Origin of the sequence: Vibrio sp. 1159 (assembly GCF_033340395.1) — a bacterium.
GTDB classification, from domain to species: domain Bacteria; phylum Pseudomonadota; class Gammaproteobacteria; order Enterobacterales; family Vibrionaceae; genus Vibrio; species Vibrio alginolyticus.
On record NZ_JAWOWL010000016.1, the window covers coordinates 57,672 to 109,322 of the forward strand.

Annotated in this window: 39 protein-coding genes (1 of these 39 cut by a window edge); 18 read left to right on the forward strand and 21 right to left on the reverse strand. The window is 43.0% G+C overall.

Translation table 11 applies throughout. From position 1 onward, the window contains the following. Positions 1-365, reverse strand: partial view of a macrodomain Ter protein MatP gene (matP, locus tag R7127_RS14115; protein ID WP_005396497.1) — the 5' portion only. It extends 85 nt beyond the left edge of the window; the window shows 365 of its 450 coding nt (coding positions 1-365); it begins with the start codon at positions 363-365; the stop codon falls past the left edge of the window. Positions 366-575: 210 nt separating this feature from the next. Here matP and R7127_RS14120 point away from each other — a divergent pair, with 210 nt between their 5' ends. Beyond that, a complete protein-coding gene (locus R7127_RS14120; RefSeq protein ID WP_318142054.1) occupies positions 576-2,216 on the forward strand; it encodes a Lon protease family protein in 1,641 nt (546 codons plus the stop codon). A gap of 70 nt (positions 2,217-2,286) precedes the next feature. Continuing rightward, positions 2,287-2,805, forward strand: coding sequence for a bifunctional 3-hydroxydecanoyl-ACP dehydratase/trans-2-decenoyl-ACP isomerase (gene fabA / locus R7127_RS14125; protein WP_005390081.1), 519 nt, complete (start codon positions 2,287-2,289; stop codon positions 2,803-2,805). Positions 2,806-2,945: 140 nt separating this feature from the next. On the opposite strand, the gene rmf is transcribed toward fabA, so the two are convergent. The 14 genes from rmf to R7127_RS14195 form a co-directional block, all read right to left on the reverse strand. Continuing rightward, complete coding sequence (gene rmf, locus R7127_RS14130; RefSeq protein WP_005377453.1) at positions 2,946-3,119, reverse strand: ribosome modulation factor; 174 nt, start codon at positions 3,117-3,119, stop codon at positions 2,946-2,948. Positions 3,120-3,300: 181 nt separating this feature from the next. Beyond that, entirely contained in the window at positions 3,301-5,034 is a 1,734-nt protein-coding gene (locus tag R7127_RS14135) for a DUF3466 family protein (protein WP_318142053.1), read from the reverse strand. A 7-nt stretch (positions 5,035-5,041) separates the two neighbouring features. Next, a complete protein-coding gene (locus R7127_RS14140; RefSeq protein ID WP_005377449.1) occupies positions 5,042-6,961 on the reverse strand; it encodes an ABC transporter ATP-binding protein in 1,920 nt (639 codons plus the stop codon). Further along, positions 6,939-7,181, reverse strand: coding sequence for a glutaredoxin family protein (locus R7127_RS14145; RefSeq protein ID WP_017821808.1), 243 nt, complete (start codon positions 7,179-7,181; stop codon positions 6,939-6,941). Before R7127_RS14145 ends, R7127_RS14140 begins: the two co-directional genes overlap by 23 nt. A gap of 21 nt (positions 7,182-7,202) precedes the next feature. After that, positions 7,203-9,323 (reverse strand): bifunctional 23S rRNA (guanine(2069)-N(7))-methyltransferase RlmK/23S rRNA (guanine(2445)-N(2))-methyltransferase RlmL, encoded by a 2,121-nt coding sequence (rlmKL, locus tag R7127_RS14150; protein WP_025766615.1) that lies wholly within the window; start codon positions 9,321-9,323, stop codon positions 7,203-7,205. 486 nt (positions 9,324-9,809) lie between these two features. Then, on the reverse strand, positions 9,810-10,352 hold the full coding sequence (locus R7127_RS14155; protein ID WP_005377444.1) for a cell division protein ZapC: 543 nt from the start codon (positions 10,350-10,352) through the stop codon (positions 9,810-9,812). A gap of 168 nt (positions 10,353-10,520) precedes the next feature. Then, positions 10,521-11,531 (reverse strand): quinone-dependent dihydroorotate dehydrogenase, encoded by a 1,011-nt coding sequence (gene pyrD, locus R7127_RS14160; RefSeq protein ID WP_017634281.1) that lies wholly within the window; start codon positions 11,529-11,531, stop codon positions 10,521-10,523. 311 nt (positions 11,532-11,842) lie between these two features. Continuing rightward, positions 11,843-16,684, reverse strand: a complete 4,842-nt coding sequence (locus R7127_RS14165; RefSeq protein ID WP_025766614.1) for an NAD-glutamate dehydrogenase — start codon at positions 16,682-16,684, stop codon at positions 11,843-11,845. Between the two features lie 201 nt (positions 16,685-16,885). Then, positions 16,886-17,104, reverse strand: a complete 219-nt coding sequence (locus R7127_RS14170; protein ID WP_005377440.1) for a DUF2835 domain-containing protein — start codon at positions 17,102-17,104, stop codon at positions 16,886-16,888. A 65-nt stretch (positions 17,105-17,169) separates the two neighbouring features. Beyond that, positions 17,170-19,776, reverse strand: a complete 2,607-nt coding sequence (pepN, locus tag R7127_RS14175; protein WP_172563249.1) for an aminopeptidase N — start codon at positions 19,774-19,776, stop codon at positions 17,170-17,172. 226 nt (positions 19,777-20,002) lie between these two features. Continuing rightward, the gene (locus tag R7127_RS14180) at positions 20,003-20,668 is read right to left on the reverse strand and encodes a hypothetical protein (protein ID WP_005377438.1); all 666 of its coding nucleotides are present in this window, start codon (positions 20,666-20,668) and stop codon (positions 20,003-20,005) included. Positions 20,669-20,862: 194 nt separating this feature from the next. After that, positions 20,863-22,869 carry a carboxy terminal-processing peptidase gene (prc, locus tag R7127_RS14185; protein ID WP_042522998.1) on the reverse strand — a complete coding sequence of 669 codons (2,007 nt, stop codon included), beginning with the start codon at positions 22,867-22,869 and terminating at the stop codon, positions 20,863-20,865. Between the two features lie 17 nt (positions 22,870-22,886). Next, positions 22,887-23,513: an RNA chaperone ProQ gene (gene proQ, locus R7127_RS14190; RefSeq protein ID WP_005377435.1), complete on the reverse strand. Its 627-nt coding sequence runs from the start codon at positions 23,511-23,513 to the stop codon at positions 22,887-22,889. A 97-nt stretch (positions 23,514-23,610) separates the two neighbouring features. Further along, positions 23,611-24,084, reverse strand: coding sequence for a GAF domain-containing protein (locus tag R7127_RS14195; protein WP_005377433.1), 474 nt, complete (start codon positions 24,082-24,084; stop codon positions 23,611-23,613). 92 nt (positions 24,085-24,176) lie between these two features. Here R7127_RS14195 and R7127_RS14200 point away from each other — a divergent pair, with 92 nt between their 5' ends. From R7127_RS14200 to rsmF, 4 genes are all read left to right on the forward strand, one after another. After that, positions 24,177-25,973, forward strand: coding sequence for an ABC transporter ATP-binding protein (locus tag R7127_RS14200; RefSeq protein WP_021033889.1), 1,797 nt, complete (start codon positions 24,177-24,179; stop codon positions 25,971-25,973). Positions 25,974-25,997: 24 nt separating this feature from the next. Continuing rightward, the gene (locus R7127_RS14205) at positions 25,998-27,248 is read left to right on the forward strand and encodes a paraquat-inducible protein A (protein WP_017821871.1); all 1,251 of its coding nucleotides are present in this window, start codon (positions 25,998-26,000) and stop codon (positions 27,246-27,248) included. Beyond that, entirely contained in the window at positions 27,241-29,889 is a 2,649-nt protein-coding gene (locus R7127_RS14210) for an MlaD family protein (RefSeq protein WP_017821870.1), read from the forward strand. The genes R7127_RS14205 and R7127_RS14210 overlap by 8 nt, the downstream gene beginning before the upstream one ends. Before the next feature lie 150 nt (positions 29,890-30,039). Further along, entirely contained in the window at positions 30,040-31,476 is a 1,437-nt protein-coding gene (gene rsmF / locus R7127_RS14215; RefSeq protein WP_017821869.1) for a 16S rRNA (cytosine(1407)-C(5))-methyltransferase RsmF, read from the forward strand. A gap of 283 nt (positions 31,477-31,759) precedes the next feature. Here the strand turns inward: rsmF and R7127_RS14220 are convergent, their stop codons facing one another. Further along, positions 31,760-32,593, reverse strand: coding sequence for a S1 RNA-binding domain-containing protein (locus R7127_RS14220; RefSeq protein ID WP_017633794.1), 834 nt, complete (start codon positions 32,591-32,593; stop codon positions 31,760-31,762). Positions 32,594-32,785: 192 nt separating this feature from the next. Between R7127_RS14220 and R7127_RS14225 the strand changes: the two genes are divergently transcribed. Next, complete coding sequence (locus tag R7127_RS14225) at positions 32,786-34,138, forward strand: hypothetical protein (protein WP_005377421.1); 1,353 nt, start codon at positions 32,786-32,788, stop codon at positions 34,136-34,138. A 33-nt stretch (positions 34,139-34,171) separates the two neighbouring features. Here the strand turns inward: R7127_RS14225 and R7127_RS14230 are convergent, their stop codons facing one another. Next, positions 34,172-34,669: a DUF4442 domain-containing protein gene (locus R7127_RS14230; RefSeq protein WP_033905329.1), complete on the reverse strand. Its 498-nt coding sequence runs from the start codon at positions 34,667-34,669 to the stop codon at positions 34,172-34,174. 372 nt (positions 34,670-35,041) lie between these two features. Here R7127_RS14230 and R7127_RS14235 point away from each other — a divergent pair, with 372 nt between their 5' ends. Continuing rightward, positions 35,042-36,100 (forward strand): 3-deoxy-7-phosphoheptulonate synthase, encoded by a 1,059-nt coding sequence (locus tag R7127_RS14235; protein ID WP_005390197.1) that lies wholly within the window; start codon positions 35,042-35,044, stop codon positions 36,098-36,100. A gap of 21 nt (positions 36,101-36,121) precedes the next feature. Continuing rightward, the gene (locus R7127_RS14240; RefSeq protein ID WP_005377415.1) at positions 36,122-36,604 is read left to right on the forward strand and encodes a YajQ family cyclic di-GMP-binding protein; all 483 of its coding nucleotides are present in this window, start codon (positions 36,122-36,124) and stop codon (positions 36,602-36,604) included. Between the two features lie 102 nt (positions 36,605-36,706). Here R7127_RS14240 and R7127_RS14245 read toward each other — a convergent pair whose 3' ends face one another. Continuing rightward, the gene (locus R7127_RS14245; RefSeq protein WP_033905330.1) at positions 36,707-37,627 is read right to left on the reverse strand and encodes a bifunctional precorrin-2 dehydrogenase/sirohydrochlorin ferrochelatase; all 921 of its coding nucleotides are present in this window, start codon (positions 37,625-37,627) and stop codon (positions 36,707-36,709) included. A gap of 460 nt (positions 37,628-38,087) precedes the next feature. Here R7127_RS14245 and R7127_RS14250 point away from each other — a divergent pair, with 460 nt between their 5' ends. The 6 genes from R7127_RS14250 (at position 38,088) to R7127_RS14275 (ending at position 43,324) form a co-directional block, all read left to right on the forward strand. Then, positions 38,088-39,116 carry an amino acid ABC transporter substrate-binding protein gene (locus R7127_RS14250; RefSeq protein ID WP_033905331.1) on the forward strand — a complete coding sequence of 343 codons (1,029 nt, stop codon included), beginning with the start codon at positions 38,088-38,090 and terminating at the stop codon, positions 39,114-39,116. 73 nt (positions 39,117-39,189) lie between these two features. Continuing rightward, on the forward strand, positions 39,190-39,315 hold the full coding sequence (locus R7127_RS14255; RefSeq protein WP_258516054.1) for a hypothetical protein: 126 nt from the start codon (positions 39,190-39,192) through the stop codon (positions 39,313-39,315). 19 nt (positions 39,316-39,334) lie between these two features. Then, positions 39,335-40,540, forward strand: coding sequence for an amino acid ABC transporter permease (locus R7127_RS14260; RefSeq protein WP_033905332.1), 1,206 nt, complete (start codon positions 39,335-39,337; stop codon positions 40,538-40,540). A 1-nt stretch (position 40,541) separates the two neighbouring features. Beyond that, positions 40,542-41,639, forward strand: coding sequence for an amino acid ABC transporter permease (locus R7127_RS14265; protein WP_262585235.1), 1,098 nt, complete (start codon positions 40,542-40,544; stop codon positions 41,637-41,639). A 23-nt stretch (positions 41,640-41,662) separates the two neighbouring features. Continuing rightward, complete coding sequence (locus R7127_RS14270) at positions 41,663-42,412, forward strand: amino acid ABC transporter ATP-binding protein (RefSeq protein ID WP_017634609.1); 750 nt, start codon at positions 41,663-41,665, stop codon at positions 42,410-42,412. A gap of 249 nt (positions 42,413-42,661) precedes the next feature. Continuing rightward, positions 42,662-43,324: a Bax inhibitor-1/YccA family protein gene (locus R7127_RS14275; RefSeq protein WP_025766607.1), complete on the forward strand. Its 663-nt coding sequence runs from the start codon at positions 42,662-42,664 to the stop codon at positions 43,322-43,324. 76 nt (positions 43,325-43,400) lie between these two features. Here R7127_RS14275 and R7127_RS14280 read toward each other — a convergent pair whose 3' ends face one another. Continuing rightward, complete coding sequence (locus R7127_RS14280; protein WP_033905333.1) at positions 43,401-43,775, reverse strand: chromosome partitioning protein ParB; 375 nt, start codon at positions 43,773-43,775, stop codon at positions 43,401-43,403. A gap of 908 nt (positions 43,776-44,683) precedes the next feature. Between R7127_RS14280 and R7127_RS14285 the strand changes: the two genes are divergently transcribed. Next, entirely contained in the window at positions 44,684-45,013 is a 330-nt protein-coding gene (locus R7127_RS14285) for a TusE/DsrC/DsvC family sulfur relay protein (RefSeq protein WP_005377396.1), read from the forward strand. Between the two features lie 2 nt (positions 45,014-45,015). On the opposite strand, the gene yccX is transcribed toward R7127_RS14285, so the two are convergent. Continuing rightward, positions 45,016-45,288 (reverse strand): acylphosphatase, encoded by a 273-nt coding sequence (gene yccX, locus R7127_RS14290; protein WP_033905335.1) that lies wholly within the window; start codon positions 45,286-45,288, stop codon positions 45,016-45,018. 90 nt (positions 45,289-45,378) lie between these two features. On the opposite strand from yccX, the gene R7127_RS14295 reads away from it, so the two are divergent. Further along, positions 45,379-46,782, forward strand: a complete 1,404-nt coding sequence (locus tag R7127_RS14295) for a methyl-accepting chemotaxis protein (RefSeq protein WP_033905337.1) — start codon at positions 45,379-45,381, stop codon at positions 46,780-46,782. A gap of 160 nt (positions 46,783-46,942) precedes the next feature. Next, a complete protein-coding gene (locus tag R7127_RS14300) occupies positions 46,943-48,136 on the forward strand; it encodes a class I SAM-dependent methyltransferase (protein ID WP_025766603.1) in 1,194 nt (397 codons plus the stop codon). A 53-nt stretch (positions 48,137-48,189) separates the two neighbouring features. Here R7127_RS14300 and R7127_RS14305 read toward each other — a convergent pair. Continuing rightward, positions 48,190-51,651, reverse strand: a 3,462-nt coding sequence (locus R7127_RS14305) for a VWA domain-containing protein (RefSeq protein ID WP_318129100.1), incomplete at its 5' end; no start/stop codon positions are given.

A 51,651-nucleotide genomic window follows, 5' to 3' on the forward strand; every position in this document is an offset into this window, starting at 1 on the left:
AAATATTCAATTGCGTCAGATAACGTACAACCAAGTTCATTCGCTCTACTAGAAAGCTTTTCCCAAACTCGGTAATCTAAATCAATGGATTTCTTCTTTGTATGGACTTGCTCTGCATTGAAGTGACGTTTCCGTTTCGCTCGGATAGCCTGCTTGAGTTTATTATCTAACTCTTCTGACATGTGGTTTTCTATCCAAGCTAAGACAAGTGTAGGCTCGTGTTCAAGGCGTTTTAGTTCTGCGACCGCTGCATCTGCTTCGCTTGTATCAATATGTCGGGTAATCGCTTCACCATCTTTCCATTTTTTGATGAGATACTTCCATTTCCACCCACATTCTAGATTCTCAAGCTGCTGATATTTCATTTGTTCCGACCCATAAACATAACCTAGTGACAGCGTAACCCAGATGGTTTACTTGGGCAAATAAAACTCTTAGAAGTATCGATGTTGATCACTCATTTGTCTAAGTATTGTTCATTGAGAGATGAATGCCGAGAGCAAACCAAATTGGTGCTAGGGTGTTATAGTCCGTTTCGTTATAATGTCGGCAAGATTGAATTACGATGAATTTTAATGAACCAACTTAATTGGCAAGACGTAACACCTTCACTTGAGCAGTACGAAGCACTTTTAAAGTCTGCATCTTCGTTAACAAAGAAGTCTTTTACTGATCTCCAACCGAGAATGTCGGCAACGATATCTCGTTTTTCAAAAATTTCCGGATTGACGCGAGTACTACTCATTAACTGCGTAGATAATTCTGTATATAGAGAGTTCATCAGTAAAGCTCTTCAGAGCCAGTCTAACGCTGCGATAGTTTTGTCGGAATCACTTGATGCCAAACGTTTATTTGACCGTTACAGTGTTGATGTAAGTGGTGATATTGCCTTCCAACCTGGTTTAATTTCACAGGCAGATAACGGTTACTTAATAGTACCGGCTAATCTAATTTTGGCTAACCCAGGGCTTTGGCCAAATATAAAGTCTGCAATTCAACAAAACCTTATCGAGCCACTGAACCTAAGCCCTACTCGTTTACCTACTTCAGTACCGCAAGCTAAAGCTTATGATGTAAAACTGATTGTAACAGGAGAAAGAAGTCAGTTAGCAGAGCTAGAATACATCGATGAAGACTTCTGTTCTGGCTTTGCCATGTATACGGAAGTTGAAGAAGATATTCATCTGTCAGAGCAGAATTTGACAGATTACTTTGGTTTAGTGAACTGGATATGTTCTCAATATCAGCTGCCTCACTTAACTGAATGTGGTTTTAGAAGATTGTTGCTAGCCGGTATGAGATTTACTGAAGATCAACATTATCTGCCTTTAGGAGTAATGTGGCACTCTCAACTTCTAACGCTTGCTAGCCAGTTCAGTGATGGCCACGCATTAGATTACAAGTCGTTAGATAAAGCGATTGACGATAAGTATTACCGAGAATCTTACCTTCCTCAGCGTGCCGTGTACGATATTTTAGATGGCCAAGTCATCATTGAGACAACTGGGGAACAAGTTGGTCAAATCAATGGCCTAACCGTTATTGATATGGCTGGGCACCCTGTCAGCTATGGTGAGCCTGCACGAATATCTTGTGTAATTCATTTTGGTGATGGCGATGTTTCCGATGTTGAGCGCAAAGCTGAGCTTGGAGGCAATCTACATGCAAAAGGCATGATGATTATGCAAGCTTTCTTGAGCTCTGCTCTGAAACTGGATGAACCACTGCCTTACTCAGCCTCCATCGTATTTGAACAGTCTTATAGTGAAGTTGATGGTGACAGCGCATCTCTTGCAGAACTTTGTTGCTTGGTGAGTGCTTTATCTGAATCTCCAATTAATCAAAAAGTTGCGGTTACAGGAGCTGTTGATCAGTTTGGTCGAGTGCAAGCCGTCGGTGGCTTGAACGAAAAAATTGAAGGCTTTTATCAGGTTTGTAAACATCAAGGTTTTACAGGAAATCAAGGTGTTGTGATGCCAAAATCAAACCTTAAACACCTTGCATTACATAAAGATGTAATAGAAAGCATTAAAAATGGTGAGTTCCATATTTGGTCCGTTTCTACCGTAGATGAAGCTATTCCGATTGTAATGAATAAACCTTTTAGAGGTGAAGACGATAGCATTATTGGCAAAATAGCGGAACGTATTGAAAACTTTGAAAGACATGAGCATCCAGAAGGAATTGTGCAGCGCATCAAAAACTGGTTTGTCTAGTACTGATCGGAGTTGTTTAGCGTACGCGTGTTCACTAAGATGCAGCTATCAAAAATTGGAGTAATTGATAATGCAAAACAAACGTGATTCTTATAACCGTGACGATCTACTTGCTTCTAGCCAAGGCGAACTGTTTGGGCCTGGTTACCCTCAGCTTCCTGCGCCAAACATGCTAATGATGGATCGTGTTACTAAAATGTCTGAGACTGAAGGCGATTTTGGTAAAGGTTTGATCTTGGCGGAATTGGATATTACTCCAGATTTGTGGTTCTTTGACTGCCACTTCCCTGGCGACCCTGTAATGCCGGGTTGTCTTGGCCTTGATGCGATGTGGCAACTTGTTGGTTTCTTCCTTGGCTGGGTTGGTGGCAAAGGAAAAGGTCGTGCTCTGGGTGTTGGCGAAGTGAAGTTTACAGGTCAGATCCTGCCAACAGCGAAAAAAGTGACGTACGAAATCCACATGAAACGCGTTGTAAACCGTAAGCTTGTGATGGGTTTGGCTGACGGTCGTGTATGTGTGGACGGCAAAGAAATCTACGTAGCAAAAGATTTGAAAGTTGGCTTGTTCCAAGACACTTCAAGCTTCTAATCACGATTTTAATCGATTTATTAAGGCTCCTATTTAAGAGCCTTTTTGTTATCGAGTGTTAACCTACTTCCCTATGTCCCTATAATGTAGAAAAGGCTCCGTAGAGCCCTTTCGAATCCTTCTTTTTGTATGTGGAGAGTTTATTTGTAGAGACCAGATTGTCTTTCATCTCTGGCATCACGCCAACCACCTAACCAATACGACCGAGCATCAACTTGTTGATATGGGCAAGCCTCTTGAGACCTTCCATTCAATCCAGCTTTGTAGCCTTGAGATTGAGCTCGTTCTAGGCGATCACGCTTTTGTCTCTTCATAGTTAATTCCTCATACAGGTCCATTTACTAACGTACAGCTGTTATTGTGAAACTTTGATGGAGTTTTTATGACTCCACTTATAAGAATCGATCAAAGTAGGCAATTTCTCAAGGCATAAAAAAAGCAGAGACTCAAATGTGTGAGCCTCTGCTTGATTTAAAAATTACTGACGATTTTTAACTATTTTCTACGGAACCCAAACAATCCAAGCATGGTCAAAGCTAACCAACCAAGGCCTGCACCTTGACGCTCTGTCGTCGTTGAGTCAATGCTTCGAGATACGATGTCGTCCTTAGTTGCGTCAGCAATAGGTACTAGTTTGACTGCTACAATTTGCTCTTCAGAGCTACATGTCGCATTGTTTGCTGTTGTACTATAACCACCTGCACATTTCATAGCAGTACCAGAGATCACACCTGCATCATTGATATCAGTTGCGTCGATAATACGGAACTGATTGTTTTGTTCAGAGTAATCACCGCCGTTAGTCAAACTGTCTAGGAACCAAGCTTTTCCATTGAATAATGTTGCAGCACGTTCACTAGTCTCGCCACCTACGCTATATGGATAGATAAAACCGCGCTTACGACGTGGCTTGCCATCGTCTTCACGAGTCGTTTCTGCATCAAGTTGCCCGACGATTTCATTGTAAGAGTTGATACCGCCCATCTTACCGCCCGCACCGCTAAAGAAAATGCCAGTAGTTGGGTAAAAAGCGCTAATAGAATCCTTACGAACATCATCTACGATAAAGAGACGATTCGGAGCAGAGCCCGTTGGCATTAAGTATCCGCCCGAACGTTTTGCTTCACCAATAGCAACAAAATTAGAGTTAACGTCGGTTAATCGTGAGTTTGTATGAACCGTATCATCACCCTCACGCTGTCTAGCTCCTACAACAACTTTGTTTTTCCAAGTTGCGTTTTCAACGCTACCTTCGGCTTCTAAAGTTCCGACAAAAACAGTCGCATTCAGGTAGTTATCATCACTGTAAGTGTTGTAACCTACGCCATAGACCGTAGTTCCATCAGTGACAAAGTCACGCATGCTCCCTTGAGCTAACCTTTCTCCATCTTTAGATGTGCCACTTGGCCAAGCCAATTCACTGACGGTTCCGCTTTGATCCCAAATCGCTGCTTTTGATGTGTGGTGAGATCCATTGGTATTGCTTGCTGTTCGAGAAACACTGCCAACAGTAAAATTGCCGTCTGTGCTCCAAGCATGGCTTTGCACAACACTTGCGTCACCATCGCCAGTAAGAATATTTGGCTCTACTGGTGCAACTACGGTATTTCGTGTTTCTAATGTAGAAGTATTTTCTGTGCTAACTTTACTCTGATTACCGACAGCTGCACCATCCTCGGTAAGCTGGTTGATAACATTGTTATATTCATTTTTATAAGCAGCAGAATCTTCTTCTATGAACGCTAACGCATTAGAAGTAAAGTCTTTACTACGTTCTTTATTCCACGGCGTCCAGTTTACTGAAGCCCAAGAGTCACAGGTGGAATAGCGAAGCTGGTTGTAACAGTAACGCTCAAAGTCTTTGAGTTCTTGGATGTAATAAAAGCCAGCGTCTAATCCGAATGGGATTTCTTCACGATAGCTGTTCCCATCCACGGCTTGTGTCGCTGAAATCGGTGTAGTGCGAGTTTCCATTGCAAGTTTAAACTGCTCTGGCGTGCAGTTTGCTGCTGCATCAAAGCAGCCTAAAGCGAAAGGTGAACCTGTTGAAGGATCTGTACCTGCGTCGCCCTGTTGAATTGCAACCCCGTAAGCCGTTTGGTAGTCACCGTTTGAACCATGATCCTGAGGTGAAACCTCAACAACTTGATACAATGCCGCCTGTGCGTTCATTGTGGTACCAACCATCATTGCAATGGCGGTCAATTTGAATTTATTACTACAATTCATTGAATTCTTAACTATCCTGTTGCATTGCTTCGAGTTCTTCCCATCTCTCGAATGCGATTTCCAACTCCTGCTCTAGTGCAGCAAGCTGTTCCAATACCGGCTGAGTTTGCTCTACAGGTTTAGCAAAGAACTCTGGATCGTTCACTTGCTCCTGAAGGCTCTCGATATCCGACTCTAATTGTTCAAGTTTAGCTGGTAGAGCCTCTAATTCTCTTTGCAGCTTATACGATAACTTCTTCGAATTGTTCTTAGGTTGCGTAGTTTTGGGAGTTTCCTCAACCACTTTCTCTTTCTTCGTTGGTTTTTCAACCTGACTGCGCGAAGCAAGAACTTGGTCACGCTGCTGTTTAGCATCATGATAACCACCAACGAACTCTTCGATTATACCGTTACCCTCAAAAATCCAGCTGGTTGTTACTGTGTTGTCTACGAACTCACGGTCGTGACTCACTAACAATAATGTACCCTGATAATTGGCAAGCATTTCTTCTAAAAGTTCCAACGTTTCGATATCCAAATCGTTAGTTGGTTCATCAAGAATAAGTAAGTTGTTTGGTTTCAACAAGATACGGGCTAGCAATAATCGGTTTTTCTCACCACCAGAAAGTGCCTTAACCGGGGTTCTGGCGCGCTTAGGTGCAAATAAGAAGTCTTGAAGATAACTCAGCGCATGACGCTGACGTCCCCCAACCATTACTTCTTGTTTCCCATCCGCTAAGTTATCGATCACTGTCTTTTCTGGATCCAAAATCTCTCGGTACTGATCAAAGTACGCGACTTCTAATTTTGTTCCGCAGTGTAAACGACCAGACTGCGCTTCCAATTGCCCTAGTAGCAATTTAAGTACCGTACTCTTACCGCAGCCATTTGGTCCGATAAGTGCAATACGGTCACCACGCATGATGTTAAAGCTAAAGTCGTCGACAATTGTCTTGCCTTCGTAAGCAAAAGATACATTTTCTGCTTCAAATACAATCTTACCTGAACGAGAAGCATCATCGATGTTTAGGTTAACTTTACCTTGAACTTCACGACGGTCACGACGCTCTTCACGAAGTTTTTTAAGGGCTCGAACACGGCCTTCATTACGAGTACGACGTGCTTTAATGCCTTGACGAATCCACACTTCTTCCTGCGCTAGTTTCTTATCGAACTCAGCATTTTGCATTTCTTCGACGCGAAGCATTTCTTCTTTGTCATTCAAATACTGTTCGTAATTACCAGGGAAAGAAGCTAATTGACCGCGATCTAAGTCAACGATGCGTGTCGCCATCGACTTGATGAATGCACGGTCGTGAGAAATAAAGATGATCGAGCCTTTGAAGTCTTTTAAGAAGTTCTCTAACCATTCGATCGTTGTCACATCGAGATGGTTTGTTGGTTCATCAAGAAGCAATACATCAGGATCACAAACCAGCGCACGAGCTAAAGCAGCTTTACGTTGCCAGCCACCGGATAGATCGGTCAGTTTGGTTTCTGGGCTTAGTTTTAAAGCGCCAAGTACGTTCTTAACACGGTCATCAAAGCGCCAAGCGTTAGAATGATCAAGTTGCTCTTGAACTTTCGCCAAACGGTTAATGTTCTTCTCACTTGGGTCTTGAGCAACAAGATCGAGAAGATCATGATAGATCTTCAATTGTTCGCCGATTTCAGCCAAACCGCCAGATACGTATTCGTAAACCGTACCCTCTTGATTGCGCGGTGGATCTTGTTCAAGCCGAGAAACTACTACGTCTTGAGTTATTTGAATCTTGCCATCATCCAACAAAATGTCGCCGGCAAGCACTTTCATTAACGTGGACTTACCTGCTCCGTTACGACCAACTAAACAAACGCGTTCGTTTTCTTGAAGAGCGAACTCCGCTTTGTCTAGCAATGGGTGGTCACCAAATGCAAGTTGTGCGTTATGAATGGTAAGTAATGCCATTATTATCCAACCAATGTGTGAGTTGTTCTAAGTCAAACGGCCAGTTCAACTCAGAATCTTGATATTTTAATACGGGTATTGTGACGCCGTAACGAGAAAATAGTACATCATCGAACGCAATATCAATGATATCTGTTTGCTCGGCCAAACCGACTTGGTCTACTAGAGCAAATGCCATCTCACAAAGATGGCATCCCTCCGTGCTATACAATATCAGCACGTATTAATCCTTTTGTTTATACTACGCGTGCGTTACTAGCCAACAGTTATGAATCTGTTTATTACGCGAAAAATCTAATGGTAACGTTTGAGAAGAAATATTCTGAGCCTTCAAACCCAATTCAGCGAGTGATTCTTCATCCATCTTGAAGTGACGTTTGTTATTTGAAAATACGATTGTGCCTTCACTTCTCAGTAAACGTTTGAGGTTCTTCATTAGCTTAATGTGGTCACGTTGTACATCGAATGATGTTTCCATACGCTTAGAGTTAGAGAACGTAGGTGGGTCAATAAAGATCAAGTCGTACTCACCTTTTGCGTTTTCTAGCCATTGCAAACAGTCCGCTTGTTCATATTTATGTTGGCGCCCTACACAGCCATTAAGCTGCATATTGTCTTTCGCCCAGTTCAAGTAGGTGTTTGACATATCGACAGTTGTAGTGGAACGCGCACCACCAACTGCAGCGTGCACCGTTGCACTACCAGTGTAAGCAAACAAGTTAAGGAAATCTTTACCCTGTGCCATTTCGCCAAGACGACGACGAGTGATCTTATGATCCAAGAACAGGCCTGTGTCTAGGTAGTCATGAAGGTTCACGATCAGCTTCACACCGTACTCGTTTACTTCGAGCGTCTCTGATACCTGACCTAATTTTTGGTACTGGCTTCGACCTTTCTGCTTCTCACGAACTTTCAGTACAACTTTGTTCGCTTCAACACCGGTCACCTGAATCGTCGCACGGATAATGTCCGTTAGACGACGCTTGGCTTTTTCTTCAGGGATGTTCTTAGGTGCTGCGTACTCTTGAATCACAATTTGATCGCCGTACACGTCGATCGCTACGTTGTATTCTGGAAGGTCTGCATCGTAGATACGATAGCAGTCTAGTTTCTCTTTACGAGCCCACTTGCCAATCTTGCCAATGTTTTTCTTCAAACGGTTTGAGAAGTCTGGTGCGATTTGAACGTTAGTATCTGCACCTTTAACTTCATCAGCGCTGCGCTCGGCAATGCTGTAGTTCTTTTGGTGACACGGTAACGCACCGTTGTTCAATTTAAACTGTTTATCAGCGCGCATACGAAGGCAACTCAAGAGCTCGTCCGAGCTAGAGAAGATAGATGCTTTACATCCGCCAAACTCAGATTTTAGCTGTCCACCGAATGCGGTATAGAGCGCAATCAGCCCCGGCTCAGTTCCTAGACGCTCACCGTAAGGTGGGTTTGAAACGATAACACCGTGTTCAAATCCTGCGGGACGAGTAATAGTTGCAGCATCACCTTGCGCAAACTCAATCAACTCTTCAACACCTGCTCTGCGGGCGTTTTCTTGAGCGACTTTTAATACTTTGGGGTCGTTATCGAATCCAAAAAACTTAGCGTCAACTTTCTTGACACCCCGTCTAGCTTGAACATTAGCCTCTGATTTAATCTCAGCCCAGGTCTCCGGCTCAAAGTCTTCCAAAACTTCGAAGCCCCATTGTTTGCGCTTAACGCCAGGTGCCATGTTGGCTGCCATCATTGCCGCTTCAATAAGCAAAGTGCCAGAACCACACATTGGATCGAGTAATGGTTGATGCCCATCCCAGCCACAACGCATGATAATCGCAGAAGCAAGCGTTTCACGTAATGGCGCACGACCCGATTCTGGTCGATAACCACGCTGATGAAGACCACTACCTACCATGTCTATCCCAAGCAACGCTTTATCTTTATGCAAACGAACGTGAATACGAATATCTGGGCGTTCTTTGCTGATATTAGGACGTGGCAAGCCTTTATTCTCAAAGCAATCTACGATGCCATCTTTGACCTTCATAGCTCCGTATTGGCTATTTCTAATCTCACGGTTTGTGCCGTTAAAGTCCACAACAAAGCGTTTAGAGCTATGAAATTGGTTAACCCAGTTAATAGTGGAAGTGGATAGATACAAGTCCATGTCGTTGTTACACGTGAACTCAGATAAAACACGTACAAATCGAGACGCTAAACGGCTCCACAAACAACAGCGATAAACCTGTTCGTTTGTCGCTTTAAATTTTACGCCTGCCTGTACTGGTTTCGCATTTTCAATGCCTAGTTTAGTCAGTTCTTCAACAAGCAAATTTTCCATGCCATTTGAAGTTACCGCGAGATATTGATTCATAGTGTTCTTTCGCTGATAAAAAATGGCTTCAATTATACCTGACTTTACGATCAATGCCTCGTTTTTAAAGGTATTTTCCCACCCGTTAGTTCAAATCATCACCACTCAAATGATCTAAAACTTTCAACATCTTTAGTTTGAATGTTTTTCATTCATGAACGTATTTTGTTTCCTTTAGAAGAAGTGAATACTTATTTACATGCATTTTGGTATATACCAGTCGTGATTGGTTGATGTAAATTACTTACAAATGCCCTTTATAGGGGAATAAATAGGGTTGTTTTAGGCGCTAGGTTGCCTAATTAAAGGAGTAATCAAATTGAAATAAGTAAAATAAAAGTGACCAGCTTCATGTTTGCATGCATAGAAAACAAACAGTTTCATGGTCTTTCGGATTGGAGTGTCAGAGGAAAGGACAAAAAAAATCGACCCAATAAGGTCGATTAAGGCAAACAAAGGAACGAAATAAAGAAAAATTAAACAGCTTTAACCCACCATTGCCATAGGGGTCATTGCAAAGAGGTGATTTGCACAAGCCATGCGATCATGCATTACTTTAATCGGCTGCCCAAATTGAAGCGCCTTATTGCCATCAAGAACAAAGGCTTCTTGGTTAACATAAGCACATAAGCTCGATGTTTCGCCTGGTTCTAGAACGATGAACATACCATCAGAATATTGATTTGTGAGAAAGACCATGTCCCCTTCTTGAGGTTCATAATCAGAGGACTGTGCATCGAAGAACCAGCTCTTAGGCTGTACAGGTTTATGAAAACGCTTTGCAGCAACACAATACAGTGTTAATTCAGCTTGGCGATATTCACTGATATCGAGACAGCGAATGCGCTCATTAAACGTTTGAAATGCGCTGGCGTCATCAACGGTAAATTCACTGTTTGAGAAGGCACAGTTAACCAACAATTTTCGGGATAGATTGGTTTGGAAAATCATTTCCTCCCCCAGATCCAGCATTAAGCAAGCTTTTTGCTCGTCAAAATACCAATTCCATTTGTCGCTGGGTTTAAGCATTATTCCGTTCTCTCTTGACTAGTTAAATCAGTGGTAAAGAGGTAAGACGCTTAATTACCTACTCGTGATTTTTAAATTCTACAAACGAACGGATAAAAAAAAAGAGGAAACAAAGTCCTCTTTTTTATGTAACAGGTACTGATTTTTCAGTAGTTTTTGATGTATATGTTAAAGATTCTTAACAATATCACGTACGAGACCTGGGCCGTGGTAAATAAAGCCAGTGTAGACTTGAACAAGCTTAGCGCCTGCCATGATCTTTTCTTTGGCTGCAACATAGGAATCTACACCACCAACACCGATAATTGGAAGTTTGTCTCCAAGCTCTTCATGAAGCTTACGTACGACCTCCGTAGAGCGTGATTGCACAGGGCGACCACTCAAGCCACCTGCCTCATTGGCGTGTTTCATCCCTTCTACGATCGTGCGATCCAAAGTTGTGTTAGTCGCGATCACACCATCTATATTGTTTTTCAATAAAGAATCGCAAATTTGGCAGATTTCATCGTCACTTAAATCTGGCGCAATCTTTAATGCTAACGGGACGTACTTGTTGTACTTCTCTGATAACTCCGCTTGTTTCGCCTTTAATTCGGAAAGCAGTTCATCAAGGGCTTCACCATATTGAAGTGAACGAAGGCCTGGAGTGTTTGGCGATGAGATGTTTACTGCAATATAGCCAGCATACTCATACACTTTTTCCATACAAATCAGGTAGTCCTCTGCCCCTTTCTCAATTGGCGTATCTTTATTTTTACCGATATTAATTCCGAGAACACAATTGAATTTTGCTCGTTTAACATTCTCGATCAAATTATCAACGCCTAGGTTATTAAAGCCCATGCGGTTGATGATCCCTTCTGCTTCCACTAAACGGAATAGGCGTGGTTTATCATTACCTGGTTGTGGTCGTGGCGTTACAGTGCCGACTTCGACAAAGCCAAAGCCCATGGCATCAAATGCTTCAATACATTCGCCGTTTTTATCTAAACCAGCCGCAAGACCAACAGGGTTACGGAATGTTAGACCCATACACTCAACTGGACGAGTTGGTAACTGTTGGCGGTAAAAGAGATCAAGTGGTGTGCCGTTAAAGCGTTGGAAGTTTTTGATTGCAAGATCATGTGCCTTCTCGGCATCGAGTTGGAAAAAGCCAGTTCTGGCTAGACGGTAAAGCATTGTGCCTCCGAAAGAAAAAAGCCCCGTATAAACGGGACAATATTATTTACCGTTTTTCATCGTAATTCAATGAAAATGAACGTAATAAGTAAAAACCTATATCTTTATAAGATTTTCAAATATAAAACAAACAATTACAATCAAGTTTCTGCGATAAAAATCGTAACTAACCGCTTAAAAGCAATCGATTTCACTCTGTTTTAATTTCAACTCAATGTGACAATGTAACTATTTTCGTTCCAAATGTGAATAATAGATAATAAAAAGCCCCGTTAAATAACGAGGCTTTTACTTATGACTTGATTATTCCACTACTCTTTCGATGAGCAGTTGAGGTTTAAAAGTACTAGCTCTCGAAGTGCTACAGAGAACTTAGCAAATTCGTGTACTGAGCCAACTTTGAACTCGTTTAAGATACTCTCCCAGCGGTGCAACGATTGCTCGTTAGTTTCAATCCAATCTTCTAACGCAGCCATCACGTCAAGCTCTTCGGTTGAGCAGCCACAAGTCAGTACCTGAGCGGTAAGTTGACGTTGTTGCCAGTCCAGATCTTCACGGAATGCCGCTCTTGCAAGTGCTTGCCAGTTGTTATCAACGGCTTGGCTATTAATTTGCTTCAAGAACCAATGCAACGATAAACGGTCACCCAAGTTAAAGTAGAGTTTCGATGCTTGCTCAACCGTTTTACCTGTTTCACTTGCTACTGATGAAATATCCAGTGCAGATTGTAAGCTTGATAAGCGGGCAACTTGGTGAGCGAGTTTCTCTTCAACCCCTTTCTCTATCCAACCTTGAGCCAACTCATTGTGTTCTTCAACTTCAGACTCAACTAACATAGTGTCTAGGGTTTCAGTGATAACATTGACATCTTGCTTGTAGATAGCAATCAACTCACCGACCGTGCATTTGCCGCTACGGTTACGAAGCAACCAGCGTGCAATTCGACGCAGTGCTCGGCGCACGTAAAACATAATTTCGTATTGAGCTTGCGCTGTCGCAACGTTATCAAGTTTGCGAGTTTGCTTGAGGATTTCTTCTAAATCAAAGATTTCTCTAGCCGCACTGTAAGCGTTGGCAATATCGACAACACTTGCACCAGTTTCTTCTTGCAAACGAGTAACGAAGTTACAGCCCATTTCATTAACCATCTGGTTAGCCAATGCTGTAGCGATAATTTCAGCTCGCAGTGGGTGATTAACCATTTGATCTTTATAGTTACGTCGTAACGCACTTGGGAAATATTCAACAAGTTGTTTTGCATGGAATTCATCATTTGCGATTTCATCCGTAACAAGTTGCTGTTTAAGTACCATTTTACCGTAGGCAACTAACACTGATAGCTCAGGGCGAGTCAGACCTAGTCCCTGTTTTTCACGCTCGATTAGCGTTTCATCATCAGGAATGTATTCGAGAGCACGGTCCAAGTACCCTGCTTTCTCCATAGTGTGGATGAATCGAATTTGCTCCTTAACAATGCCAACACCTTGCTGTTCAGTAACAGAGATCGACTCCGACTGACGGTAAGCATCATCCAAGACAATTTCACCCACTTCGTCTTCCATAGACTCTAGAATTTGGTTACGTTGCTTAACCGTAAGATCGCCATTTGAAACCAGTCCATTGAGGAAGATCTTGATGTTGACTTCATTATCCGAACAGTCAACGCCACCTACGTTATCAACGAAGTCCGTGTTCACTCGACCGCCAGTTAGTGCGTATTCGATACGACCAAGCTGAGTCATACCCAAATTACCACCTTCGCCAACCACTTTGGCTCTTAAGTCACGGCCGTCAATGCGCAGCATGTCGTTAGCACGGTCACCAACATCTGTATGAGTTTCTGTCGATGATTTAACGTAAGTGCCGATACCACCGTTCCAAAGAAGATCGACTTTCATTTTCAAGATCATCTTTATCAGATCGTTAGGCGCTAAAGATGCTTTCTTCGTACCTAACATTTTCTGAATTTCTGGCGTCAACTGGATCGATTTTGATCGACGAGAGAAGATGCCACCACCTTGAGAGATCAAGTCTTTGTTGTAATCTTCCCAGCTTGATCTTGGCAAATTAAACAAGCGGTTACGCTCTTCCCAGCTGCTGGCTGAATCTGGATTTGGATCAATAAAGATGTGCATGTGGTTAAACGCAGCTTGCAATCGAATATGCTTCGATAACAGCATACCGTTACCGAACACGTCACCTGCCATATCACCTACACCGATTGCAGTAAAATCAGTGGTCTGACAGTTGATGCCCATTTCACGGAAGTGACGTTTAACAGATTCCCAACCACCTTTTGCGGTGATTCCCATTGCTTTGTGATCGTAACCGTTTGAACCACCTGAAGCGAATGCGTCACCTAGCCAGAAGTTGTATTCTGCAGAAACAGAGTTTGCCAAATCTGAGAAGGTTGCTGTGCCTTTATCGGCAGCCACTACTAGATATGGGTCATCTTCATCGTGACGAACAACGTTTTGTGGTGGTACCACCTCTCCTTCAATGATGTTATCTGACACATCAAGCAGTGCACGGATAAAGCGTTTGTAACAACGCTGACCTTCCGCAAAAATTTCATCACGACTGGTGAGAGATGGCTGGCGTTTACAAACGAAGCCGCCTTTTGCACCCACTGGTACAATTACAGTGTTCTTAACCTGTTGCGCTTTCACTAAGCCAAGAATCTCCGTACGGAAGTCTTCTTGACGATCTGACCAACGCAAACCACCACGAGCCACTTTTCCACCACGAAGGTGAACACCTTCAATATCTGGTGCGTAAACAAAGATCTCGAATGCAGGTACAGGCTGCGGAATCTCAGGAATATCGCTTGGCTTCATTTTCAAAGATAACCAAGGCTTAGGCTGCTTATTCTCGTCTACTTGGTAGTAGTTGGTACGAAGCGTCGCCATGATCATTTCGATATAACGACGAATAATACGATCATCATCCAAGCTCTCTACACGATCCAACTGCTCTGTTAGCTTTTTAATTAGATCGTTTTGGCCTTTGTCGCTGCCTTTGTGTTTCGGATCAAATCGCTTGGTGAACAGCTTGACTAGACCTGTCGCTAAGTCTGGGTAGTGGCTTAGCGTGTCTTCGATGTACTGCTGACTGAATGGGAAGCCGACTTGGCGCATGTATCGTGCGTAAGCGCGAAGAATGGAAATCTCACGGCCAGATAAAGACGCACCTAATAACAATCGGTTGAAACCATCACTTTCAAGATTACCCGCCCAAATGGCAGCAAATGCTTGTTGGAAACGATCACGAGCTTCACGAAGGTCAACGGTTTTCTCGCTCTTATGCAGCATAGAGAAGTCAAGGATCCAGAAGGTCTGACCGTTGTTTTTCTCGATCTCATATGGCGATTCGCCAATCACACGCAAACCAAGGTTTTCCAACATCGGCATTACGTCAGAAAGGTGAATTGGTTCATCGCGATGATATAACTTTAAGCGGACAGCTTTGGAATCTGCTCCCTCTTCTTGAGGTCGGTAGAACAACATACCAAGTTTATTATCATCACTTAACGCTTCTAAGCGCTCGATATCTGCAACCGCAGAACCTGGCATCATGTCCTCTTTGTATGAGCGAGGGAACGCACTCATATATTCTTTTGAAAGAGGAAGGCCTTTACTTTCACCAAAGTTAGCAATGATGGATTCTTTTAGTCTGTCATCCCAAGAGGTAGAAACTTCCATTAGATTTTGCTCGATCTTTTTCACGTCTACGTCAATGTTGTTATTGTCTACACGAACAATGTAATGTGTTCTCGCTAGTGGGCTTTCTGAGAAGTACGTTGTAAATTCAACCTCTTGCTCGCAACCAAAGTACTGCTTAAGAATGCGTTGAGTTTGACGACGCAATTCTGTGTTGTAACGATCTTTAGTGACATAAACCATGCAACTGAAGAAACGACCAAATGGGTCTTTACGAACAAACAAACGCAGCAAGTCACGATCTTGCATTTGTACAACACCCATTCCCACCTCAAGCAGCTCTTCTTCATTAGCTTGAAGCAACTCGTCGCGTGGGTAGTTTTCTAAGATATTGTGCAATGCTTTGTATGAGTATGATCCGTGGCGGTATCCACTTGCTTCAAGGATACGGTCAACTTTTTCACGGATCAGAGGAATACTTTGTACCGCTTGGTTGTAAACGGCGGAGGTATATAAACCAGTAAAGCGATGCTCACCTATTACTTTACCGTTTTCATCAAACTTTTTAATACCGATGTAATCAGTATAAGCCGGACGGTGGATACGAGATGCTTTGTTACCTTTGGTGATGATCAGAGCGTATGGTTTTTTCGCTTCTAATCGCGCTGAATCTGATAATTCAGAGAGCTTGACGCTACGCACGCGCTTGTCATCAGCAAACAGACCTAGTCCTTTTTCTTTAGCAGGAACAAGTTCGGTATCACCATTGACCTCTTTTAAGTCATAATCTTTATAACCCATAAAGGTAAAGTTATGATCTTCTAGCCAACGAAGAAATGCGATCGTTTCATCCATACGATCAGTTTGGATAGAAACACGATCTTTATTTTTCTCAAGTTCATCAGTAACAAACTTAAGCTTATCAACCATCTGCTTCCAGTCATCAACGACTAAGCGAGTATCAGATAGAATTCTTAACAGCTCTTCTTTAAGCGCTTGCATCTCGTCTTTACTAGTAAGGCGGTCTACCTCTATGTGGAAAAGTGATTGAAGAACACCACCCTCACCGTTTACGTCTGTAACTTGGCCTTTTTTATCACGCTGAATCTGTGTTGGGTTATTCAACATTAGGTGACAAACAAGATCCAAACGCGCTAAAGCCATTTTGACTGAGTCCACTAAGAATGGACTATCTGGAACAACAATTTCTACGATTGTGTGTGTGGATTGCCAGCCTTGACGACTTACGGTCGGGTTAAATACTCGAACCGAAATCTCTTCTGGTTTTTTTTCATTGATATGGTGCCAAAGGCTAACGACAGCACCATAAAGGTCGGATTCGTTTCGCTGAATTAGATCATCATCAGCAATGTTACTGAATAAGTGTTGAGCAAGTTTAGTTACAAGCGTTTGGTGAGAAAGCTCGAGTTTGTCTTGAATCAGTTGGTAAACCTTTTCAAGCAGAACCGGCACTACATTTTCACGCGCGGTCATATTCACACTCCACATTAGAATTGTTGTTTTGTAGGGGGACTTAGTAGCTAGGTTGTTACCTTAGAAACTAAGCATAGGTAATGCATGTGCCCATTGTAAAAGCATAATTACAAATGTTTAACAACTAATCGTAGTGGTAAGAGGTGAAATGTCCGATTCTGTGACTAAGATTCCTATTTAACTCTCTGCAAATACAATACATCACAGAGTTTCTAACTTAAGAAACTTATTATTTTGGTCAGTTGTTAGTCTAAACTGGCCTCTAACGCCCAATTGACTAAGAAATGGTCTAAATCTCGCAGCGGGTAACTGCAAACGCAAACCGTTGTGTGTGACAACTTGAACAACACTTGCCGCACCAGAATAATGAGATAAAAACGTTTGATATGAAATGTTGAGATTGAAGTAGTAATAGTTCATGAAGTGAAAACTAAGTGACATAAACAAATAAGGTGGTCTTAATGACCACCCTATTGTGTTGTTTACTATTCGTCCAGTGCTTTAGTCACTTTTTCGAATAGATCTTTAGCAAGATTATCCATTGCTTTGAGCTTTTCAAGTTCTGCACGAATCATTGCTTGGCGAGCTTCATCGTATTTACGGAACTTAAGCAAAGGATCAATCATTCGAGAAGCTACTTGTGGGTTCGAATCATTTAGTTGGCGAAGAATTTCACCGGCAAACTGGTAACCTACGCCGGATGTATCATGGAAACGTACAGGGTTCGCACTTAAGAACGAGCCAATTAAGCTGCGCGTACGGTTCGGATTTTTCAAACTAAATGCTTCGTGGTTCATGGTTGCTTTTACTTTTTCAAGAGCATCCTCTGCAGGATTGCTACCTTGAAGTGCAAACCACTTATCCATAACCAAACCATCGTGCTTCCATTTATCGCTATAATCAGCCATAAGTGCTTCACGACACTCGAGCTGAGCGTTATTTGCAGCACTCATCGCAGCAATCGTATCTGTCATGTTATTTGCAGATGCGTACTGCGCGTTGACTAAATCATTACCTTTTTCCGTATGTGCTAGGTACTGAAGGCAACGGTTACGTAAAGCACGCTTGCCAATAGCAGCATGGTCGATCGTATACTCTGCTTGCTTAAGCGTGTGATAAGTCGCACTTAGCTCATCTTCTAATTCCTTAGAAAGTGACACTGTAATGCTGTTTAGCACTTTATCTACGGCATCGATATCAATTTGCTGGTACCAACCAGTAATCTCATTGATTGAAGGCATAGAGAAAACTTGAGCAATGAAAGCTGGCTCAAGCGTTTCATCCAACAGCACACCGCGGAAAGCATCTATCACACCTTCAGAAAGCGATACTTCTTGTCCCGCTTGAACGTTTTTCACATTCTGACGAATGTATTTAGCCAATAGCATTTGGCTAGCGTCCCATCGAGCAAAATCGTTCGTTGCGTGCTTCATCAAGAAGACTAACTCGTCATCGCTGTAATCGTATTCTAATTTGACTGGTGCCGAGAATTCACGCAACAAAGATGGCACTGGCTGTTCTTCGACATTTTCAAATACGAACGTTTGCTTATCTTGTTTAATATCCAGCACGTTATGAACAAATTCACCGTTACTCATCAGTGGGATAACTTGACCTTTCGAATCATACAACTCGATATCGAACGGGATATGCAGCGCTTGTTTTTCTGCTTGGTCTTGCGTCGGCTCCGTAAATTGCTCTACCGTTAGTGCGTAAGTTTTTGCATCAGCGTTGTATTCGCTATTTACGCGTAGCGTTGGTGTACCCGATTGGCTGTACCACAAACGGAACTGTTTTAAATCAACACCGGTGGCATCTTCCATTGCAGAAACAAAGTCTTCACACGTCGCGGCGGTACCATCGTGACGTTCAAAATAAAGTTTCATTCCTTTTTGGAAGCCCTCTTCGCCAAGGAGTGTATGGTACATGCGAATAACTTCGCTGCCCTTTTCATACACCGTTAGCGTGTAGAAGTTATTCATCTCAATGACTTTGTCAGGACGAATCGGGTGAGACATTGGGCTTGCATCTTCCGCAAATTGAGGACCACGAATAATACGTACGTTATCAATACGGTTATCAGCACGAGAGCCTAAGTCAGAAGAGAATTCTTGGTCACGGAATACGGTTAAGCCCTCTTTTAGACTTAGTTGGAACCAATCACGACAAGTGACACGGTTGCCAGTCCAGTTGTGGAAGTACTCATGACCTATCACAGCTTCGATGCCTAAATAATCACGATCTGTCGCAGTTTGATCGTTCGCCAGAACATATTTTGAGTTAAAAATGTTCAAGCCTTTGTTTTCCATTGCACCCATGTTGAAGAAATCAACAGCAACGATCATGTAAATATCCAGATCGTATTCCAGGCCAAAGCGTTCCTCATCCCACTTCATCGAGTTGATCAGCGATGTCATCGCATGACCTGCACGATCTAAGTTACCTTTATCAACAAAGATTTCTAAATCAACACTGCGACCTGACATCGTTGTATATTTGTCACGCAATACATCAAAGTCGCCTGCAACAAGGGCGAACAAGTAAGCTGGTTTTGGATGCGGATCCTGCCATTGAACCCAGTGACGACCGTTCTCTGCATCGCCTTCTGCAATTCGGTTACCATTGCCCAGCAAATATGGGTAAGCAGCTTTATCTGCGATCACTTTTGTTGTGTATTTTGCTAGAACATCCGGACGGTCTAGATAGTACGTGATACGGCGAAAGCCCTCAGCCTCACACTGAGTACAAAATGCGCCGCCTGATTTGTACAAACCTTCGAGTGCTGTATTCGCTTCAGGATCAATTTTGGTGACGATTTCAAGTTCAAACTCGGATGGAAGATCGGTCAGTACCAGCGATGACTCCTTCACCTCGTGATGAGCCCAATCCTCACCATTTACTTTTACAGCGCGTAGCTCAAGCCCTTCGCCATCGAGTTCTAGCGTTGTTGTATCGCCTTTTTGAGCAACTTTTGATACCGCCGTAACGATTGTGTCATTGTCATATAGATCAAAAGTAAGATCGATATCAGTAATCGCATGAGATGGCTCTTTATAATCTTTACGATATTTGGCCTGGGGAGCTTGAGACATGAGCATAAATCCTTGTATGTCGAACAACAAAAATACCAGACTGCATGATCAAAAATGCAGTTCTGGTATCACTATATAAGCTATTTGTAGGGGTTGTGGTATCAGAATACAAGTCTTTCTATCAAAAAACGGAGCTTTTAGTGCTCTAGCTCCGTTTTTTGATTAACATTTAAACAACATTAATGACTTACCGTACGCACGCGTAATTTGGCGCATGTTAAAGGCATCATGGCGTAACTCTATTGAGTACGGCGTACATATCACCATTGGAATCTTCGATCGTTAGCTCATTCTTGTTGAGCTTATACGTGGTTCCATGCTCGCCATTTTCATACAGCAGAACCAAAAACTCATCTTCTGTGTAAAACACACCTTGTTTGATGGACTCATCCCCTTCTTCGTTCGAAACCCTAAACATGAACACGAAATCAGGTTGAAGTATCAAATCCATCTGATTAATGTTGTTGGCCACAAGACCGTCGCCAGATACGTGAGAGCTAGACCAAATACCTGCAAGTGAATTAGATAATCCTTTAGTGAACGTTACACCATTAAGATCAAGCGTATTATGGTTGTTGCGATAGGCATAAATTTGAGGCTCGTCGGTGTTTAAACCAAGAACGATGGTGTCTTCATTTGCGTTATACAGCCCTTCCCAATGGTCAACGGAATAGTCTTTCTTTTGAATATCAATAGAAAAGCTGTAGTCAGAACCTAATGAGAGTTTGATCGCACGAAAGTTTTCAGCCGACTCTTCGGGGTTTGGGTTCATCAAATACCAGTCTCCGATGAGAAACGGCGTGTCAAAGTGACTTAATTCATCTTCTCTGGTGTTTTCTCCACCAAACACACTAAAGCAGCAAAAGCTAAGTAAAATAAAGAACCACTTCATATCGGCATCCTTATCGTTTTCTTTTAGCTTAGCCAGTAGTCCTCACTTTCGCGAAATTTTAGATGTAGATCACGTAAATTATTGGGGGAAAATAAGCGAATATCTTGCTCGATATCGAGACAGCGGAAGACAAAAAGGCATAAAAAAAGAGTGAATCTGAAAGACTCACTCTTTTTATTCTAAATTGCCAGTTATTATGACTGATTTTCCTGCTTAAGTAGATCGACCATAATCGCGACAGACTCATCTAAATAAACATCAGGAGCCTCGTAGTCTTTTGGTATGTCATCCAATGTTTTGAATGCTTTTTTACCCAAAGCAACTTGACGTTCATTTATGCGTTGTAATCGAAGGGCTTCCGCTTTATCCGATTCAGCTTTACGAACTTTTTCGTTCAAAGACAAAGTATTATCGTCTTTTTCTTTACGATATTTCTCGATGTCTTCATTGATAAAGCGGAACTCCATTTCATCAGAAATACGCTTGTTATGAAGAGCAGTAAGTTTTTCAACTAAGGCGTCGTTACTTGGAAACGTTTGATATTGTGCTTTATCAATCTGATCCCAAGGTAAAGCATTGTCTTCAACACTTTCACCTGTTTCAGAAGCCTCTATTGGCGTTGGGTACGAAATATCTGGTGCAACACCACGATTTTGCGTACTTCCACCGTCAATACGATAAAACTTCTGAATCGTGTACTGAACATAACCTAGCTCTTTATCGAAAAGATCGTAAATATGATTCAGTGAACGATGTTGCTGAACTGTACCTTTACCGAAAGAGTTTTCACCTAAGATGATTGCACGATTATAATCTTGCATTGCCGCTGCAAAAATTTCAGATGCTGAAGCACTGTAGCGGTTAATCAACACCGTCAATGGGCCATCATAACTCACTTTTCCATCGGTATCGGCATTCACCTTGATGCGGCCATAGCTGTCACGGACTTGAACTACAGGGCCTTCTTTAATGAATAGACCTGTCAATGCCGTTGCTTCTGTTAGCGCACCACCGCCATTGTTGCGTAGATCAACGATTACGCCGTCAACGTTTTTGGTTTTCAACTCAGCTAGTAATTTATCGGTGTCTTTCGATAAGCCGACGTAGAAACTTGGTACTTCTAAAATACCAATCTTCTTACCGTCTTTTTCGATGATTTCTGACTTAACCGCACGATCTTCTAAGCGAACTTTGTCACGAACAATTGTGACAATGTAACTCTTCGCATCGTTACCTTCTGGCAAGATCTGTAGCTTAACCTTTGTGCCTTTAGGGCCTTTGATTAACTGAACAACATCATCCAGACGCCAACCGATCACGTCGACAATTTCTTCACCGTCTTGTCCAACACCAGTGATTCGGTCCCCTTCACCAAGTTGCTTACTCTTTGATGCCGGACCGCCAACAACAAGTGAACGAATTACTGTGTAATCGTCTGTCATTTGCAAAACGGCGCCGATGCCTTCTAGAGAAAGGTTCATTTCCGATTGGAATTGCTCGGCATTACGTGGAGAAAGGTAGCTTGTATGAGGGTCAACCTGTCGCGCGAAGGCATTCATATACAACTGAAATGCATCTTCATTGTTGGTCTGTGTGATGCGCTTCATCGCGTTGTTATAACGCTTCTCTAAAACTTCTTTAATCTCTGGCCACTCTTTGCCAGTCAGTTTCAGATTTAACGCGTCATATTTCACACGCTTGCGCCACAACTCGTTAAGCTCTGCTTCGTCTTTTGGCCATGCGGCCTCAGAGCGGTCTAACTCTATCTCGTCATCGGTATCAAACTTGATCTCTTCATCGAGTAAAGTTAACGCATAAGCAAAACGATCGAAACGCTTCTGCATTGAGAGGTTGTAAACATCAAAAGCAATTTGGTTGTTGCCCGATTTAAGCTGATCATCAAGCTCTACTGACCAATTTTTAAATGAATCGATGTCTGCTTGAGTGAAAATATTTCTATTGTAATCAAGCAACTCTACATAGCGTTCAAAGATCGCTTTAGAGAAATCATCATTGAGGCTGAAGTGCTTATAATGAGAGCGGGTAAATCGCGAGGTGACTCGTTTGCTAGCTGTTTCATGCTGAACTTCAGGAGAAAGAACCGGCAGGTCATCTTTATGTAGTTTGGCTTCAAGAGCCTGAGCTGATGCTGCTAGCCATAAGCTAGCAGCAATCAGGGTCACTTTTGAACGGCAATTCATGCGTAGGAGTATCTCCTTTATGCGCGCAAGTGCTCCGCTTTCACAACCATTTGTAGGCCGTTAGCAAGTTGAACACGTACATCATCCTTATTGATTTCAACAATGGTCGCTGCCATGTTTCCTTTGCCCATGTTCACGTTAACTGCGTTACCTACTGTGATTTCATCAGCATTTAGAGCGCGCGTTTCTACAGGCTTAGTTGGTTTTTGTACTTTTGGTTTATTAGTACGACGAGGCTGTTGAGGCTTTTTAGCCGCAGGTTTCGCTTTCGCCTTACCCTCTTCACGAGCTTTTTGTGCTTGTTCTTTACGACGAGCCTGAACTTTCGCCTTGCTTTCTGCAAGTGTCGCTTTCGCGTGTTCAACGTGCTCTTCTTCTAGCTCACCACAAGGGTTGCCATCTAGGTCTACACGTACTGCACCTGGTTTTACACCGTGTAGGTAACGCCATGATGAAGTGTACTGTCTTAACGCTGCACGAAGCTGTGTTTTGCTTACTTTTTCGTCTTCATTTAGACGTTCCGCAAGATCTTGAAAAATACCAATTTTCAGAGGTTTTGCTTCACCTTCTAAAGTAAAGCACTTAGGGAAACATTCAGCAATATATGCAATAACTTCTTTGCTGTTTTTTAACTTTTCAGTCATGAGGGGTCCTGATTTGAGCGGATTTCCGCGAGCATTAAGAAAAAATATTCTCGTATTATAGTGACATGCCAAGGAAAAACCACACTCGAAGGCTAATTTATGCGTCGTTCGCGTGTGAATTAAGCAGCTTTTCTACTTCAACCATGAAATGAGTGAGACCTTCTTCGTCTGTTTCATTAAATCGGCCAATACTTGGACTATCAATATCAAGTACACCAACCACCTTTCCATTAATAGAAAATGGAATCACAATTTCTGAATTGCTCGCTGCATCGCACGCAATATGCCCCTCAAATTCGTGAACGTCGTATACTCTTTGTATAGTATTAGTTTGTGCAGCAGTACCGCAGACGCCTCGACCCATTGGGATACGAACACAAGCTGGTTTTCCTTGGAACGGACCAAGAACAAGCTCTTCACCTTTTGTTAGGTAAAAGCCTGCCCAGTTAAGATCGTCAAGTTCCATGAAAAGCAATGAGCTCAAGTTTGCTAGGTTCGCAATAAAGTCTGGTTCAGACTCAATTAGAGCAACAGCTTGTTTGGTTAGTCTTTGGTATTGTTCTAAGTTCATATTAACTTCCTACTTACTATAAAAGCTTCCATTCTCAATGTATGGCGCTAAAATGCAGCCCTACTTTATAATAGGACTTATTCTCAATTACAATGCTTCTGAAAAATGACACTATTAGCCGTTCTTGGTTGATAACACAAGTAAAAAAGCACAAGTCCAAGCTGATCATAGCGAACTTGATAGCGGTGCTTGCAACCTTGATTAGTGTTCCAATTCCCCTCCTCATGCCTTTGATGGTTGATGAGGTCTTATTGGACCAACCTGCAAAAGGCTTAGATGCCATGAATGCCATTCTCCCTGAAGCGTGGCACACTCCGACAGGCTATATTTTCTTCACCCTGTTCTTGGTTGTTCTTATGCGAGCTGCGAGCCAAGGATTAAATATCCTTCAAAGCCGACAATTTACGCTTGTTTCAAAAACCATCACGTTTGAGATGCGCAGTAAAATGATCGACAAACTCGGCCGTATCAGCATCCGACAATACGAAACCAAAGGTAGCGGAGGAATCAACGCACACCTTATCACTGACATTGAGACCATTGATAAATTTATTGGTTCTACGTTAGCAAAATTCGTTATCAGTTTTCTGACTGTTATTGGTACTGCTATCGTTCTACTTTGGCTCGATTGGCGACTTGGTCTGTTTATCCTGTTAGTTAACCCTATTGTCATTTACTTCTCACGTAAACTAGGCAGTATGGTTAAACATCTGAAACGGAAGGAAAATCATTCTTTTGAAATTTTCCAAAACCGTTTGGTTGAAACATTAGATGGAATCTACCAACTACGCGCAGCCAATAAAGAGCGAGAATTCCTCCAACAACTCAAAGACAGTGCGAACCAAGTTCGCGTTGATGCAGACAAGTATGCTTGGCAATCTGAAGCGGCTGGTCGCGTTTCTTTTCTTCTCTTTTTGATCGGCTTTGAATTATTCAGAGCTGTCGCAATGTTAATGGTCATGTTCAGTGACCTTACTATTGGCCAAATATTTGCCGTTTTTGGTTACCTATGGTTCATGCTGTCTCCTGTTCAAGAGTTGCTTGGGATTCAGTTTTCTTGGTACAGCGCTAAAGCCGCATTAAAACGCATCAACGACTTATTAGAGTTAGAAGAAGAGCAGAGACCGGTTCCTAAGGTAAATCCTTTCAAAGAAGGTAGAGAAGTTGATGTTAAAGTAGAAAACATTAATTTCTCTTACAATAATGAAAACAAAGTCCTAGATAATCTTTCTTTACATATGCCGGCAGGAAAGAAAGTGGCGTTAGTTGGCGCAAGCGGCGGTGGTAAGTCAACCTTGATACAATTACTTATTGGGGTTTACCGTCAAAACTCCGGTAGCATTCGCTTTAATGATGAATTAACAGAAGATATTGGTTTTGAAGTAATTCGCGACAAAATTGCCGTGGTATTACAGCAACCTATACTATTTAACGACACCTTGAGGCATAATCTAACGCTTGGTGGGGATTTTGACGAAATGTCACTTTGGCGTGCGCTTGAAGTGGCTCAGCTGCAAGATGTTATTTCTCAACTGAACCACGGCTTGGATACTCAAGTTGGTCGTAATGGCATTCGTTTGTCAGGAGGTCAACGACAACGGCTTGCCATTGCTAGAATGGTGCTGAGTAATCCTCAATTTGTTATTTTAGACGAAGCCACGTCTGCGCTAGATACCGCTACTGAAGCGGCTTTACACAAAGCACTGACCGAGTTCTTACGTGGTAGAACAACATTAATCGTTGCGCACCGACTATCCGCTGTTAAACAAGCCGATTTGATCTACGTGCTTGAAGATGGGAAAGTGACGCAAACAGGTACTCATGGTGAGTTAGTTGAGCAAGAAGGCTTATATCAAACCTTATATGGGGGCATACAGTCCCACGCTTAAATCGTTCAAGCTAGAGAGGTCGTTATGACCTCTCTGTCTAAGCACGCCATGCAACCCAATAACGTACGTCTGTGCCAAGGTTGTGAATTGCCTGTCGACATCGTCGACTTACCCCATGGCAAAAATGCACACTGCCCTCGTTGTGGTACACAATTATATCGCGGAGGTAGCCCTAGCCTCTCTGGTAATCTAGCCGTCGCGATAACCTGTATCCTACTATTTATTCCATCGCACTTTTTTAACTTTATTAGCATCCGACTCTTTGGTGTGATGATTCCGGCAACCCTGCCTTCAGGGATGATCACATTGATGGAAGAAGGATTTGTTCTTCTTTCATTGCTCATTCTATTTTGTAGCTCTCTAGCGCCACTGACGGTTTGTGTTTCAGTGGTAACGGCGCATATTTCTTTACATCAACGATGGTTCCGTGGGCTTCGTATCTCACTGTGGCTAATTCAACATTTGAAGCATTGGGTTATGTTGGATGTGTTCTTAGTTAGCATCGCCATTTCCTGTTTTAAACTCCAAGATTATTCCGACATTTTCGTCGGCCCAGGGTTAATTGGTCTGGTTCTTTTGCAGATATTTACCGTTTTGTTAGTTTCAAGAATCAGCGTGCGTCGTTATTGGGAAGCTTGGAAACCAGAAAGTTTATATGCTTTTGAGCATAAAGATGTGCATTGCCATGAATGCCACTTGTCCCAGCCTGAAGGTGACCATTGCCAGCGTTGTCATCACGAGTTATATCATCGCAAGCCAAACTCCATTCAGAAAACATGGGCTTACCTCATCGCAGCAACGGTCGCCATCTTCCCTGCTAACCTGATCCCTATTTCCATCTTGCTTACCAATGGTAAGCGTTTGGAGGACACTATTTTTTCAGGCGTGGCTGGTTTGGTAAAAAGCGGCATGTATGGAATCGCTGCGATCATTTTTGTTGCGAGTATCGTTGTCCCGGTGATTAAAATACTTGGGCTCGCCTACATCATGCTTTGCATCCAATTCAAACGTTCGGTGTTTAAGAGACAACGAATGATGGTTTACTTTGTTGTTAAATGGATCGGTAAATGGTCTGTGATGGATTTGTTTGTTATTTCTATCATGATGACGTTAGTCGATCGTGGTCAGATACTGGATTTCACACCAGGATATGGCGCGGTAGCATTTGGTGTTGTCGTAGTGTTGACCATGCTTGCAGCAGAAAGTATTGATCCAAGGCTAATCTGGGACCAAACAAACCCAAAACAATCAGAAAAAGAGTCAATGAATGAGTGATCAGAACAGTTCTCAAACGTCATACGTACCAGATGTAAAGCGGAGTAAAGGCATATCTCCTCTTTGGCTGTTGCCAATTTTGACCATGGTCTTAGCTGGCTGGCTTGTTGTGAAGTCGATACACGATGCAGGACAACGAGTGCAAATCTATTTTTCTGATGCCGCTGGTCTTGTCGCCGGCCGAACCACTATCCGTTACCAAGGATTAGAAGTCGGCATGGTAAGAGACATTAACCTCACCGAAGATCTCGGCAGTATTTATGTCGATGCTGATATCTATCCTGAAGCTGCAAAGTTACTGAACGATAAAACACGCTTTTGGTTAGTAAAACCAACAGCTAGCCTAACGGGAGTTTCCGGACTGGATGCGCTCGTCTCAGGTAACTACATCTCGATTCAACCCGGAGATGGTCAAGAGTTTGAGACAACATTCCATGCGTTAGACTCTGCTCCAACAGATTTACGCGTTTCTCAAGGTTTGAATATTAAGCTCAAAAGCCGTGATTTAGGTGGTGTATCGGTTGGCTCTCAAATTGTTTATAAGAAAATCCCAATCGGTGAAGTGTACAGTTACCAGCTAGATGAAGATGCAAAATCTATCACTATTCAGGCCAACATTCAGGATCAATACCGACATATCATTAACAACCGCAGTCGATTCTGGAACGTCAGTGGAATTGGTGCCAGCATCGGTTTTGAAGGTGTCGATGTAAGACTAGAAAGCATGAGTGCCTTACTAGGTGGCGCCATCGCCGTCGACTCTCCGGATGATGGTGAGCCTGTAGAAGAGAACACCGAGTTCCGTTTGTATAAAGATTTGAAAACTGCTGGTCGAGGCATCGCGGTTAAAATCGTCCTACCTGATGACAGCAAGATCAGCGGAGAAGGCGCTCCAATTATGTATCGCGGAATCGAAATTGGCCAAGTTACGGACTTGAGCCTTTCCGAAGGCCGAGAAGTGATATTGGCGTCAGCGGCAATTCAACCCGCTTTTAGTGACATGCTGACGACAGGTACTCGATTTGTCTTAGAAGAAGCAAAAGTGTCCCTTTCTGGTGTTGAAAACATTGCTAATTTAGTACGAGGAAACTTCTTAACGATCGTGCCGGGCGCGGGTGAACGCTCTCGCCGCTTTACTGCCATTCGTAAAAACGTGTTTAACCAACAGCAAGAAAAGTCCATCGCGATTCGGTTGGTATCCGACAATTCGTTTGGCCTAGATAGCGGTGCCAATGTACTTTATAAAGGCATCGTTGTTGGTTCAATCATCAAAGTGGGCCTAGTCAAGGAAGATAAAAAATCACAACACGAAGTATTTATGGATGTATTGATTGACCATGAATACAAGCATCTGATCAAATCAAACAATCGTTTTTATGTAACCGGCAGTGCGTCAGCAGAGTTAACTGAATCGGGGCTCAGCGTTACCGTTCCTCCAGCAAAGCAGTTGTTAACCGGGTCAATTAGTTTTGTGAGCGAAGGCAAGCAGGATATTCAAAAAGAGTATCAACTGTTCCAAAATGAATCATTGGCTGAATTGGCGCAGTACAATCAAAGTGGCTCTAGGGCGCTAACACTATTTGCTTCTGAATTGCCGCCGATTTCCAAAGGCAGCCCTCTACTCTATCGTAATCTTCCAGTTGGTAACGTCTCCGATTTCCAACTAGTTGATGGCGGAGTACTAATTAAGGCTACTATCGAAAACCGCTTCGCTTATCTTGTAACGCCACAAACCGTTTTTTGGAATCGTTCAGGGATTGAGATAGATGCATCATTAGCTGGCGTCAGTGTGAAAGCACACCCTTTGAAATCGTTAATAGAAGGTGGCATCGCTTTTGACTCCGTGCCAGGCGTTGAAAACAAAATCGGAGAAAACTGGAAGCTGTATTCTGATCAAAAAACCGCTCGCAAGTTTGGGCGCGTCATTGCTTTAGAAACCGACGGTTCGCAAGAGATTGCTAAAGGAATGCCGATTGAATATCAAGGTGTTAAAGTTGGTGAAATCACTCTGGTTGTACCGAATTTTCGTCGTAACATGGTTGAAGTCACTGCAAGGATCCTACCTGAATACGTAGAAAACATTGCGGTTGAAGGCTCACATTTTTGGCTAACTGAACCAGAAATTGGTTTAGGTGGCGTTAAAAACCTCGGGGCGTTGGTGTCGAAATCCATCAGTGTTGAACCAGGTAAAGGTAAAGCTAAATTTGATTTTCAATTAGAAAATAGTTCAGAACGCGTGCATGGAATCATGTTTACGTTACAAAGTGAACAGAGAGGCTCAGTACAAGTCGGTACCCCTATTCTTTACCGCCAGATGGAAGTTGGCCAAGTGACCGACGTAAGCCTAGGAGAATTTGCTGATCGCATCCTCACGACTATCAAAATACAGCCTGAATATGCTTACCTCGTTCGTCAAAACAGTGTGTTCTGGAATGTTTCAGGAGTAGATGTTTCCATCGGGCTTACCGGCGCTAACATCAAAGCGGGAACCTTTGATAGTTTAGTTCGCGGAGGAATTGCGTTTTCAACGCCAGAGCAATCGACTATTCCACCAGCGGCAAAGAGTGGGCAATCTTTCTTTTTGTATCCACAAGCTGAAGAAGGTTGGACTCAATGGCGTACAGCAATTCCGAAGCCGTAGAATAAAGCTCAATTCACGTAAAATTGAAGTTTGATCACTTTAAAAGAGCAGCAATCGCTGCTCTTTTTTATCGCTCGGCCCTTGTCACTATTCGTTTCTGCTTCGCTTTCGTATATTATTTGCCACAAATTCTGCAAACGAGATCCCACATTGCATCCTAATGTTTACATCCCAGACGCGTTTCTGGAAAAAATCCAAACTATCCTTCCTGCTCACCTCAACATGGAAGACTTTATCGCGTCGTGCCAAAAGCCACTGCGCAAAAGTATTCGAGTTAATACGTTGAAGATCAGTGTTGAAGCGTTTCTAGAACGAGCAGAAGCAAAAGGCTGGAAGCTTTCTCCTGTGCCTTGGTGTGACACGGGGTTTTGGATTGAAGCGGATGAGTCAGTTGTACCATTAGGCAACACAGCAGAACACATGTCTGGCTTATTCTACATTCAAGAAGCCAGTTCGATGATGCCGGTATCTGCTCTGTTTATGAATGATGAATCTTACGATGCCGTGTTAGATACCGCAGCCGCTCCAGGCTCAAAAACCACTCAAATTGCAGCTTTAATGAACAACGAAGGTGTACTTGTGGCCAATGAATACGCCGCAAGTCGTGTAAAAGTACTGCACGCTAATGTGGAACGTTGTGGGGTACGTAACGCCGCACTAAGTAACTTCGATGGACGCGTTTTTGGCGGTTGGCTACCAGAACAATTTGATGCGGTTTTGCTCGACGCGCCTTGCTCTGGAGAAGGCACCGTTCGCAAAGACGAAGATGCGATGAAAAACTGGACGCAAGCTTCCGTACTCGACATCGCTGACACACAGAAAGATCTTATTGAAAGCGCCTTCCATGCATTAAAGCCCGGTGGTGTGATGGTTTACTCAACATGTACGCTCAGTACAGAAGAAAACCAACAAGTTTGTCAACACTTGAAAGAAACCTTTGGGGATGCTGTAGAGTTTGAAAGCCTTGAGAACTTGTTTGAAAACGCAGAGGCAGCTCTAACTGAAGAAGGCTTTTTGCATATTTTCCCACAGGTCTACGACTGTGAAGGGTTCTTTGTTGCAAGAATTCGCAAACTGGCTGCTGTTGAGGCGCCAGAAGTCAAAAAGCGCATGGGGAAATTCCCCTTTGCTAAAACTTCAAAAAAAGAATCGACAGAAATTGCTCAACAACTCCAAAGCGCGTTAGGTATTAAACTTCCAAATGACAGTTCTGTATGGCTTCGCGATAAAGATGTCTGGTTATTCCCTAATGCTTTAGAAGCGATGATCGGCGAATTACGCTTCTCCCGTATGGGTATAAAGATCGCGGAAGCCCATAAAAATGGCTACCGTTGGCAACACCAAGTCGCGACTGCCCTGGCGACAGGTTCTGAAAGCAACGCCATTGAACTCAGTATTGAAGAAGCGCGCGAATGGTACATGGGGCGTGATGTTCGCCCACAAACCATTCCTGAGGGAATGAAAACAGGTAAAGGCGAAGTGCTTGTCACCTATCAAGGCGCAGTTATTGGCCTTGGCAAGTGGGTAAGCAACCGAATAAAGAATGGTCTCCCTCGCGAATTAGTACGAGATAAGAACTTATTTTAAAAGACGTAACGAACCATAAATAAATGAAAAGCCATCGTATTTGCGATGGCTTTTTAATTCGTAAGTATGAAAGCAAGTGGGCTCGCTAGCGATCCGGACACGCTGTACTAAACTAGTTGTATCAAAGTAATGCTTTGATGTGGCATTTCTCTCTATGTTCACCAACAAAATTATTGTTGGACAAGTTTAGCGCAGGCTCTGCGGAGCCGTTTCCCCTAGGCCCAAAAAAAGGAAAAGTTTGGGCCGTTTTTTTGGCTGTAGTTCCACTATACGTGAGTTTGGACTACGCTAGACGAATACCGTCTTTCTCAATGACAATTTTACCCTGCTTGTATAAGCCACCGATGGTCTTTTTATAAGTCCCTTTACTTGTGCGGAAAGCATCAAAAATCGCTTCAGGAGAAGACTTGTCATTCAAAGGCAAAAATCCGCCTTTCTTCTCTAGCAAGTCAAGGATCTTACTAGAAAGATCGTCCATTTTCGCCACACCGACTTTTTGTAGAGCAAGGTCGATTTTGCCATCTTCACGAATGTGCTTAATAAAGCCTTTCAGCTTTTTACCGATGTAAAGCTTACCAAAAACATCCGATGGGAAAATCATGCCCCAATGCTTACCATTAACGATAGCTTTATAACCAAGTTGACTACGCTCTGCGATGATCAAATCAACTTGCTCGTTAACTTCATAATTCGCTGGAGTTTTATCTAACCATTTATTGAACTTAGTCGTACCAACAATGCGACCTGACGCTTTGTCGGTATAAACATACACTAAAATGGTTTGTCCGGCAGAGAAGCGAGTGCGTTGCTCACTAAAAGGAATCAGTAAGTCCTTTTCTTTGATGCCCCAATTTACAAAAGCACCTGTCGCATTCACACCCTCAATCTTCATTAAACCCCATTCACCCACTTGGGCAATTGGTCTTTCAATGGTCGCAGCAAGTTGGCTTTCTGAATCGAAGTACAGAAATACGTCTACATGCTCACCAATTTCAGTACCCTCTGGTACATACTTACTAGGTAGTAGAACAGAACCGTAATCATCGCCATCCAGAAATACGCCAAAATCAGCCTTTTTAATGACTTCTAAGCTGTTAATTTGACCAATTTTAATCATTGATTTTGTCTCTTTTTAAATTTACGTGGAATTATACCTAAACTAACAAGAAAATCAGAGAGAAAAGCATAGTGCTCTGTTATGCTGTTGTCGTTCAGCTATATGCCCCAGTCACTCTTTTAGCACTCTTATACTTACCTGCTCAACGGAACGCATAAGTTAAGAATGCTTTAGCAAAGTCAGGAGCTTTCTTTGGTCACCGTCGATAAACAAGACTCAATAACATTAAAAATCAGTCATGCACTCGCAAAGAGCAAAAGTGTCGACCTAGATATTTACTTTTTTATACCTGGTGAGCTTGGTTTAAACGCCGATATCATCAGTGAATCCGAATTTTATTACACCTCAATCACACAGCAACGATCTTATTACAGTACTGAAATCCTTCTTCCGCTAGTACACAGTCGACTTGCCAAACGTGGACGCCTGTCGAATCAGCAATACCGAGTAAGTTTGAGTTTGTTCGCTTACCAATACGTTATCGCGCTAGACAAAGCGGTAGCAAGTTTAAACAAGCATGAGAACAACTCCGTAACGGAAGATGAAGTGGACGAAGTTATCGAGCTCACGCTTGAGATCTTAAAGCGCTTGCGGCGTTCTATTCCTTATGAAGAGAACTTAAAACGCTACTACGTTAACATCGATAACTATCTGTCTTGGTATACCGAGCAAAAGTTCCTGTCACTGGTGGCTCATCTCCCACGTGAAGGCGACTATGGCACGATCAAGAAGCGCCTGATCACGCTATGTGAGAAAGAACAAGCCCATCGTAAACTCAACAAATACAACTCATCAAGAGTCGTTGAAGACGTTACTCGCCTATCTAACAAAATGCGCTTGCTAAGGCGATTGATTGAACACCCTATCGTGCTTCGTGAAGAAACCATATCGATGGGTAACAACATTAAGCGCGCTATCAAAGGTATTGCAACCGGTTTGGTGATGGTTGTCGTGACCTCGACCGTGATTCTCGCTCGCGATTATCTGGGGGAAATTTCTGCCTCATTCATTATCGCGATGTCTTTTATTTACGCTTTACGAGAAATCTTTAAAGATGATTTACGCGATGCCATGTGGCGATGGATCCGTAAAGGCAAGCCAAAATGGCGTAAGAAGTATGTTGATCCAACGACGAAAAAAGTGGTTGGCAAAAAATTGGAGTGGCTCGATTATCGCACCTTAAGTAGCTTGCCGGATAAGATTCAAAGAATACGGAAAAAGCGCGTCGTGCAACGTGAAGAGCAGATTCTTCATTATCACGAGAAAACCGAAATGGCGACCTCTCTTTTCTTGAGTGGTTACGAACAAACGAGAGAAACATTGAACATCAGTTTGCGCCCTATCATCCGCTTGATGGATAAAAGCTCAAACCGAGTTTACCGTTTAAATGAAGGTCAAGTAACCAAAGAGTCAGTAGAGAAACGTCATTTGCTCAATGTGATTGTCAAAGAGGACAACCACACCGATGAGCCTGTTTATTACCGCTGGAAAGTGGTCTTAAATCGCTCCAAAATCGTCTCTATCGAGAAGATTGAACTCAATTAAGCCACCACCTTTAAACAAACGAGCCACAAACCACTAGGCAGCCTCTTTTCTTTGTTTGGCTGCTTTTTTTATCGAAAGAGTAAGCGAGAATTCAGCCATTGGCTCGTCACCATGTAAGTTAGGACACAGCGCGACAATTTTTACGTCACGATTTACTCGTTCACCCGTTGCCAAGGTGTGCTCGAGCATCTCATCAATGACATGACCATCGTTACAAACAAAGTGCACATCGGCTTCCGGGCGCTTTAAAAACTCGGCTTTCACACCTTTAAATGCCAGCGAGATCGCTTCTCCCTTTTCTTGCGCTTTACTCATAGCAAGAAAACCACCAGCAACATCAGCGCCAACGGCTAAAGCACCGAAATACATGCTATTCAGGTGGTTCTTCGTCCTTCTGCGCAATGGGATACGAACCTCAACATGCTTGCTATCTATCGCAATGATTTTAGGGTGGCAAAGCCAAATCAGCGGCACTTTTGAAAAGCCAAACAGATTTAGATACAAATTCGCACGACGTAGAGCTGATAACATTTTGGTCTCCTTACCAATCTAGTCAGACCAGTTAATCAACGAAAGAAATAGATGTCAAAGAAATGTTAACAAAAGCTCGATCTCACGAGTTATTTAACCTTCAGGAAGTGACAGCGTCACCCGTGAGGTATGAAGTTTATCGCAGTTACTTAGATTACCTTACAGCGAGATAGATAAAATGGTTATAAATTCAAATGTATATATATTGATTTAATGATCAAGTTTTGTCATTTATACATAAGTCATTTAAATGAATACCTACACCTTTGTATACAATTCGGTATTTCCTGGCGAAGATTCCCGTGAAACGGTTTATTCCTGCCTGTAATTCCGTTATCTTTACCCCTTCGCAATAGAGAATAAAGCTATAACATGCCTATAAAAACAGATGAATTGAGAACCCAACCTTTGGGTCCAATGCCTACCCCAGCAGAGCTAGGTAGTGTACATCCTATTACGGATGACGTTGCAGACCGTATCGCTCAATCTCGTCGTCAGATTGAAAACATTTTATCGGGTGAAGACGATCGCCTTCTTGCGATTGTAGGTCCGTGTTCTGTTCACGACACTGAAGCTGCCATTGATTACGCCACTCGCCTGAGTGAAATCCAAGACAAGTACAAAGACGAACTGTTTATCGTGATGCGTACTTACTTTGAAAAGCCTCGTACAGTAGTTGGTTGGAAAGGTTTGATTACGGACCCTAACCTAGATGGTTCTTACGCACTTGAAGCTGGTCTTCATAAAGCTCGTAAACTACTACTGGATATCAACAAGCTTGGTCTTGCGACTGCTACTGAGTTTCTTGATATGATCACTGGCCAATACATCGCGGATTTGATCACTTGGGGCGCGATTGGTGCTCGCACAACGGAATCACAAATTCACCGTGAAATGGCGTCGGCACTATCTTGCCCAGTTGGTTTCAAAAATGGCACAAATGGCAACGTAAAAATTGCAATTGATGCAATTCGCGCATCGAAAGCATCGCATTACTTCTACTCGCCAGATAAGAACGGTCGAATGACGGTTTACCGCACAAGTGGCAACCCTTACGGTCATATTATTCTGCGCGGTGGAGAAAAAGGCCCTAACTTTGATGAAGCATCAGTCAAACAAGCATGTGATGCTTTAGCTGAGTTTGGATTGCCACAACGTTTGGTTGTGGATTTCAGCCATGCAAACTGTCAGAAGCAACACAGAAAACAAATCGACGTAGCTCAAGACATTTGTAACCAAATTAAGTCAGGCAGCACTCGTATTGCGGGTATCATGGCTGAAAGCTTTATTCTTGAAGGCAATCAGCCAATGACTGACATCAATAACCTAACGTATGGTCAGTCTATTACAGATCCATGCCTAGGTTGGGAAGACACTGCTACAATGCTAGATATGCTGGCAAGCGCTGTTAAGTCCCGAAAGTCCCTATAACAAAATAATCAAGGAATCTTCATGCCATCGTTTGATATTGTTTCTGAAATCGATACGGTTGAACTACGTAACGCCGTTGATAACGCTAACCGTGAATTGTCTACTCGTTTCGATTTCCGCAACGTAAATGCGAGCTTTGAGCTAGTAGAAGAAAACGTAAAAATGTCTGCGGAAGGTGACTTCCAACTTAAGCAAATGCGCGACATTTTACGCGGCCACTTAGCGAAGCGTAACATTGACGCGAACGCAATGGATGCACAAGACCCAGACGTTACTGGTAAAAACTGGCACCAAACTCTGCTTTTCCGTCAAGGTATTGATACTCCAACGGCGAAAAAAGTAGTGAAACTTATCAAAGACGCAAAGTTAAAAGTACAAGCTTCTATTCAAGGCGACAAAGTACGTGTTACTGGTAAGAAACGCGACGACCTGCAAGCGACAATGGCAGCGATTCGTGAAGCAGAGATGGGTATCCCATTCCAGTTTAACAACTTCCGTGATTAATCAATCTGAGAAGTAAGTAAAAACGCCAGCGCATAATCCGCTGGCGTTTTTTATTGGCTTTTGTGTAACGAACTACGTATCCACTTTTAGCATTTGGCATTGCTAGATAACCAAGTCCTGCCCTTGCAGCAATACGAATTCGCTCGTTCCTTGCGGTATGAACACGCAAATTCGAAGCTTTTCAGCTTTAGCCTTGGCCAGCATATCCGAAAGCTCAGCAGCGCTCGAGAAAGCTTCTCTTTCTGCATCTCTGCGTATTAGTTCTAACACATTCGCTTCACATCGAGTTGAGTACAGAGCCAGCTCCGCTTGTTGCATATAGCGTACGGCTTTTATTGGCAACATCTCAACATCTTTCCCAACATGTATCCAAGTACAACTTCCCTTTTCATCTAAAGGTGTTGCCATGGTCGCTTGGTAAATTGCTTCTAACTCACGATTATCTCGCGCGTTTTCCACCTCGGGATTCGAGAAAAATTGCTCCCAAAACTTGCGGCGTAAATCGACGCTAGGCAGTGCCTCTTTAATTGAGTTTCGCTTTGAGTTAGCAAAATCCGCCATCAACCCCATGTTTTGTGGCAGTATCGATTCAAGCTTTTCACGGATGTTTCGAATTAAAACTGGCGAAGCTCCACCACTAGAGATAGCGATTTGGATGCGGCCACGATTAATCATTGACGGCGTGATGAAATCACAATAAGGCTTATCATCCACAACGTTAACCAAGATGCCTAGCTCTTTGGCATCTTTGTACACTTGGTGATTTAGCTCAGGATTGTCTGTCGTCGCCCACACTTGAACAAAGTTTTTAGTGACAATGTCACTCGAATAGAAACGTTGTACCCAGCGCAGTTGATGCTCAGAAGCAAGCTTAGACAGAAAATCAACCAACGTCGGAGAAACGATAGTCACATCCGCCCCAGCCTTTAGCAACGCTTCCACCTTTCGGCTTGCCACCTCACCGCCACCCACGACGAGAACGGGTTTATTAATTAAATCTAAGAACAGAGGAAAATATCGCATTTCAATCCATGATTACTCTAATTAGCTGTTGTAGACCATGCTACCAAAAATGGGGCAAGCTCATCACCCTGTTTCGGTATCACAAATAATTTTTGTTTGAATTTTTACTGAACTTCACCTTGCTCAGCTAATGACAGTTTTAATAACAACTTTTTATTCTTTTGTATTGTTCACTCTTCTATTGATTGTTCTGATGCACCAAATTGTCCATGAATTGCACTATTTACAAACAATTAACATTTCGTCATTCTAAATCTCAAGGCACTTTGTAAGTTCTCTCAAAACTTCATTTAAATTATATATTTGAGAATTAACAGATCCTTTCCTACGCTTATAACTGGTTGATCTATCGAATGCCGTTTCTTCGAAAATCAATCACGTAGGACGATAACTCTAACGAATTGGACACGTTATTTCAGGTCACTCCTGATTAAACATGGATCATACAGGAAGGATACAAATGGCAAATAAACTCACAGTTCTTGCTTCCGTCGTAGCGGCTTCTACTGCGATGATGGCAACATCAGCTCAAGCAGCAGACACTACTCTGGACAAAGTCACAAAACAAGGTTTTCTTACTTGTGGCGTAAGTACCGGTCTACCTGGTTTCTCTAACCCTAACTCAAAAGGCGAATGGGAAGGTATCGACGTAGAATATTGCCAAGCACTGGCTGCAGCCGTTCTTGGGGATAAAACGAAAGTTAAATATGTACCCCTAACCGCAAAAGAACGTTTCACTGCGCTTCAATCTGGTGAGATTGATGTGCTTTCCCGTAACACGACCTGGACTCTCCACCGTGACACTGCACTGGGCCTAAACTTCGTAGGTGTGAACTACTACGACGGTCAAGGCTTTATGGTGAAGAAGGAACTTGGTATATCAAGTGCTAAAGAGCTTGATGGTGCGTCGGTATGTGTTCAATCAGGTACAACAACCGAGCTAAACCTTGCAGATTATTTCCGCAACCAAGGCATGGCGTACAAACCAGTGGTATTCGACACAGCGGCGCAAACTTCGAAAGGTTTTGATGCGGGACGCTGTGACGTATTAACAACTGACCAATCTGGCCTTTATGCACTACGTTTGAATTTGAAAGATCCGTCCTCTGCGGCCGTTCTTCCAGAAATCATCTCTAAAGAGCCACTAGGTCCAGTCGTTCGTCAAGGCGATGATCAATGGTTTAACATCGCTAAGTGGACATTGTCTGCGATGATTAACGCTGAAGAATACGGTATTAGTTCGAAGAATGCGGATGAAATGCTGAAGTCAACAGATCCAAACATCAAGCGTATCCTCGGTGTTGATGGCCCTAAAGGCAAAGGGTTGGGTATCCGCGACGATTGGGGCTACCAGGTTATCAAACAAGTTGGTAACTATGGTGAAAGCTTCGAACGTACAGTCGGTACTGGTTCGCCGTTAGAAATCTCTCGTGGCGTTAATGCGCTATGGAATTCAGGCGGCTTTATGTACGCGCCACCAATCCGATAGAAAGAGTTAATCAGGGCGGTTCATGCCGCCCTTTTTCTTGATTATATCTCACTGTATGAGTAAGGATCGCTCATTGGATGGCGAAAAGCGCTCGCTTGGTGGAACGGCTTTAAAGGTTCGTATGTCACCAGACATGAGAGCGTTATTCTTTAGCCAGCAAGGACGAAACTTCGTTATACAGGCCGATATCTATAACTAAGGTTTGAGGTTATCGCTGTATGAAACCGACACAAGATACATCGCCAAGTACGATGTCCAAACCAAGCGGAAGCAAGAGCCTGATTTATAATCCTGCCTTTCGTTCTGCTATTTTCCAGATCATTGCCATTGCTGCACTGGTATTTTTCTTTTACACGATTGTAAACAACGCTCTCAATAACTTAGATGCTCGTGGTATTGCAACGGGCTTCGGTTTTCTGAATCAAGAAGCCGGGTTTGGTATTGGGTTAACATTAATTGAATACGATGAAACGTACTCTTACGGTAGAACATTTATCATCGGCCTTCTTAATACGGCGTTAGTCTCCGTATTAGGTATTATTCTGGCTACTGTGATTGGCTTTACCATGGGGGTTGCCCGCCTTTCTTCTAACTGGTTAGTTAGTCGTTTAGCGGCAGTTTATATCGAAACTTTCCGAAATATCCCCCTTCTTCTGCAAATATTCTTCTGGTATTTCGCTGTTCTTCAAGCATTACCCTCACCACGCCAAAGCTTAAGTCTTGGTGAAGCTATTTTCCTGAACGTTCGTGGCTTATATTTCCCTGCACCGACTATGGAACCTGGCAGTAGCTACGTTATTGCCGCGTTAATCTTCGGGGTAATCGCAAGCTTATTAATTAATGTATGGGCGAATAATAAGCAACGTCTCACTGGGCAACAAACCCCAATGGGAAGAATAGTTTTGGGTTTAGTTGTTGGCCTTCCATTGGTTGTGTACTTCCTTGCTGGTATGCCAATTTCACTGAATTATCCTGAACTAAAAGGGTTTAACTTCCGAGGTGGTATTAGCATTATTCCTGAATTGGCTGCGCTACTTTTGGCATTGAGTGTTTATACAGCTTCTTTCATTGCTGAGATTGTGCGCTCTGGTATTAATGCGGTTAGCCATGGTCAAACCGAAGCAGCGATGTCGCTAGGCTTACCACGCTCGAAAACTTTAAAGCTTGTTGTCATTCCTCAAGCGTTACGAATTATTATTCCACCTTTAACCAGTCAATATCTCAACCTCACCAAAAACTCATCGTTAGCGATGGCGATTGGTTACCCAGATCTTGTCTCTGTGTTTGCTGGTACTACCCTGAACCAAACGGGACAAGCGATTGAGATCATTGCGATGACGATGGGCGTGTACTTGACATTAAGTCTGATTACGTCTGCATTAATGAACTTGTATAACCGTAAAGTCGCGCTGGTGGAGAGATAATATGAGTACTCATCAATTTCAACCGGATCTCCCGCCACCCGCCAATACTGTAGGCTTCTTTGGTTGGATGCGGAAAAATCTATTTAATGGCCCTATCAATTCCATTGTTACTGTCATTCTTGCGTATATTGTCGTAACTGCAATATGGTATATCGTGGATTGGGCGTTTATTAACGCAGACTGGATTGGCTCAACGCGTGACGACTGTAGCCGAGATGGTGCTTGCTGGGTATTTATCAGCGTGCGCTGGGAGCAGTTCATGTATGGTTTTTATCCAGAGTCCGAACTATGGCGCCCTCGCCTGTTCTATATCACATTAGCCATATTTACTGTTTTACTCGCGTATGAGAAGACACCGAAACGGATGTGGATTTGGCTTTTCTTCGTAAACATCTACCCATTCATCATCGCTGGACTTTTATACGGTGGTGTCTTTGGACTAGAAGTGGTAGATACACACAAGTGGGGTGGACTACTCGTTACGCTCATTATTGCGCTAGTTGGTATCGTAGTTTCATTGCCAATTGGTGTGGTGCTTGCGCTTGGTAGACGTTCAGAGATGCCGATCATTCGCAGCATTTGTACCGTCTACATTGAAGTTTGGCGTGGCGTTCCTCTGATTACGGTTTTGTTCATGGCTTCGGTTATGCTTCCATTGTTTATGTCTGAAGGCTCAGAGACAGATAAACTGATTCGCGCCCTTATAGGTGTGGTTATGTTTGCCTCCGCTTACATGGCAGAAGTGGTACGCGGTGGTCTACAAGCCATTCCGAAAGGTCAATATGAAGCCGCTGATGCGCTTGGGTTAAGTTACTGGAAAAAGACTGGGCTGATTATCTTGCCACAGGCGCTAAAGATTACTATTCCTTCTATCGTGAACACCTTCATCGGTTTGTTTAAAGACACCAGTTTGGTACTCATCATTGGCATGTTTGACGTACTCGGTATAGGACAAGCAGCAAATACCGACCCTGAATGGTTAGGTTTTGCTACAGAAAGTTATGTATTTGTCGCGTTAGTGTTTTGGGTGTTTTGTTTTGGCATGTCGCGCTATTCGATATGGCTTGAAAACAAACTTCATACCGGTCACAAACGATAACTCATCAAGATCAAGGACGTATTATGACGCAACAACAAGACTACATGATCCAATTGAAGGACATGAATAAATGGTATGGTGAGTTTCACGTACTAAAAAATATTAACCTCGACGTTAAGCGCGGCGAGAAAATCGTTATCTGTGGTCCATCAGGGTCGGGAAAATCAACGATGATTCGCTGTATTAACCGTCTTGAAGAGCACCAAACAGGCAGCATTTACGTCTCTGGTACGGAATTAACTGAAGACTTAAAGAACATTGAAGCAGTACGCCGAGAAGTGGGCATGTGCTTTCAACACTTTAATCTCTTCCCTCATTTAACCGTACTGGAAAACTGTACGCTCGCGCCTATCTGGGTGAAGAAGATGCCAAAAGATGAGGCAGAAGCAGTTGCGATGAAATATCTGGAACGTGTAAAAATTCCAGACCAAGCGGAGAAGTATCCCGGTCAGCTGTCTGGTGGCCAGCAACAACGTGTGGCGATTGCTCGCTCTTTGTGTATGAACCCTAAAGTCATGCTTTTTGATGAGCCAACATCTGCACTCGACCCGGAAATGGTTCGCGAAGTACTGGATGTAATGGTCGAACTCGCCGAGGAAGGCATGACTATGCTATGTGTGACACATGAAATGGGCTTTGCTAAAGAGGTTGCCGATCGCGTGATATTCATGGACGCAGGAGAGATCATCGAAGAAAACAACCCTGTTGATTTCTTCGAAAATCCTCAATCGGATAGGACCCAAAATTTCCTAGCGCAAATCTTACACCACTAAGATTTAGCCGAATCGACATAAAAAAGCACTGGTTTCTATGAAGCCAGTGCTTTTTGTTACTAAATTCAAAAATCTGTGTAAGAATCAACATAGCTATGCTAGGCAGTAATATTGTGTTACAAGTTGCCAAATACATAACATCTTATTTCTATTATTATTTTATCTAAGTTACGTATGGTTAGGGCTTGATTTTTTGAACTTTCAATCCCATAAATGTACTTAAAAGAAAGTCTCTTATCGAGGAAGATTATGAACAGTCCAATGTTTACCCGCACTTCAACTCAAGAAAGTGCTCTACAAACGAACAAAGTATTGCGTAATACTTACGCTCTACTTTCAATGACACTTTTATGGTCGGCAGTCGTTGCTGGCGTTGCAATGGCATTTAACCTTCCACATCCAGGTATCATCCTAATGCTGGTTGGTTTCTACGGCCTATTATTCTTAACAGAGAAAAACCGTAACAACAGTCTTGGCCTTGTGTTTACGTTCCTATTTACTGGCTTCTTAGGTTACACCGTTGGCCCTATTCTAAACATGTACATTGGTGCAGGCATGGGCGATATCGTATTAACCGCACTCGGTGGTACGGCACTATCTTTCATGGCAGCATCGGCATACGCACTAACAACGAAACGTGACCTATCGATGATGGGTGGCTTAATGCTATCACTATTTGTTGTGCTGGTTGTGGGCATGATTGCAAGCTTCTTTATTCAATCAACCCTCTTACACTTGGCGTTGAGCAGCTTGTTTATCATTTTCTCTACTATGGCGATCCTGATGACAACACAAAGCATTATTCGTGGCGGTGAAACAAACTACATCTCTGCGACAGTAACTTTGTATGTATCAATCTACAACATCTTCATCAGCCTACTAAGCATTCTAGGTATTATGAACGACGATTAATCGTTTCTCGTTAAGTAGAATAAAAAAGCCCGAAGGTAATTCCTTCGGGCTTTTTCTTTGTGTGCAATTCAGTGTATTACGCCTGCTCTACTGACAACTCGATAACTTCGTCAGCTTCTGGATTTTCTCTAAAGCGTCTCACTTTGATCGTTTCCTCTCCTAACATGATTTGCTTGGCGATTCGGTGCATACCGTCAAAAACACGATAGTCACTGGTTAAGATTACCGGATACGACAAATCAGCATTGTTGATTCGTCGGCAATGTTTTGCAATTTCACGGCAGGTTGGCTGTGGCCCTTCATGACTAAACCAAGTCACTTCATTTGGGCCTTTGATATCATCAATCGAAATTTCTTCTACAGGTAAGGATTCTGCAAGTTGCCAAATACGCTCGATGGACCAAGTGGATTTTACATTGTCATTAATCTCAATGTAACGTTGTTTCGACATGACTAACTCCTTGTCATCATTGTTGTTTCTAACCTGAATACAGGCTTTCATTAATCCAATGAGAATATCGGTCTATGAAAACAAACACAACGTTTAAGCTATTAATTCTCAAACAATCGCTATATCGCTTGTATGAGCGCTTTATAATCACCTCTCTCAGTTTGTAAACTGATTTCAAGGTATAACTTGTCTTAATTCAAACCGCGACTTCGCAATCGCTCATCAACTGATGACAAGAAGCAAAATACTCCAAACGCAACCCACCAATAACCGAACATCTTGAGCGCGGGCAACCAGACTACTGATTTACCAGCTACGCTAAAAAATATGTAGGCCGACATCATCGGTGTCACTAACATGACTCCCCAAGTCAAAAAAAGTAACGGCCCATAGATGTACTGCAACCAAGCATACTTCGGTTTTATAGGATTATGTTTTACAAATCCCGTCAGACATAGAAAAGAGAAAATGCTAAAGCATGCTTGCAGTACCGCCCATCCAATGGAAACGAAAAGATTCGACCACTCCATACACTCCTGCATTGCTCCGTGTTGTTGTTAAGCATGGGTGAACATAACGATTTTTTTCAATTTATTCTTTTGATTTAAAACTAGTTTATATTCGTTGTGATCGACTTATCTAAAACAATAAATATAACTGACAAATCAATCACACCAAGCGAATTGCATAACAATGCAAAACCACGAATATCAACCCCGAAAATTTTCTAACAACACGAATAAAAAAACAAACTTATGCTTAAAATATAATTTAAGAGTATTCAGTTATAGGCCACTACTTTGTACGCTTTTGATTCGCTCGATACGACTTCGAGATTCTTTTGTTGAGAACATTCTCGGCTGTCGCTAATCTATAAACATCCATGTTTACTTAACGGATAAAACGTTATGTTCGTTTACAACGGCAAAGAAATTGAAACGGATGCTCAAGGCTACTTATTGGATCATACTCAATGGGAAGAAGGTATGATTGAGCTTTTAGCAAAAGAAGAAGACATCGAGCTTACGGATGCTCATTTGGAAGTTGTGCATTTTGTGCGAGACTTTTATGAAGAGTTTAATACCTCCCCTGCAGTGCGTATGCTTGTGAAAGCGATGGAAAAAGCGCACGGCCCAGAAAAAGGTAATAGTAAGTATCTATTCAAGCTGTTTAAAAAGGGGCCAGCCAAACAAGCAACCAAATTAGCCGGCCTACCAAAGCCAGCTAAATGCTTGTAGATTCATAAAATTTTAAAACCGCGTAACGGCTTATACGACGCAGGCTCCTGCATCACATGCTCTACTGTTGCCGTTCGCGGTCCTTCTTGTAACCATTTCGAAAACGCAACTATTTGCGCGTCTGTTCCACACGCCATCACTTCAACATCACCATTGTTTAGGTTCTTCGCATAACCTGTTAACCCTAGCTTCAATCCTTGATGGGAAGTATGGTAACGAAAACCCACGCCTTGAACATGACCTTTTACTATAAATCTCTCACACTTTACGTTCATCTTTGTACCGCTTCTTTTTACTGAGTGATATATTCTTTTCGTCTATTCACCCCACTAAGGATAGTGGGTTTTTGCACGGTTATTATAATTATGAAAGAAATTCCATTCCGCTGGATTGATAAGTATCTCATTCACTTAAAGATTCAAGAAAAGTTCTATTTGCTCTTCGTTCTCCCTCTTCTTGCTTTAGTCATTCTCACTCTCGTCCTTAATAGCGCGGCTAATACACTGATCTCAAGTATGTACCAAGAAGAGCTCATGCTTATGAAAGGTCTGATAGAGGCAGGCAATCTTTCTCAATCTCAAGTAGCAAGCCTCATAGCGGGTTCAGAAACCGTTTCTATTGGCTCTGGTCCGCAATCCGTGTCTGTTTTAAATGGTGCGTACAGTTTGGTTGCGAACCATGAACTTTCTTTATGGACTGCCCTATCAACGACTCAAGTGAGCATCATCTGTGTGAGCTTGTTTATTCTCGCTCTTGGTGTTTACTACATCATGACGTTTATTGGCGGCGCGATGTTCACGATGAACAAAGCATTAAACACTCTTGCTGGTGGCGACTTAACTGCGAGAATGAACTTCTTCCCTGTTCGCGACGAGTTTAGTGAAATTGCTATTACGATAGACAAAGTTGCAGAACGAGAGCAACAAATGGTGCTGTCGATTCAAGAGTCTGTGGCGTTAATGCAACAAATTAGCTCAGACCTGAATCAATCGATTCATCACAGTTCAGATATTTCAGCGACTCAGCAGGAACACCTCAACTCTCTTGCGAGTGCAACTGAACAGATGGCATCAACGATTCGAGAAGTCGCGACACTAGCTCACGATTCAAGCACGCAAACCGATGATGCACGTAACGTGGCTCAGTCTGGACAAGTGAAAGTTGAGAATACGCTTCACTCGATTTCGAACCTCTCTAATGAGATTCAATCTGCGTCTCAAGCAGTAGCGGAGTTAGATGCTAATGCCGCACAAATTGATGAAGTCGTGACAACCATTAATGGGATTTCCGAGCAAACTAACCTACTTGCATTGAACGCAGCCATTGAAGCAGCACGTGCTGGAGAACAAGGTCGTGGATTTGCGGTCGTTGCGGATGAGGTTCGCGCTCTTGCGGGACGCACTCAGCAAGCGACAGTTGAAATCCAAACGATGATTGAATCGTTACAGCGTAACAGCCAGTCGCTTACTAAGCTGATGGAAGTGACAGTTAATAATGCAAATGAGGGACAAAACCTCATGACGGAAGTGAATCACGAAATCGGCTCTTTGGCAGATAAAAATCAAACTATCTCCGACAGTAGCATTCAAATTGCAACAGCAGCTGAAGAGCAAGGTGTAGTCGCGGACAATATCGCCTCAAGCGTTGAAGAAATTCGAGTTCAAGCAGATAACGTGTGCAATATGATAAGCACGACTTCACAAAACGTTGATCAACTGCGTAAGCAAAGCGACACAATGGAGTCGCTACTGACTGGACTTAAAGCATAGCAACGGAATCTGTTACAGCAAATTCAAATAAAAGGGTCACTTTAGTGACCTTTTTGTATTTAAAAGTCACTACAATGTACTGGATTGCCGAGGGATATTGCTTTTACCATTCACATCCCGGACAATACGCCCCTTTCAAAATTCAACAAGAGCTAATGAAATGACAGCTGCTATCTATTTGGTTAAAGGTCGTGAGAAATCGGTCAAGCGCAAGCACCCTTGGATCTTCTCTCGAGGCATCAACAAAGTTGAGGGCGAACCTGCTCTTGGCGAAACGGTTGATGTATTCACTCACGACGGTAAATGGCTAGCTAAAGCGGCATATTCGCCAGCTTCACAAATTCGTGCTCGTATTTGGAGTTTTGATAAAGAAGAAATCGACACCGCGTTTTTCGTTAAACGACTTAAAGACGCACAACTTCTTCGTGAAGACATTATCGAACGTGATGGCCTTACGGGTTATCGCCTTATCGCAGCAGAGTCTGACGGCTTACCAGGCGTTACGATCGACCGTTACCAAAATTTCTTTGTGTGCCAACTTCTCAGTGCTGGCGCAGAACACAATAAGCAGGCTATTGTTGACGCTCTGGTTGAGTGCTTCCCTGATTGTAATGTGTACGAGCGCTCTGACGTGGCCGTTCGTAAAAAAGAAGGTTTAAAAGAGAGCACGGGCGTCTTGCACGGCGAAGAGCCACCTAAATCAGTCGTCATCGAAGAAAATGGCGTAAAGATTAGTGTAGATATCGTTGGCGGACACAAAACAGGTTTCTACCTAGATCAACGTGATAGTCGCCAGCAAGCGATGAAATATATGAAAGGCAAAGAAGTTCTTAACTGCTTCTCTTACACAGGTGGCTTCGGACTTTACGCTCTAAAAGGTGATGCAAAGCGTGTGATTAACGCTGACGTGTCGCAACCTGCTTTAGATACCGCAAAATTCAACGCAGAGCTAAACGAGTTTGATATTTCGAAGAAGCGTGCCGTGTTCCTAAATGCAGACGTGTTTAAGCTGCTTCGTGAGTATCGTGATCAAGGAACTCAGTTCGATGTTGTGATCATGGACCCACCGAAGTTCGCAGAGAGCAAAGCACAACTAAACGGCGCATGTCGTGGTTACAAAGACATCAACATGCTAGCAATGCAAATTCTAAAACCGGGCGGCACGCTACTAACCTACTCGTGCTCTGGCTTGATGGATCAAGTTCTGTTCCAGAAAATCATCGCTGATGCAGCCGTAGATGCTAACCGCCAAGTAAAGTTTGTGGAGCGTTTTGAACAAGCCGCTGACCACCCAACCGATACCGCATATCCAGAAGGTTTCTACTTAAAAGGTTTTGCATGTAAAGTGCTTTAGGCTACGAATAAGTAAGACAAAGCAGAAGAAAAGGGCCTACTGGCCCTTTTTCATTATGGCTCTAAGTTAACCTTAGTTAGTGCGGATAACACATCTCTCTCAAAGTCCGCATTTCCCACGATTAAATCACTAAACTCTGTCGCCCCGTTTTCTATTACGATAGTTTGAATTGAGTTTCCATCGTTATGGGTTATTTCTAGAGATAAGTCATCGCCATCAATGTTCAAGTCAATACTATTGAGAAGTTCTTCTATCGTATTGTGCCCTGCATCTTCAACGACTTCACTCAGATCTAAGGTGTCCAAATCTCTCTCAAAACCTCTAATTAGATCTGTTCCTGTATCCAAGGAGTCGTTGACCCATTTAAAGACATCTGCCTCGTTATCATTACCGATCAAGATGTCATGACTTACGTCCACTTCAGCTTCAATAATATTTGCAGAGCCATTACTTGAAGCATTTACTCCTCCGTTTTCATCAATAACGAATTGCAGGGTGTTCTCACTTTGATCACCATCGTTATCCGTCAATACATAATCGAAGTCTAACGTTTCAACTGTATCACCCACCGCACCATAAAATGCATACGCACCGTCGTTTAAGTCGATTTCCAGAGTATGTTTGCTGTCGATATAGATAGTAAGCTGCATCGTTGTGTCGTCAAATGCATGCGAAATACCATCGTTATTTTCAGTTACTATTAGGTCTGAACCATCAAACGAATAAGTGACACCGTCATGTTCTATTTCGCTAATATAACCACCATCTGCACCAATACCTGTATCTGGAGAAGTGGTATACATCAAGTTCCCCCCAACAGGTTGAATCACTGACTGCAACATAACCGGAGGTAATTGAGTTACGTCAGGAACCACAACACCATCAAGGTCTTGATTCAAAAAGCCATCATATGCTACGCGATCTAATTGCTCCGGCATAAGATTAACGCCCATACCATACGCTAGGGCTGTTATCTGATTATCAGGATCGGTTAGGTGATCAATCCAACTCTGCTCGCGAGCGTCGTTTATAAATGATGACGCAGGGTTTGGCTGACCATCTGACAAGAAGTAACTAACATTCGACGCACTGGTTAACTTACCTACATCATCCCATGACTGTTTTGCTTCATTTAGCGCGTTGTTATAGTTAGTCGCGCCACCCGCAGTTAGCGTCTCAATATACGCTTTGGCCTCCTCGACCGTCAGCCACGTCGCAGCACCTATAGCGTAAGTGGATGCTGTACTGCTATAAGTAATAATTTGAACTCGCGTTTGACCGATAGACTCATATTGATTCAATAACTGAGTTGCCGAATCTTTCATTATCTGCAAGCGATTATCCGTTCGCATAGAACCCGAGACATCCATTATGAGCTGAACGTTGGCACTTTCTTTAGTTTCTGCAACTACATCGTGAATAATAGATGCAGAATCTGGTGAGTCATCTTCCACAATAACGTTGACCGTTGTGGAGTTAGTAAGACCACGAGCATTCGAGACAAGCACAGGCACCTCAATATTTAAGGTGTCTTCTCCAGATGGGTTGGAGTGATCAATCGGACCAAGAAGCTCCGTAGATACCACTCCAGTATCATTGACTGATATTTTGATAACCTCTTCACCGTTCGCTGAACCGATAAGCATTTGGTCGTTATTTGATAACGTCCACGTTACAGAGATACCGTTACTAGTAAGAGCTGTAGATGGTTCACTGAGCGTAACAGAATCAACGGTTTGACCCAGCGTCAATTGTTCTACATCAGTACTCGAGTCAGTTGTGTCATCAAAGCCGTTTAGAGCAGAGTCATCAGCAATGGCGTTGCTTAAGCCTTCCTCAGAAACGTTTAGTGTTACACCTTCTACAATTGGTGGGGCGTAAGGGTTGACAGAAAAGTACCCCGTTTTACTGTCGCCATCATTATCAGTAATAGTGTAGTTAAAATCGATATCCCCATCGCCATAAGGTGAGGTCAAAGGCAAGTATTGGAAGAACTCCCATTTTCCAGTGCTAGGTGTAAGTTGAACTTCGAATGCAAGCTCTCCATCAGCCTCTGCAATCAGTCTATTAGAGTTTTGTGGATCGACGTATATCAACACGTCTTTACCATCTAGAGTCTCTAAACCAGCCTCACCTCCATTTAAGACTATAGAACCAGGGCCATCAGCTCCATATACAGCACCGAGGTTCCCATCCGCACTAGCAATTGGCACGCCAGAGTACGCACCTGTAAAGGTTATTGATTTAACGGTAAAGTCACTGTTGTCTTCAGTATCCGGGCCATTGCCATTACTGGTCGCCTCGAGGATGATTTTATCAAAGCCTCCCTGTTGAACATTGAAATTTGCCGCGTAATCACCACTGCTTGCGTCAGAGCTGAACGATTGCTGAGCAATTAATACACCATCTCTATAAAAAGATGCGATTCCTTTCTCAAGTTCACCACCAAACATTTTCTCAAATTCTATTTCTGCTCCGTAAGCAACTTTATTGCCTAAGTCTATGATTAACTGCTCTGATACACCCTCATTACCCGCGAATCGATAATCGACTTCGTTTTCTAATTGGAAGCCGTTGTTACCAGAACTTTTAACGCCAATCCCTTCTGATGATTGATTGATTTCAGCTGTTCCCAGCATCACAGATTCGTCAGACACAAAACCGTTTGCAGTCACAACAACGTCCCCAAATGTTCGACTGGTTGCGTCTGCCTCACTTCCTGCAAAATCTATGCGCCCTGTCAGAACGTTAGGTGCACCAGTAAGCGACACATCGACGGGTTGAACAACCACAGGCACGTATGGGCAATCATCTTCAACGGCCACATTTAAGCTTTGAGATGTTGTTGTTTGTCCATCACTTACAGAAATCTGTAAATCAAAGTTGATGATGTCTTCCACATCATTAACAGGATGATCAAGTGGCTCAAACAGAGTGATAGTATAGTCCCAAGAACCTTGACCTGAAGCTGAAGGCTCGCTCAGCACAACAGTAGCAACAATGCTCAGGTGAGCAGTTTTCGCAGTCAGCGTTTGAGTACTGTTGTCCCACGTCCACGATATAGGCTCCCCTCCTGATGTTAGGTTGTTAGGGCCTGCCAATACCACTGAAACATTCGCCGTGTCTGGATCGGCAACTGTGAATGTTCCTGAGAAACTTGCGGAGTTAGTAGTGTCAGAAGGGGATCCTGTATTATCAGGGATACCATTAGCTAAACCTTCTTCCGAAACAACTGCATTCACAACATTTGAAATAGAAGGAGGAGCATCATTATCAATAATCGTCGCCGTACCCGTATCACTGCCTTGTACTGCGGCAATGCCGGTTACTGTCACACTGAAATCTTCAGGGCCTTCATAAACGGCGTCATCAATGGAAGCAATGCGCACATCAAATTCGGTTTGCCCAGCTGGCACCGTTACCACGCCATCGTTTGGTACTGCAACCCAACCGGAGCCTGTGTTGTATTCTAAGGTGCCTAAGTCTCCAACTTCGGTGTCACCTAAGTTCAGGCC

Excerpts from the sequence above, each read along its gene's own strand:
- R7127_RS14120 (WP_318142054.1), top strand. The coding sequence starts at position 576 with ATGAACCAACTTAATTGGCAAGACGTAACACCTTCACTTGAGCAGTAC.
- fabA (WP_005390081.1), top strand. The coding sequence starts at position 2,287 with ATGCAAAACAAACGTGATTCTTATAACCGTGACGATCTACTTGCTTCT.
- rmf (WP_005377453.1), bottom strand. The coding sequence starts at position 3,119 with ATGAAGAGACAAAAGCGTGATCGCCTAGAACGAGCTCAATCTCAAGGC.
- R7127_RS14135 (WP_318142053.1), bottom strand. The coding sequence starts at position 5,034 with ATGAATTGTAGTAATAAATTCAAATTGACCGCCATTGCAATGATGGTT.
- R7127_RS14140 (WP_005377449.1), bottom strand. The coding sequence starts at position 6,961 with ATGGCATTACTTACCATTCATAACGCACAACTTGCATTTGGTGACCAC.
- rlmKL (WP_025766615.1), bottom strand. The coding sequence starts at position 9,323 with ATGAATCAATATCTCGCGGTAACTTCAAATGGCATGGAAAATTTGCTT.
- R7127_RS14155 (WP_005377444.1), bottom strand. The coding sequence starts at position 10,352 with ATGCTTAAACCCAGCGACAAATGGAATTGGTATTTTGACGAGCAAAAA.
- pyrD (WP_017634281.1), bottom strand. The coding sequence starts at position 11,531 with ATGCTTTACCGTCTAGCCAGAACTGGCTTTTTCCAACTCGATGCCGAG.
- R7127_RS14165 (WP_025766614.1), bottom strand. The coding sequence starts at position 16,684 with ATGACCGCGCGTGAAAATGTAGTGCCGGTTCTGCTTGAAAAGGTTTAC.
- R7127_RS14170 (WP_005377440.1), bottom strand. The coding sequence starts at position 17,104 with ATGAACTATTACTACTTCAATCTCAACATTTCATATCAAACGTTTTTA.
- pepN (WP_172563249.1), bottom strand. The coding sequence starts at position 19,776 with ATGTCTCAAGCTCCCCAGGCCAAATATCGTAAAGATTATAAAGAGCCA.
- R7127_RS14180 (WP_005377438.1), bottom strand. The coding sequence starts at position 20,668 with ATGAAGTGGTTCTTTATTTTACTTAGCTTTTGCTGCTTTAGTGTGTTT.
- prc (WP_042522998.1), bottom strand. The coding sequence starts at position 22,869 with ATGAATTGCCGTTCAAAAGTGACCCTGATTGCTGCTAGCTTATGGCTA.
- proQ (WP_005377435.1), bottom strand. The coding sequence starts at position 23,513 with ATGACTGAAAAGTTAAAAAACAGCAAAGAAGTTATTGCATATATTGCT.
- R7127_RS14195 (WP_005377433.1), bottom strand. The coding sequence starts at position 24,084 with ATGAACTTAGAACAATACCAAAGACTAACCAAACAAGCTGTTGCTCTA.
- R7127_RS14200 (WP_021033889.1), top strand. The coding sequence starts at position 24,177 with ATGCTTCTGAAAAATGACACTATTAGCCGTTCTTGGTTGATAACACAA.
- R7127_RS14205 (WP_017821871.1), top strand. The coding sequence starts at position 25,998 with ATGACCTCTCTGTCTAAGCACGCCATGCAACCCAATAACGTACGTCTG.
- R7127_RS14210 (WP_017821870.1), top strand. The coding sequence starts at position 27,241 with ATGAGTGATCAGAACAGTTCTCAAACGTCATACGTACCAGATGTAAAG.
- R7127_RS14220 (WP_017633794.1), bottom strand. The coding sequence starts at position 32,593 with ATGATTAAAATTGGTCAAATTAACAGCTTAGAAGTCATTAAAAAGGCT.
- R7127_RS14230 (WP_033905329.1), bottom strand. The coding sequence starts at position 34,669 with ATGTTATCAGCTCTACGTCGTGCGAATTTGTATCTAAATCTGTTTGGC.
- R7127_RS14235 (WP_005390197.1), top strand. The coding sequence starts at position 35,042 with ATGCCTATAAAAACAGATGAATTGAGAACCCAACCTTTGGGTCCAATG.
- R7127_RS14240 (WP_005377415.1), top strand. The coding sequence starts at position 36,122 with ATGCCATCGTTTGATATTGTTTCTGAAATCGATACGGTTGAACTACGT.
- R7127_RS14245 (WP_033905330.1), bottom strand. The coding sequence starts at position 37,627 with ATGCGATATTTTCCTCTGTTCTTAGATTTAATTAATAAACCCGTTCTC.
- R7127_RS14250 (WP_033905331.1), top strand. The coding sequence starts at position 38,088 with ATGGCAAATAAACTCACAGTTCTTGCTTCCGTCGTAGCGGCTTCTACT.
- R7127_RS14260 (WP_033905332.1), top strand. The coding sequence starts at position 39,335 with ATGAAACCGACACAAGATACATCGCCAAGTACGATGTCCAAACCAAGC.
- R7127_RS14265 (WP_262585235.1), top strand. The coding sequence starts at position 40,542 with ATGAGTACTCATCAATTTCAACCGGATCTCCCGCCACCCGCCAATACT.
- R7127_RS14270 (WP_017634609.1), top strand. The coding sequence starts at position 41,663 with ATGACGCAACAACAAGACTACATGATCCAATTGAAGGACATGAATAAA.
- R7127_RS14275 (WP_025766607.1), top strand. The coding sequence starts at position 42,662 with ATGAACAGTCCAATGTTTACCCGCACTTCAACTCAAGAAAGTGCTCTA.
- R7127_RS14280 (WP_033905333.1), bottom strand. The coding sequence starts at position 43,775 with ATGTCGAAACAACGTTACATTGAGATTAATGACAATGTAAAATCCACT.
- R7127_RS14285 (WP_005377396.1), top strand. The coding sequence starts at position 44,684 with ATGTTCGTTTACAACGGCAAAGAAATTGAAACGGATGCTCAAGGCTAC.
- yccX (WP_033905335.1), bottom strand. The coding sequence starts at position 45,288 with ATGAACGTAAAGTGTGAGAGATTTATAGTAAAAGGTCATGTTCAAGGC.
- R7127_RS14295 (WP_033905337.1), top strand. The coding sequence starts at position 45,379 with ATGAAAGAAATTCCATTCCGCTGGATTGATAAGTATCTCATTCACTTA.
- R7127_RS14300 (WP_025766603.1), top strand. The coding sequence starts at position 46,943 with ATGACAGCTGCTATCTATTTGGTTAAAGGTCGTGAGAAATCGGTCAAG.